Consider the following 41,084-nt stretch of genomic DNA (forward strand, 5'->3'; position numbering starts at 1 on the left):
GCCGGAACTCCGCCCACCCGCTTGGAGGCCCCGATGCACACGTACGTGGTCGTGGACGCGTTCGCCGAAGAGCCGCTGCTCGGCAACCCCGTGGCCGTGTTCTTCGGCAGCGACGACCTGGCCCCCCGCACGATGCAGCGCATCGCGCGGGAGATGAACCTGTCGGAGACCACCTTCGTCCTCCGCCCCCGGCAGGGCGGCGACGCCCGGATCCGTATCTTCACCCCCGTCAACGAACTGCCCTTCGCCGGGCACCCGTTGCTCGGCACGGCCATCGCCCTGGGGGCGCGCGGCCCGCAGGACCGGCTGCGGCTGGAGACGGCCATGGGCGTCGTCCCCTTCGAGCTGGTCAGGAAGGGGGGCCGGGTGGTGGCCGCCCGTATGCGGCAGCCGGTCCCCACCTGGCGCCCCTTCGAGCGCGCCGAAGAACTCCTGGCCGCGGTGGGGGTGGAGAAGTCCACGCTGCCTGTGGAGATCTACCGGAACGGTCCCCGTCACGTCTTCGTCGGACTGGAGGATGCCGCAGCGCTGGCCGCCCTGCGCCCCGACCACCGGGCCCTGGCCGCGTTCGAGGACATGGCCACCAACTGCTTCGCACCCGATCTCGACGCCGAGGACGGCTGCGCCGTACCGGACCAGGAGGGCGGGAGCTGCTGGCGCACCCGGATGTTCTCCCCGGCATACGGCGTGACCGAGGACGCCGCCACCGGGTCAGCCGCCGGTCCGTTGGCCGTCCATCTCGGCCGGCACGGCCTCGGTCCGTACGGCCGTGAGGTCCGGATCATGCAGGGCGTCGAAATGGGCCGCCCGTCGCTGATGCTCTCCCGGGTGGACGGCACAGCGGAGTCCGTCGACGCGGTGGAGGTGGGCGGCGCAGGGGTGCTGGTGGCGGAGGGCAGTTTGCATGTATGAGCTTCGCTCGGCAGCCGCCCGGAGCCGGGGCCCGCGGGGCTTGCTCCGGTGCGGGGGTGCCCCTGTCTGCGCGGCATGACACGACACGGAAGAAGGACGGCATGGACATCGGAAGGTCCGAAACCCTGACCGCGGCGATCGAGGTCACCTTTCCCGAGTACGCAGCACCGCCCGCCCGGCCACTGGGGCTGCTGCGCCGCTGGCTGGAGTCGGCGGAGGCGCACGGCGTACGCGAGCCGCGTGCGCTGGCCCTGGCCACCGCCGACGCCGAGGGCCGGCCCTCCCTGCGGACCGTGGTCCTGAACCGGGTCACCGAGAACGGCATCGTCATCGCCACCCACGACGGCAGCCGCAAGGGCCGCGAACTGCGCGTCAACCCCTGGGCCTCCGGCCTGCTGTACTGGCGCGAAACCGGTCGGCAGATCAGCCTGTGCGGACCCGTCCGCCGACTGTCCGAGGCCGAGTCCGACGCGCTGTGGGCCGCGCGCCCGGTCTTCACGCACGCAATGACCGTCTCCTCCCGCCAGAGCGAGCCCCTTGCCGACATGGCGGACGTCGAGCAGCTGCGGGCCCAGGCCGAGACGGTCGGCGGGCGAGGGCCCCAGCCGCGCCCCGCCGCGTACGTCGGGTTCGAACTCGTCGCCGAATCCGTCGAGTTCTGGGCGAACGGCACGGACCGCCTGCACGAGCGGCTGCGCTATGACCGTGACGGCGCGGGGGAGGGCTGGACCGCGGTCCGGCTGCAGCCGTGAGGGCTTCGCTCTTCCTCGCGGCGCGCCCCGAGGGGGCCGTGCCGACATCAGGCAGGGCACCCCCCCCGGGGGGGAAGGGCCATAGTCGTTCGCCGCAGGCGCTCGCCGGTCAGTCGAGTGCGGCGGCGAACATGCCGGGTTCGTAGGAACCGCCCTTCTGGTGCACGATCACGGCGAGCCGGTTGGCCGCGTTGATCATGGCGACCAAGGAGACCAGCGCGGCGATCTGGTCGTCGTCGTAGTGCTTGCGCACCTGGGCCCAGGTCTCGTCGGACACGCCGGAGTGGGCGTCCGCCAGCCGGGTGCCTTCTTCGGCGAGAGCCAGCGCGGCCTGCTCCGCCTCGGTGAACACGGTGGACTCGCGCCAGGCGGCGACCAGGTTGAGGCGGACCGCCGTCTCACCGGCTGCCGCTGCCTCCTTGGTGTGCATGTCGATGCAGTGACCGCAGCCGTTGATCTGGCTGGCGCGCAGCGACACCAGCTCCTGCGTGGACGTGGGCAGCGGCGACTTGTGGATCACCAGAGCGGCGTTGGCGAACCGCTTGGCGAACTTCGCGGCGATCTCGTTCTCGAACAGGTTGAAGCGGGCTTCCATGATCTCGTCCTCACTCGTCGGTGCTCGTCGGTGTTGCACTGGACGAACACGAGATGCCGCCGGCCCGCTCCCTGTGACGCGGCAACGGTGTGACAAGCGCCACCGCCCGTGGATGTCACACAGCCGTGGCAGCCGGCGTCTTGTGCGTGTCGCACCGTCCAGAGCGAACAGGCCAGAGCGAACAGGCAGGAGCAGCCGGTGAAGAGCGAGCACAGCGAGCGCCCACAGGAGACCGCCGGGCCCGGGCCGCTCCCGGGCGGCAACCGCACGGACCGGGCCACCGAGGTCTTCGTCGCTCACCGCAATCTGCTGTTCACCGTCGCCTACGAGATGCTCGGTTCCGCCGCCGACGCCGAGGACGTCCTGCAGGAGACCTGGCTCAGGTGGGCGGGTGTCGGCCTGGAGACGGTGCGGGACCAGCGCGCGTATCTGGTCCGGATCACCACGCGGCAGGCGCTGGCCCGGCTGCGCACGCTCGGCCGTCGCAAGGAGTCCTACGTCGGCCCCTGGCTGCCCGAGCCGCTGCTGACCGCACCGGATGTGGCCGAGGACATCGAGCTGGCCGACAGCGTCTCGATGGCGATGCTGCTGGTCCTGGAGACGCTCACCCCCACCGAGCGGGCGGTGTTCGTGCTGCGCGAGGTGTTCGACCTCGCGTACGACGAGATCGCCGAAGCCGTCGACAAGAGCCCGGCCGCGGTCCGTCAGACCGCGCACCGGGCACGGGCACACGTCGCGGCGCGCCGCCCGCGCGAAGTCGTCTCCCCGGCCGAGACCCGGGACGCGCTCGCCGCGTTCAGGCGAGCAGCCGAGACAGGAGACCTGCAGGGCCTGCTCGACATCCTCGCGCCGGACGTGGTCTTCCTGGGGGACGGCGGCGGTATCAAACAGGCCGCCCCACGGCCCGTGGTGGGCGCCGACAAGGTGGGCCGCCTGCTGGCCGACGGACTGGGCAGGATCAGCGCGGAATCGCTGCGCCCGGCTCAGGTCAACGGCTACCCGGCACTGGTTCTCCGGCAGGACGGCGTGGTCGACACCGTCGTGGCGGTACGCATCGACGACGGCCTCATCACCGGGTTCTACGCCGTCCGCAATCCCGAGAAACTGTCGCGCATGCGGCAGGAGACCGCCCTGCGCCGCTGAGCCGCGCATACACGCAGCAGGTTGCCGGCTTCACCGATGTCGCCCCCAGGACAGGAGGACGTACGGACAGGCCCGCGGTACGGGCCTGTCCCCTCGGACGCGGAGACGCCGCACAGCTACTGGTCGTAGTAGCTGAGGTCCCCCATGGTCCAGGCGCTCACGTCCTTGATGGCGATCCGGTACATCCCGCCCGTCTCAGGGATGCCCACGGGCCCCTGGAGAATCCTGGCCATATGGAAGTGCAGATAGGCGGGCGTTGTGGCACCGTGCGAGTCCGCGCTCTCCGAGGCGGCCATGAAGGTGTCGGCGAACGGTCCGAGCCGGTCGGAGTCCCGCAGAACCTCGGCCACTCGCTGCCTCCACACCGTCTCGGGTGCCAACCGGCCCGTGATGACAGCGCCATGGACCACGACTGTGAGAGACATCTGATTGGTTTGCTCCGACTCCACCATGGCGGCGATGTCGACGAGCAGCTCGTCAGCATTCGACATGAGGGCTGATGCTATAAGGCCGCACGCCAGGTCTGCGACGGCCGGGCCGCGTCACCTGGGCATGTCGGGCGACGGGCGGCGGCCCCCCGTCCGGCCCCGGGCCGCGGTTGGGCTCCGCACCGCCGATACGGATTCCCGTCCCGCCGACAGCCGCTAGCCTGGTCTCCGGCTTCTGCAACGGAGGGGGCAGCGACGATGACGCAGGCGCCACCGCGCTCACCGAGCAAGGTCAACCTCCTGCCGCAGGATTACGGGAGCCTGTCGCGCGGCATTCCGCCCGCCCGGCCCGGCACCCTGTTCGTCATGGGCGTCAACGGCGGCATGAGCATGGCCCCCGACGCCGCCTTCCCCCTCCTCTTCGGCCGCAACGAACCCGACGTGCACGTCTGCGTCGCGCCGGACGACGCCCACGTCAGCCGCAGACACGGCTACATCGTCCGGGAGCACTCGCGGTGGGTGGTCAACAACACCGGGCGCCTGCCCATCCGGCTCCCGGGCGAACGCCTGGTCCTGGGAGGCGACCGGGCCGAGCTGCCGTCCGGGTTCACCCCGCTGTTCATCGTCGCCCCGAAACGGGAGCACCTGCTGGAGGTGCGCATCGCCACGCCGGCGCCCGGTGCGGGGGACGACGGCCTGCGCGAGGCGGCCACGCACGACGCCGAGGTGTGGGAGCTGACGGAGACCGAGAAGCTGGTACTGACCTGTCTGGCCCAGCGCTATCTGCGCAACGACCCCGTACCGCAGCCGCTCACCTGGGCCGAGGTCGCGGCCGAACTGGCGGAGCTGCGCCCGGCGGAGAGCTGGACCAGGAAGCGGGCCGCACACGTCGTCGCCTGCGTACGGACGAGGTTCAGCCGCAGCGTGGCGGGGCTCATGGAGGACGAGATCCCCCAGCCCGTCGGCAACGCGCTCAACCACAACCTGATCACCGAACTCCTGGTGACCACCACCCTCGTCAAGTCCGACCTGTCCCTCCTGGAGGAGGCGGGCGAAGATCGCTGACGGGCTGTCAGGTCGCGACCGATATCCCGTTGTGGGGCCCCGAACGCGGCCATAAGGTCGCCGGCATGTCGATACGTCTGCGAATGCGTCAAGCACTGCCGGAAGCGATGCGTGCCCGCGACAAGGCGGCGGTGAGCGCGCTGCGCGCAACGCTTGCCGCACTGGACAACGCCGAGGCGGTGCCCCTGGAGGGGGCCCAGCTGCGCGGAGCGGCTCTGGAGCAGTCGCCGGTCGGCGCGGGTGCCACCGAGGCGGCGCGGCGTGAGCTGAGCGAGCCCGGCGTGGCGGACATCGTGCGCGCCGAGGCCACCGAACGGCTGGAGGCCGCAGCGCAGTTGACCGCGCCCGCGCATGCCGACCGAGCCGCGCGGCTCCGCGCCGAGGCCGCTGTGCTGCTGCGGTTCCTCGAGGACCCCGGCACCGAGTAGCCCCCTCCGAACGTCGCGGACCCGGACGCCACGCCGCGCGGAGCGTCCGGGTTGATAGGCAAGCCGTCACTTGCCTATGCTGTGGTGGTGCCGGACGACATCTTCAAGGCCCTGGCCGACCCGACCCGTAGAAGGATCCTCGACGAGCTGACGGAGCGGAACGGTCAGACTCTGTTCGAGATCTGCGCACGGCTCACGACCAAGCACGGTCTGGGATCGTCCCGCCAGGCGATCAGCCAGCACCTCGCCGTGCTGGAGTCCGCTGGGCTGATCCGGACCCGGCGCCAGGGCCGCTACAAGTTCCATGACCTCACCACCGAACCGCTTGAGCGCATCGTGAGCCGATGGCTCAGGCCCGAGGACGCATCGGAGACCGGAGAATGAAGATCCACCTGTCGAGCGTCTGCGTCGACGACCAGGACAAGGCCCTGCGCTTCTACACGGAAGTGCTGGGGTTCGTGAAGAAGACCGAGATCCCGCTCGGCGAGCACCGGTGGCTGACCGTCGTCTCGCCCGAGGACCCCGAGGGCGCCGAACTGGTACTGGAGCCGGACAGCCACCCGGCGGTCAGGCCCTACAAGGAGGCGCTGGTCAAGGACGGTATCCCGGTCACCTCCTTCGCTGTCGACGACGTGCACGCGGAGTACGCCCGCTTGCGCGCGCTGGGGGTGCGGTTCACGCAGGAGCCGGTGGAGATGGGCCCGGTCACCACCGCGGTGCTGGACGACACCTGCGGCAACCTGATCCAGATCGCCCACACCAACTGAGCGCCGGCGCCTCCCGGCGAACGCCACGCCGTGATCCCCGGGACGTCGACTACGTCGGCTCCGGCGGGAGTCACCGGCTCAGACGGTGAACTCCCTGACGACCGTGTTCCTGAAGACCGCCTTGCCGCCCAGCGTGAAGAGCGCCAGTCCGGTGTCGGCGAGATCCGGGAACGCGGCGTGGGAGTGGGCGTACCGGCCGTCGTCGACGAACATCTCCACCGAGGTGCGGTCGACGAGAATCCGCAGGCGGACCCTCCGGGCAGCGGCGTCGAAGGGGGCGTGCGTCTCCTGCCAGTTGCCGGAGGCGTCCGGGTTCTCGGTCTGGGCGCGGTTGACGAAGCTGTAGTCGCCGTAGACGCCCGCGTCCACGTGCCGGCTGCCGTCGCCGGAGCGGCGCAGCTGCACCCCCGCGCCCGTGAGCTGGTCCCAGGTGATCTCGGTGGTCAGCTCGTAGGCGATGCCCTCGTAGTCCAGGACCCGGGTACCGTCCACCTCCAGGTCGCCCAGGTCCACGGTGCGGGAGACGTAGGCGTCCAGGCCGGGGACCGGCGTGGAGGCGAGGTAGTAGCTGCCGGCGGAGGCGCGCTTCAGCGTGACCTCACGGACGATCGAGTCGGTGCCGTTGAAGCCGTCGCACTCGATGGTGGGGGTGGTGTTGGCGTAGTCCCAGTGGTTGAGCCAGCCGATGGCGTAACGCGCTGCGGGGTCGGCTGCGCCGTCCCGGTCCCGCTTCTCGAAGGTGACGGCCGCGTACCAGTCCCAGCCGTGATCGAGCCATTCCGGCTCCTCGGCGTCGGCGGTGAACGACGTCCCGTCGAAGGAGCCCGGCCAGTACGCGTACGTGGTGGGCAGCCCGGAGCCCTTGCCGTTGACGCTCACGCCGAGCACCCACTTCCAGGTCCCGTCCTGTGCCTTGATGCGGAACAGGTCCGGGCACTCGAAGACGCCGATTCCGGCCCTGATGAAGCCGCTGACGTAGCTCCACGATTTCAGGTCCTGCGAGTGGTAGAACCCGACCTTGTCGTTCTCGGCGAGCGCCATGACCCAACGCCCGCGCTCCGGGTCGCGGATCACCTTGGGGTCGCGGAAGTCCCGTACGCCGGGGTTGGGCAGGACCGGGTCGGTGCCGTGGTTGGTGAACGTACGGCCTCCGTCCGTCGAGTAGTACAGGTACTGGGCCTGGGTGTCGGCGTCGTCGTCGGGTGACATCGTGGCCAGGACGATCACGGCTCCGGCACCGAAGCCTGCCGTGTCGTCCGTGTCGACCACCGCCGAGCCGGACCAGACGTCCCCGTTGGGAGTGGTGTCCTTCGGCACGGCGATCCCGCGGTCGGTGAAGGAGACCAGATCGGTGCTCGTGGCCAGGCGCCAGACGGTGCCCGCAGTGGTGCCGCCCGTCAGATAGTCCGGGTTGTACAGGTAGTAGTAGTGGTACTCGCCGTCTATCCACAGCGGTCGCTGCGGGTCGTTCTTCCACTGGTCGGGGACGGTGAAGTGGTACTCGGCGCGGTAACTGCCGGTGCACTCGGCCGCAGTCCGGGAAGCCCGGGCAGCGCTGGCCGACCGCGCAGTCGGCGACTGTGCCGCTGCCGGTCCCGCGAGGGCCGGCTGCAAGGCGCCGGCAAGGCCCACTGCCGAGGCGGCGAACAGCGCCCTCCTGGAGACCCCTGGGCCGGACCGCCCGGCGCTCCCCGCGCCGGACTGCCCGGCGTCCGCTCGGCCGAATCTCCCGTCGCTTCCGGGACCACTGGACCCGCCCGACGTGGCACACATGATGCTCTCCCTCCCCTGACGCGGCGTCAGGACTGCGGCTGCCGCAGGCAACTGCGGCTGGATGCCGGCTGCGATGCGGCTCATGTGGCTCGGAACTGTGGGCCCTAACTCGTTAAAGGTCAAGCTTTCCCGCATCTTGACAGCGCCGTAACGCGGTTCACATCATCGGGGAACCAACTTCGGCTAACTCGAGTTAGGCTCGCCGATGACCGACCCTCTCCTCTCCCGCCGCGCCCTGGTGCGCTACGGCGCGTACGGTGCCGGAGCCGCGGCCCTCGGCGGTGTCGCGGCCGGCTGGGACCGCCTCACCGCGGCCGACATCCCCGGGCGCGACGACGGCTCGCTCGTCATCGCCACCCTCGGCTCGGCACACGACGCCAAGGCCCAGCGCGCCCTGCGCGAAGGCTTCCGGGAGGTACACCCCGACATCAAGCTCCGTATCAACGCCGTGCAGGCGTACGACTGGTCGGACTTCTTCTCCAAGATCCTCACGCAGATCGCGGCGGGCACGGCGCCCGATGTCGTCTACGTCGCGACCGAGGGCGTGCAGCTGTTCGCCCAGCGGCTCGGCGTCCCCTTCGACAAGTGGGTGAAGCGCGACGCGGCCGAACTGCGCGAGTACTTCGACGACGTCCACCCTTCGCTGGTCGAGTCGATGATGTACGAGGGGAGCCTCTACCAGCTGCCGGTCGAGTTCAACGCGGCCGACATGTACCTCAACACCCGCCGCATCCGGGACGCCGGAGCCGATTTCCCCGACGCCGACTGGACGCGCGACGAGTTCACGGCCCTGCTCCGCGCCATGAAGCGCACCAGCGGTGACGGGTTCACCCCGTACTTCTGGTCCAACCGGCTGTGGGGAGGAGTCGTCCCCTGGCTGTTCGCGAACGGCACGAACGTACTGGCCGAGTCCAAGGCACCCGGCGGCGACTGGCTGTGGCGGACGTTCTACCCGGAGGCGGAGCGGCACGGCCGGGGCGGCGGCTACCGGTGGACCACACCGGTGGCCGACTCCGACCGCGTGGCCGAGGTCTACGACTACCTCGCCTCCCTGGTCAAGGACGGCCTGTGCACCCGCCCGGAGGGCGGCGACGGCCGCAACCTCGTCGGTGCCTTCTCCTCCGGACGGGTCGGTGCCACGCCCGCCGGCGGCTTCTGGGCCGGCGGGCTGCACCTGGCCGGAATGAAGCCCACCGACTACGACGTGCAGTACTTCCCGCGCTGGCGCACCCGGCGTCACCAGTTCGGCGCCGCCGGTTACGCGGTGCTGCGTACGTCGAAGAAGCAGGAAGAGGCGTGGGAGTTCGTCAAGTACGCCATCCGCAAGGACACCCTGACCAAGCTTTTCGTGGCCAACCAGACCACTCCGGCCCGCCGTTCCATGGTCGACGAGGCCCGCTACCGGAAGACCGGCCCGGCGCACTGGAAGACCTTCTACGACACCCTCGACACGATCGCCAGCACCGGACCGATTCCGGCCCCGCCACAGGTCAACGAGGTCGAGCAGCTGCTCATCAAGCACACCGGCAGCGCCCTGGCGAGCCCCGGTGCGGTACGCCCCGCGCTGCGCCGGCTGCAGGGGGACCTGGAGAAGGCCATGGAGCGTGAGATATGACGAACACCGAGATCAGACCCGCACCGCCGGCGCCTCCTGCCGCGCCGAGGAGACCAGCGCCCCGCACCTCTGCCCGCACCCGGGGGACCCGCCTTCTCGCCGCGCTCTTCCTCGCCCCCACCGTCGTCGGCATCGTCGTCTTCACGGTCGTACCGATCCTCGGCTCGGTCGTCCTCAGCCTGTTCCAGTGGGACGTGATCGAGTCCCCGCGCTGGGCCGGAGCGGACAACTACCGTGAGATCCTCAGCGATTCGACGGTGCTGGTGTCCTTCCGCAACACGCTCGTCTTCATGGTGCTCGCGGTCGCGCTGCAGCTGCTGATCGCGCTCACGCTGGCGATCACGGTCAACGGCCGGATGCCGGCGTGGCTGCGCTCGGTGTTCCGCTCGGCGTTCTTCTTCCCGCTGGTGCTGTCCGCCGCGTCCATCTCGGTGGTGATGAAGTACCTGTTCAACGAGGGCTTCGGTCCGGTCAACTGGCTCCTGGGCACGGTCGGTATCGCGCCGGTCGCGTGGCTGACCTCGGAGAACGGGGCGATGGCCGCCGTGATCCTGACCTATGTGTGGCAGCAGTTCGGCTTCTCGTTCCTGCTCTTCGTCGGCGGCCTCAACAACATCCCGAGAGAGGTGCACGAGGCGGCTTCGCTGGACGGCGCGACCGGACTGCGCAAGCACCTGTCCATCACCCTCCCGCTGCTCTCGCCGACGCTCCTGGTCGCCTCGGTCGTCGGCATCATCAACGCCCTCCAGGTCTTCGAGCAGCCGTACGTCCTCACCGCGGGCGGCCCGGGCGACTCCACCCGCACGGTCGTGATGGTCATCTACGAAACCGCCTTCGAACAGCTCCGCTTCGGTACGGCATCCGCCACCGGCGTGCTGCTCTTCGTCCTGATCATGGCGGTCACCACCCTCCAGTTCCGGCTCAGCCGGCGCTTCGTCCACTACCAGTGAGCCGGGTGAGTCAGATGAGCAGCACGGCCATCAAGAGCAGCACGGCCCCCAGCCCCGTCGTCTCGCGGATGCGCCACGGCCTGGCGCCGTGGGCCCGGATCAGCGGCATCGCACTGTGCGCACTGCTGACGCTCGGCCCGGTCATCTGGACCGTCTCCACGTCCCTGCGCACCCCGGCGGACTCCGCCGACCTGCCGCCGAGAATCATCCCCACCGCGCCCACCCTCGACGCGTACCGCGGGGTCTTCGACAAGATAGACATCTGGCTGTACGCGCTGAACTCCACGCTGGTCACCGGGCTGATCGCGGCCGGCCAGATGATCACGGCGGGCCTGGCGGGCTACGCGTTCGCGCGCCTGGAATTCCGCTTCAAGAAGCCGCTGTTCGCGCTGGTCCTGGCCACGATGATGGTGCCGTTGCAGGTCACGATCGTCCCTGTCTTCCTGGAACTGAAGGCCATGGGCCTGACCGACACCCTGCTGGGCCTGATCATCCCGGCGTTCCCGACGGCCTTCGGCACGTTTCTGATGCGCCAGTACTTCCTGGGCATGCCCAAGGACCTCGGCGAGGCCGCGATGATCGACGGTGCGGGCCCATGGCGGATCTTCCGCTCCGTCTACGCGCCACTGGCGGCTCCCGGCCTCGCGATCGTCGGGGTCCTCGCCTTCAACTACCACTGGAACGAGTTCTTCAGGCCGCTGATCCTGGAGACCTCAAGTGAGAACCTCACGCTGCCGCTCGGCCTGGTCTCGCTCCAGGGCAACCTCGGCACCGGCTCGATCTCCGTGGTCCTGGCCGGAGTCATCCTGTCCATGATCCCCGCCGTCGCCGTGTTCGTCGTCGGCCAGCGCCCTCTGCGCGAGGGCATCACCTCCGCAGGAGTCAATCGTTGAACGCCGCAAGCCGGCTGACCGCTCCCAGTGGCCCGGTCGATCCGCACGCCCCCCGCTTCCGGGTCCGCCCGCCGGCCAACTGGATGAACGACCCCAACGGGCCGTTCCACTGGCGGGGCCGCTACCACCTCTTCTACCAGTACAACCCCGCAGCCCCTGCCCACACCAACATTCACTGGGGGCACGCCTCCAGCCCCGACCTCGCCCACTGGGACCGCCACCGCGTCGCGCTGACCCCGACTCCCGGAGGTCCCGACGAGGCCGGATGCTGGTCCGGATGCGTGGTGGACGACGACGGGGTACCGACGGCCGTCTACTCCGGGATCGACCGGAACCACGCCGGACTGAGCAGCATCTGCCTGGCCGTCGCCGAGGACGACGGCCTCATGGACTGGAAGCCGGTCCCCGCCCCCGTACTGACCGGGCCCCCTCCCGGCTTCGACGTGACGATGTTCCGCGACCCGTTCGTCTTCCGCTTCGGCGGCCGTCGCTGGGCACTCGTCGGGGCCGGACACGCGGACGGTACGCCGTCGGTACTGGTCTACGACTGCGAGGACCTGTACGCCTGGCGGTTCGCCGGCGTCCTGGTGGACGGACGGGACCCGGTGGCGTCCCGGACGGCCAGGCTCCCGGGCTCGGCGTCGACCGGGTGGGAGTGCCCGCAACTGTGGGAGACCCCGGGCGGCGACTGGGTACTGGCAGTGGCGCTGTGGGACGGCGACCCGCGGGCCACCGTGTATCTGACGGGCCGTCTGCTGGCCGACGCACACGGCAACCCGCGCTTCTCTCCTCGCGCCGGCGGCCCGCTGGACCACGGCCGCGACTTCTACGCCCCCTCCGTCCTCCAGCACACCGAGGCCGACCGGGCGCTGCTGTGGGGCTGGTCCTGGGAAGCCCGTCCGCAGCAGGACGTCGACCGGGCGGGCTGGGCCGGAGTCCTGACCGCGCCCCGCGTCATGGACGTGCACGAGGACGGCACCCTCCGCGTCGCCCCGGCCCCGGAACTCGAGCTCCTGCGCGCGTCAGAACCCTTCGGGGCCGGGCCACTGCCCGACGCGTACGACCTCGAGATCACGGCGCGCTCGCCCGCCACCGTAGGGCTGCTCCGCTCCGCAGCCGGAGCCGAGCTGACGGTAGGGCTGGACCCGGCGGACGGCACGGTGATACTCGACCGCTCGGACTGGCCGCGTTCACGGCCGGACGGCAGCGGCCCGCTGGTGCTCCGTACACCCCCCGGTGCCCAGCTGGCCGTACGCGTCCTCGTCGACGGATCGCTCCTCGAACTCTTCGCGGGGGACCGGGCGATGGCGACCGAGCGGGTGTACCGGCGCCCCGACGACGTGGCCGAACTCGTCGTCTCCGGGGAAGACGTACAGGTCAGGTGCTGGGAGCAGGGCCCACCGAACCCCGCGTGACCACAGGGCACTCCAGCTTCCTGGTGACGACCGGCGGCACGGTGCCGCTCCCGATGGCGTCCAGCACCAGCCGCGCCGCCGTCTCGCCCATCGCACGGTGCGGAAGGGCGACGGTGGTGAGGGGCGGGCTGAGAAAGGCCGCCATGTGCTCCTGGTCGTCGTAGCCCACGATCGACAGATCAGCGGGAACGCCCAGCCCGAGCCGGGCGGCGGCGTGCAGCACACCGGCGGCCACCCGGTCGTTGTAACAGACGATCCCGGTGGGCCGCCGGTCCGCGGGCACGCCCTGCAGCAGCCGCATCGCCCCGTCGTATCCGGAGGAGATCTCCCCTCCGGTGCGTACGACCCACTCCTGGCGCGCATCGGACCCCACCGCGCGCAACGCGTCCCGGAACCCGCGCAGCCGCTCGACAGAGGCGATGTCGTCCAGCCCGCCGATCAGCGCCACCCGCCGGTGCCCCGCCTCCAGCAGGAGCCGCGCGGCCGAACGGCCCCCCGCCCGCTCCGCGGGGATCACAGCCGGGAGGGAGCCGTCCTCGGGCAGGCAGTTGGCGAGTACGGCGAACGTACGGTGCAGGCCGGCCGGAACGCGGGCGCGGCGCAGCGACAGTGCCGCGTAGATGATCCCGTCCACCCGGCGGTCCAGCAGCTCGGCGATGGCCGCGTCCTCCGTGACCGGGTCCGTCCCGGAGTCCACGGTGAGAACCAGATGCTCGCTGCTCCAGGCGGTGTCCATGGCCCCGCGCAGCAGCCTGCCGGCGAACGGGGAAGTGGCGATCTCGTCCGTGACCAGCCCGATCACGGCCGTACGCCGCCGCCGCAGGCCCCGGGCGACAGCGTTGGGCCGATAGCCCAGCTGCGCGGCGGCCTTGCGGATTCTCTCCTGCGTCTCGGCGGAGAGGTTGCCCTGGGCGCGCCCGTTGAACACGAACGACACGGCCGTGTGCGAGACACCGGCGAGCTTGGCGACATCGCGTGAGGTCGGCCGCGCGACCTCACCGCCCTGCGACTTCTCGCCCCTGCCCACGCCACGTCACCACCGGATTCGACCTGATCGCATCAGCCTACCCGCCGCGGCCTGCGGCAACGGCTCGTGCGCTGGAGGCAGGGGCGCCTGCGCACGAGGAAGAGCCGGTCCAGGCCCTGCTGTCGTCAGTTGCCGACGGTGGACAGGGCGGCGGCACGGAGGCGTGAGCGGCCGGGTTGCCGGGTGCACCGCAGCGGGTCGGAGCACAGGTCGACGGTGGCCGGGTGCGGCGCCGTGCGAGTATGAGGGGCCGTGATCGAGACGCGGACCCTCCCGGGGGGTCAACTGTGAGACGGCGGAACGTCGGGCTGGCGCTCTGTCTGCCGGCTCTCGCCCTGCTGACCGCCTGCGGGGGCTCTGCCGGAGACACCCATCGCTGCACTCTGATGGACGCGCCCGCCGGAATCCGGGTCAAGACCGCGCCGGAACTGGCCGGCAAGGTGGCCGATGCGGCCCTCACGGCCTGTTGGGACGGCGTATGCCGGAAGCGCGCGCTGCGGCTGCGGGAGACCGGGCCGGAAGAGACGGCGTCCCCGGGGGATCCCGTGCTGACCACGGAGTCCCCCGGGAAGTCCGCCACCGCCGCGGCAAGCCCGGACACCACGCCCTCGGCAGCCCGAGGACGCTTTGTCCTGCCCGGCTTCGCGCGCCTGCCCGGCCTGCCGGGCAAGCCGATACGCGTCAGCCTGGTCTTCAAGGACTCGCGGGGCGCCACCGTGCTGGACCGGCAGACGAGGGTCACCCCGAAGCCCATCTATCCCAACGGCCGTGACTGCTCACCGGGGGGCCGCCAGGCGCGGCTGACCGTCACGGGGAAAGGCGCGCTGCTCGCACGCTGACCGGGCGCTCCCCGGGGCCGGGTTCGGCCTGGAAAACGCCCCGCTTCCACGGCGATGACGGCCGGACGGCCGGGCGGCCCCGACCGGCTCTTGTGTCACTTTCGCCAGAACAGATGGTGCGTCACGCCGCTCGGGCTGGGCACGACATCGACGTGGAAGCGGTCGAGCAGTTCATCGGGCGACTCCCACAGCCGCACACCGGCCCCCAGCTTCACCGGCGAGACCGCTATGTGCATGGTGTCGACGAGGTCGGCGTCGAGGAACTGCCTGATCGTGGTGGGGCCGCCGCCGAGTCGGACGTCTTTGCCCTGCGCCGCCTCCCGCGCCTGTCCGAGGACCGTGGCCGGGTCGCCCGCGACGAAGTGGAACGTGGTGTCGGAGAGCGTGAACGAAGGACGCTCGTGGTGGGTCATGACGAAGACCGGGGTGCGGAACGGGGGCTCGGCACCCCACCAGCCCTGCCACTCGTGGTCCTGCCACGGACCGCGCTGCGGGCCGAACTTGTTGCGGCCCATGATCTCGGCGCCGATGTTGCGGTCGTAGTCCCGCGTCAGGTAATCGTCCAGGCCGCGGCTCCCGCCGGGGTCGGTGCGCATGGGCCAGCTCGCCGTGGCTCCGGCCCAGGAGAACATCTCCCCGGGATCCGCGTCCCCGAACGGCCGCTCCAGGCTCTGGTTCTCACCGGCGCCGTATCCGTCACTGGACACGTTGAAATTCTGGACTCTCAGTAGCTGAGGCATCTCGCTCTCCTCCTGTGTGGTCGACGGGGGTTTGACCACCGAGCCCCGGAAAACTCATCGTCCACCAGGGGAGGGCTGCGCGGAACCTGCCGTTCCGGCGGTCCCCGCTACAGGGCGCTCCGACCGGAATATTGTGCCGGTCGGCCGGCCCCGCATAGCCTGCTGCGGTGGGCCGAGATGCGACCGCCGTCGCTCGGATGATCGCGCAAGCGGCACCCGATGGCGCCCCGGGGACCCTGCACTGGTGGCTGCTGGTCGGGGGCAGCGCGGGCACGGTACTGACTCTCGTGCTGAGCAGCGCCTGCTATCGGGCGTTCTGCCGACGGGGCGCTCCTGGGCTCGAATCGGCCGGCTTCTTCGCCGGTGTGCTCGGGTATGTGGCGGTGTTCGTCGCGTTCTGGGGCGCGGTCGAGATCGTCGACGGGGCGCCGAGCGGGCCTCCGGCCGGCACCGGCGCGTTCCTGCTCCTGCTCGCCGTGACCCTCGGCATCGGCGCCCTGCTGATGGCGGCACTCATTGCGAGCCGTACTGCCCGGCCTCCCCCGCAGGACCGTGAACTGGAGCCGGTTCCTGAGACCCTCATCGGGCTCGTGGTGGTGGCTGATCTGGTCGTGGCCGTGCTGGCTGCGCTGGGCGCGGCCGGCGTCCTCCACCTGAACCTGGTCAAGACCGTGGCGTGGGCCTACGTCGGCGGCGGGCTGGGCGTTGTCGGTGCACTCGTTCTCGGCGCCCTCGTATGGGCCGTCGCCGGCGTCGCAGGACCTTGAGAAGTCTCGCCCTCCGGCAGCGGGGGGCGCCCGTCGTGACGCAGGGCTTCCAGCACGGCGCGCACCGCCGCGCGAGGCGGTGAGCCGCGGCGGACCGCCGCCGTGATCGTACGGGTCACGGGCGCCGCGAGCTCCCTGGTGGCGACGCGATAGCGGCCATCGACCGCCAGGCCCGGCAGCAGCGCGATCGACAGCCCGGCCTCGACGTGCTGCAGAGCCAGCATGTAGTTGCTGAACCGGCACACCACGCGCGGCTCGAACCTCGACTGGCGGCACAGCCGCAGCGCGAGGTTGGCCATGTACGACTGCGGCATGTCGAACGCCCACGACTCGTCCGCGTACGCCGCGAGGTCCACCGGGCCGCGCCCGGCCGCGGGATGGTCCTGGGGCACGACCAGCAGGACCGGGTCGGTGGCCAGCGGCACGAGATCGAGGTCGGGGCCCAGCGGCAGCTCGTCGAAGTCCGTGGTCGTGATGATGATGTCCGCGTCGCCGCCCCGCAGTGTCGGCATGCTCTCGTGCGGCTCCAGTTGCAGCAGCTCGACTTCGAGGTGCGGGTGGATGCGTGCCAGACGGGTCACCGCGGGCACCGCCATGCTGTGGATCGCGCTCTGGAAAGCGCCCAGCCGCACCAGCCCGGCGGGTTCTTCGCCGAACCCGCCCAGCTCCGCCTCGACGGTCTCCATGTGATCGAGGATGGCCCGCGCCCGTCGCGCGAGGATCAGTCCGGCGGGGGTCAGCCGCACCCGGCGGCCCGTCCGCTCGAGCAGCTGGGTGCGGGTCTCCGCTTCGAGTACGGCGAGCTGCTGGGACACGCTCGACGCGCTCAGATTGGCGGCGTGGGCGACAGCCCGGACAGTGCCCAATGTGTCCAGCTGGCTCAGCAGCCGCAGTCTCCATGGGTTCATCACGCCGCCAGCTTATTGTGCGGCCCTGTCGAACAGGAAAGCCGGAATTGTGAGATGGACGCGTTACTCGGGGCCCGCTTACCGTCGGGGCATGGCTGCTTCGACGAATGCCGTGCCGTCCACCGCGGCGCTGTCCACCTCCACGCCGTCCACCGAGACCTTCTGGGCCGATGCCGATCGGCACCTCGTCCGCTACGGCGGCGATTTCACCCCCGAGATCATCGACCACGCCGCCGGAAGCTTCGTGTTCACCGCGGAAGGGCGGAAGATTCTCGACTTCACGTCCGGCCAGATGAGCGCGATCCTCGGCCACTCGCACCCACGGATCGTCGCGACCGTCCAACGGCAGGTCGCCACCCTCGACCACCTCTTCAGCGGCATGCTCAGCCGCCCGGTCGTCGACCTCGCCAGACGGCTGGCCGACACCTTGCCGGCACCGCTGGAGAAGGCGCTGCTGCTGACGACCGGCGCCGAGTCGAACGAGGCCGCACTGCGGATGGCGAAGCTCGTCACGGGCAAGCACGAGACCGTCTCGTTCGCACGGTCCTGGCACGGCATGACGCAGGCCGCCGCGTCCGCCACCTACAGCGCGGGCCGCAAGGGCTACGGCCCCGGAGCGCCCGGGAACTTCGCCATTCCCGTGCCGAACGCGTACCGGCCCGACTTCACCACGGCCGACGGCTCGCTGGACTGGCAGCGCCAGCTGGACTTCGCCTTCGATCTGATCGACGCCCAGTCGACGGGCAGCCTCGCCGCGTGCCTGGTCGAACCGATCCTCAGCTCGGGCGGCATCATCGAGCCCCCGGCCGGCTACTTCGCCGCGCTGCAGGCCAAATGCCGGGAGCGCGGCATGCTGCTGATCCTGGACGAGGCCCAGACCGGGCTGTGCCGCACCGGGACCTGGTACGCGTTCGAGCGCGACGGTGTCGTCCCCGACATCCTCACCCTGTCCAAGACGCTCGGTGCGGGACTGCCCCTCGCCGCCGTGATCACCAGCGCCGAGATCGAGCAGGAGGCGCACGAGCGCGGGTTCCTGTTCTTCACCACGCACGTCGCCGACCCGCTGGTGGCCGCGGTCGGCAACACGGTCCTCGATGTGCTGGCCGAGGACGAGCTGGACGAACGCGCCCGGACGCTGGGCGCGTTCCTCCGCGACGGCCTGGCCGGGATCGCGGGGCGGCACGCCGTCGTCGGCGACATCCGTGGCCGGGGTCTGCTGGCCGGGCTCGAACTCGTCACCGACCGCGAGACGAAGCGGAGCTCGAGCGAGCTGGGTGCGCGGGTCACCCGGCGCTGCCTGGAACTGGGCCTGCACATGAACATCGTCCAGCTCCCCGGCATGGGCTCGGTCCTGCGGATGGCACCGCCGCTGACCGCAACGGAGGACGAGCTCGCACTGGGCCTGACGATCCTCGACCAGGCGATCGGCGAGGCCGCGACCGCGACGGCCGGCTCGCGGCGATAGGGAGACGGCCCGCATCGGCGGGCCGCACTCGTCGGCCCCGGCCCCGCGCATGGCGGCCGGGGCCGATCGGCTCCTGGCCCGGCGGCACCGTCCCGCGGCACCGGCCCGGCCGTACAGCCCGGTGACGAGCCGGGCGAGAACGGCCATGCTGTCGCCATGACTTCACGCGCAACGGAAGCCGAGGTGCAGCGGCTCCTCTACGAGCTGTGCGTCGATCTCGGCTTCTGCCTTCCGCCCCAGGAGCAGCGTCGGCTGTACGCGGCACCGCCCGCCGACCCGGACACCTTCACCGATGCCGTCTTCGAGGCGGAGGGAATGAACCCAGCCGAGCACGGGCCGCTACGGCAGCAGGTGCGGGAAGTGGCCGCCAGGCACATGGGCCGCTGGCAGCCGCAGCCACCATCGCCATGAACGCGAACAGGCGGGGCCCGCGGGCGCGGCCGCGGGGACGAAGGGTGGGTCCTCAGCAGAGCGGGAAGGCCCAGCCGCCCGGGTACCAGGGCTCGCGTTCGCCGCGGAAGGCCGACGAGGCGAGGCCGAGCGCGCCGGGCCGGAGTTCCTGCACGAGTCCCGCGGCGCCGAGAGCGGCCAGCGAGGTGCCGCCGAGGAAGGCGGCGCCGAGTTCGGCTGCCGTCAGCCGCAGGTCGGCCGGGGCGGTCGTCGGTTCGCAGACCGCGGTCCCGTCCTGGGCCAGCAGCCGGTGGCGTCCGGTGTTCCACGGGCAGAAGTCGTCCCGCACGTCCAGCACGAGGTCGAGCGGGCGGGCGTAACCGCGGCCCGCCAGGGCCCGGCCGATGTCGACCGGCCGCACCCACAGCCGGTCGACCGGCGCGGACCGGACCGCCCGCGGGTCGGTCAGCAGATGCGGCAGCGGCTCGTCCACGGCGCCCTCGTAGTCGATCCAGGTCACCAGGTCGATCCCGGCGAGGAACCGCCACAGTGCCGCGTACGCCGGGCGGGAGAGCGCCGCCAGCTCCACCACTTCCACCACCCCGGTGCCGTCTCCGGACCCGTCCGGCGCCGAGCTGTGCCGGTAGAGCGCGTAGCCGCCGGCCCGGCCGTCGCTCTCCTGGTGGACGGCGCAGCGCAGCGAGGTCGCCGCACCGCGGCGGTGCGGATGGTCGGCGAGGCGCACCGCCCAGTGAGCCGCCTGCCGGTCCGGCCAGCCGACCGCTGAGGCGCGGGCCCGGTCGTAGACCTGCTCCAGCAGCGGGCGCGCCTGCGCCGGCTGCCGCAGCCGGACGGCGCCGGCGCCGAAGTCCGTCCCACTGCGGAAACGCATGGCACGCCGGTCGCAGCGCATCCGGTTTCCGAGCGTCGCGGGGCCGTAGCCGTAGCGCCCGTAGATCCCTGCCTCGGAGGGGCGCAGCACGGCGACCGGTTCGAGCCGCTTCTCGTACAGGCCGGTCAGCTGCGCTCGCATCATCGAGGTGAGGAGGCCGCGGCGCCGGTGCGTCGGAGCCACGCCCACCGAGGCGATGCCCGCCACCGGCAGGATCCCTCCGGGCACGGTCAGCGCCCGGCTGTAGACGGAAGCCCCGGCGACCGGCACGCCCTCGTCGAAGGCGGCCAGGGTCCGGCTGAGGTCGGTGGCCGCCCGCTGGTCGGCCAGCTCGTCCTCGGAACGGTCCATGCCGTAGGTGTCGGCGATCATCCGCGCCCAGGACGGGAACTCCTGGGCGGTCACAGGACGGAGCGGAAGCGGCGGCGTGGTCATCGGATCGGCGCGCAGACGCGTGAGTCCCGCTTCCGCAGCGCTCGGGAGGGCCGCAGGTCGGCCGCGGCGAAGCAGCGCCTGAGCCATCGGTCCTGTCCGTCGTAGCCGGGTGTGAACCCCGTACGGCCGTGCACGGCGGTGCGGTTGTCGATCAGAATCAGGTCTCCCGGCTGGAGGAGAACTCCGCACAGCACTTTCTCGACCGCGCCCCGCAATTCGTCCAGAGCCACAGTGCCTCGCTCGTCCACCGCCTCGGTCCCGAAGAAGTTCACACACAGATCGGGGTCGTCCGCCGGGCCGCTGAGCACGGGCCGGGGCGAGGTGTGGCGGGGAGCGGCGGCGTCGCCGAAGGAACTGCTGAACCGGGTGCGGTATACCGGCTCACGGAGCGTCGCCGCACAGAGAGGGGACAGCAGCGGCAGAGCCGCCCTGATCGAACCGGTCACGGTGATGGCGTTGCGGTCGGGGCCCGAGCGCAGACAGTACAGGCTCAAATAGTCGGGCCTGTAAGGGTGGAAGCTGTCCTCGGTGTGCAGGTCGAGCAGAACACTGCCGGAGTTCTCCTGGCGCTCTTCGGCGCCGGGCAACGGACAGATGTCCTGGACGAGCCGCCCCTCCTTCTCGTCCGCGTAGGAAATCGCGTCCCCCAGCACGCTCATCACGGCCAACTGCGTCAGTGTGCTCAGCGGGAGCGCCGACCAGTGGTCCGGGAACCTTCCGTCACCCGGGGTCGGGGGCAGCGGGGTTTCCACCGGAAGGTTACGCAGCAACAGCGTTCCGGCCTCGTTTCCCGTCACCCGGAATCGGATCAGCTGTTCCAGCAGGAAGGCGGGCAGGAAGCGGCTCGCAACAGCGGCGGCGGCCAACAGCTGCGGATCGTCGAGTCGGCTTCCGGCGTGCGAGTCGGCGATCCGGTATGCCGCCCGCTCGAATTCCGCCAGGTCCTCATCGCCTGCGTCGAGAACGGCCTCACCGCCCAGAACACCGAACCGCCAGGCGTCCGCTATGCCGTCGGGCGCAGCAGTGTCCGAGGACTGGTCCATCACTTCGATTCCCTTCGGGTCACTTATGGAGCTGAATCATAAGCGCCCGCGGATCAGGGGCAGTTGAGGCGCCAGTCGAGGGTGCGGGTGCGGTGCCGGCGGCGACGAGTTGACCAGTCCGCGCAATTTTCTGGGTCCAACTGCTTGTTTCGAGCAGGTTGCGGCGTGCATGATGCGGCAGTCGTTCATCGCGAGGCCGTCAGCTGTTGCACGGCAGCCGTTCTCGCACAGCAGTCGTCGGAGGGGATCGGCGTGGATCTTCAACTCTTGGCGGCGCTCGTCCTCGGGATCGCCACGATCGTCGTCATCGTGCTGCGGACCAGGCTCGACGCCTTCTTCGCCCTGCTCGTCGCGGCGCTGGTGACAGGATTCGTCGCCGGAGCCCCCGCATCGAAGGTGATCGAGTCGATCACCACGGGCTTCGGCAACACCCTGGGCTCCATCGGCATCGTCATCGGCCTCGGCGTCGGGCTCGGCAAGATCCTGGAGGTCTCGGGAGCCGCCGACGCGCTCGCCAGGGCCTTCGTACGGCTCCTCGGCGCCGGCCGTGAGCCGTGGGCGATGGGCGGGACCGGCGCACTGGTGTCCATCCCGGTCTTCTGCGACTCCGGGTACGTCATCATGAACCCGCTCGCCCGGTCCATCGCCCGCCGCAAGCGCGCCGGATATGTCACGCTCGCCCTCGCCCTCGGCTGTGGCATGACACTCACCCACCACCTGGTCCCGCCGACGCCGGGTCCGCTGGGCGTCGCGGGCATCCTGGGAGCCGACCTCGGCGGGCTGGTGCTGGCCGGACTCGTCTTCGCGGTTGTGCTGCTGCCCGTCGTCGTGGCGTACGCACGCTGGATCGGCCCCCGGCTGGAGGGCTCGCTGCTGCCGGAGGTGCGCAAGGCGGTCTACGGGCCCGCCGTCGCGGCCGGTCCGGGCGCGGCGCTCGCGGATCCGCCGGGGGAGGAGCCGGTGGCCAAGGGCGGCGAGACGGTGGCCGGGGACAGCGGAGCGGCGGCCGAGGGCAGCGATGCGGCGTCCCAGGGCGGCGGCGCGGAGGCCCAGCGCGGCGGCGCGGAGGCCCCGGGCGGCGCGGAGGACGAGGCCGCCGACCCCGCCGCCGGGCTCGGTACCCCGCCGTCCGGTGCCAAGCCGCACCGTGTGGGCGCGCTGCGGGCGCTGCTCCCGCTGCTGGTCCCTCTCCTGCTCATCATCGCCAACACCGTGGCCACCGCCATCGACCAGAACGCCCAGGGCGCCCTGGACGGCAAGGGATACGACCCCTCGCCGATACCCGCAGCCCTCGCCTTCGTGGGCAACCCCGTCGTGGCCCTGCTGGTCGGTCTCGTCCTGGCCGTGTACGGCCTGCTGCCCCGCTGGACCACCCGCAGCCAGGTCGGCGGCTGGCTGGCACAGGCGGCCGCGTCCGCCGGGCTCATCATCCTGATCACCGGCGCCGGCGGCGCGCTCGGCGAGGTGCTGCGCGCCACCGGGGTCGGCGACGAGATGGCGAAGACCATCGCCTCCTGGAGCCTGCCCGGAGTGCTCGTACCGTTCCTGATCGCCAGCCTGGTGCGCGTCGCGCAGGGCTCCGGCACCGTCGCGATGATCACCGCAGCCTCCGTGACCGCGCCCCTGGTCACCGGACTCGGCATCTCGCCGCTGCTGGCAGCGCTCGGCTGCTGCGCCGGTTCGATGGTCTTCAGCTACTTCAACGACTCCTACTTCTGGGTCGTCACCCGCTTCACCGGCCTCGACGGCACGGCCGCGCTGCGCGGCTGGTCAGGCATCACCACCGCCGTCTGGCTCGGCTCGCTGCCGCTGCTCCTGCTCGCCGGCGCGGTGCTGTGAACGTCCCCGAAGGCGCGCCCGGAGGCGCCCCGGCCCGCGCTCGCGACGGCGCCTCCGACGCCACCCGTGGCGCCGCCCGCGGCGAAGGGCCTGCGGTGCTGATCGTCGCCGACGACCTCACCGGCGCCAACGCCACCGCCGCCGGCTTCGCCCGTACGGGCATGCGCGCGGTGACCGTGGGCGCGCACCAGGACCCGGCGACGGCTGCCCGCTTCGGAGCCCGCTTCGACGCGGTCGTGGTCAGCACCGACAGCAGGCACTGCCCGCCCGAGGAGGCCGCCGAGCGCGTCCGTACGGTCATCGGGCACGCGGGCGGCGCGGCGCTGGTCTCCCACCGCGTCGACTCCACCCTGCGCGGCAATCTGGGGGCTTCGACGCATGCCGCGCTGCGGGCCGTGGCCGAGCTGACCGGCCGCCGCACCGTCGCGCTGTGCGCGCCCGCCCACCCCGAGGCGGGCCGGCACACCGTGCAGGGCACCCAACTCCTGGACGGCGCACGGCTGGAGGACACCGAGGTGGCCCGGGACCCCCGCTCCCCGCTGCCCACCTCACAGGTGGGGGACCTCCTGCACCGGCAGGCCCCGGGTCTGCGCATCGGGCACCTGCCGCTCTCGGCGGTCACCGGCCCGCAGCCGGAGCTCGGCGCGCTGATCGAAAAGCGGCTTGCGGACGGAGTTGACGTCCTGGTGGCCGACGCGCTGACCACCGCACACCTCGGCCGGGTCGCCGAGGCGGCCGTGCGCGCCGCCCCGGTGGTGGCCGGGGAGACGGTATGGGTGGGCGTCGACCCGGGGCCCTCCTCCGTCGCGCTGGCCACGGCGATGGGCCTGACCGGCAGCACCTCCGGCGCCCCGGTCCTCGCCGTCTCCGGGTCCACCACCCGTCTCACCCGCACTCAGCTGTCCCGGCTGCGGGCCGAGCACCCGGTTGTCGTCGTGCGCCCGAAGCTGCTGGGAGGGTCGAGCGTGCCCGATGTCACCGCCACCGCCGAGGCCCTGGGACAGGCCCTCGCCGCGGCCGGCCGGCGGGAGGTGGTGCTGCTCGCGACCGTGCTGGAGGAGACGGACATCGCGGCGGACTTCCGCCCCGAGGACGCCGAGCGGCTGCCCGCAGCGCTGGCCCGGTCCGTGCGCCAGGCACTCGAACGGCACGATGTGCCAGGCATCGAGGGGCTGTTCGCCACCGGCGGCGACGTCTCGGCCGCGCTCTTCGCCGAGTTGGGCGCGCACGGCCTGGACGTCGAGGAGGAGCTGGTGCCGCTCGCGGTGGCCGGTACGTTTGTCGGCGGGCGGTGGGCCGGGCTGCCGGTCGTGACGAAGGGAGGGCTGGTCGGCGATGCCGGTACGACGTCGGGCTGCGTCACGTATCTGCGCCGGGCGGCCGCCGCGACCCGCCGCCAGGTGCCGGCCGCCGACGTGACGGACCCGCGGCCACCGCCGTGAGCGGGGAACGCACACCGGAACGCCGCCTGCCGGAAGACCACACACCGCAACACCGCCCACTGCAACACACCGCACACCGCACACCAGTCACCTGGAGGAACACAGTGGCCCGTCCCGTCCTCGCCGTCACCCTCGGCGACCCCGTCGGCATCGGACCCGAGATCACCGCTCGCACCCTCGCAGCCGTCGCCGGCGAGCCGGACCACCACGGCGTGGCCGTGGGCGACGCGGAGGCGCTGCGCCGCGGCGTACGCGCCGCCGGAGTGGAGGCCGAGGTCCGCGAGGTCGCCGACTTCTCGGCCGAACCTGCCGGGCCCGGCGTCATCGACGTACTCGACACCGGAGTGCTCGGCGCCGACCTGCCCGACTGGGGCACCGTCGACGGCCGGGCGGGCCGCGCCGCCGTCACGGCGATCGAGACCGCGACCCGTGCGGCCATGGCGGGCGAGGTCGCCGGCATCGTCACAGGACCGATCAACAAGGAAGCGATCTGGGAGGCGGGCTCGAAGCACCTCGGGCACACCGAGATGCTGGGCGAACTGACCAGCGTCACACGCCAGGACACCATGTTCGTCGTCCGCAACACCGCGGTCGCCGGGCACCACCTGCGGATCTTCTTCACCACCCGGCACGTCGCACTGCGCAAGGCCCTCGACCAGCTGACCGCGGAGCGGGTGCGCAACTCCATCGACGAGGCGCTGACCGCGCTGCGGGTCTTCGGCACCGAACGGCCCCGGCTGGCCGTCGCCGCCGTCAACCCGCACGGCGGTGAGAACGGCGCGTTCGGCGACGAGGAGATCGAGCACATCGCGCCCGCCTGCGAGGCGGCCCGCGCCGACGGGCTGGACGTGTCAGGCCCAGTGCCCGCCGACTCCGTCTTCCACCAGGGCCTGACCGGCCGCTACGACGGAGTGCTCTCACACTTCCACGACCAGGGCCATATCCCGGCCAAGACCTACGACTTCGACGGCACCATCTCCGTCACCGTGGGGCTGCCGATCCTGCGTACGTCCGTCGACCACGGCACCGCCTTCGACATCGCCGGCAGCGGCCGGGCCGACCACGCCACCATGCTGTCCGCCTACCGGGCAGCCGTCGACTACAGCCCGTACGCCCCGACCATCCGTGCCACCTATGGCTGAGCCGTCCGCCGCGCGCCGCGGCACCCGCGCCCGGCACAAGGCGCTGCTGGCCCTGCTGCGCGAGGGCACCACGCATGTGGACGAACTCGCCGCCGCGCTGGACGTCTCGGCCTCGACCGTCCGCCGCGATCTGCGCCGGCTCACCGTGGACCAGCAGGTGGCCAGGACCTACGGCGGTGCGGTGGTGCCGGAGGCGTTCCACGAGCGCCCGGTCGCCGAGAGCGCCCGGCTGCGGCTGCGCGCGAAGGCCGCGATAGCGGAGGCGGCCCGGCCGCTGGTGCCCACGACCGGCGCGGTCTTCGTCGACGCGGGAACGACCTGCGCCGCGCTGGCCCGCCGGCTGGCCGAGGAGTGGTCGGAGCCGAACGATCACCAGGCCCTCGTGGTCACCCGCGGCCTGGAGACGGCGCAGGTGCTCGCGGACGCGCCCGGCGTGGAGGTGGTGATGCTGGGCGGCAGCGTCCGGCCGCTCAGCCACGGCCTCGTCGGACCACTGGCCGACCTCGCGCTGGAACGGCTGTCGTTCGAGGTGGCCTTCCTCGGCGCCGACGCGGTCGACCCGCACCGCGGGGTGGGGGAGCCGACCCTGGCGGAGACGGCCGTCAAGGAGCGGGTCGCGGCGCGGGCCCACCGCGTCGTGGTCCTGGCGGACGCGACCAAGCTCGAAGTGCACGACGCGCCTGCCTGGGCCCGGCTGCCGGGTGACTGGACGCTCGTCACGGACGCGGACGCGCCCGAGGAACTGGCCGGACGATGCGAGGCGGCCGGGGTGACCCTGGTGCGGGGGTGACGGGAAGGCGGGTGAGGTCGGGCCGGCGTACGAACGCGCCACGCTCGGCGGTAAGAGCGCGATGCCGTACCCGGACGAGGTGAGCGCGAACTCCTCCTCTACCGAGGCGGCGTTGAACGGCCGCCGCAGGTTCGGGCGCCCGGTGCGCTACCGGCGGCAGCCGCTCCACGACTTCCTCTCGTGCTCGAGCTCGGCCTCGGCCCGAACCGGCCCGCATGGCCATGCGCTCACCCGTGGAAGGTTGTGGTCGTCTCGAGCGGGGCCCGCTCGGTCACGAGCCGGTTCACCGGCGCGGTCTCATCGGCGTAGCCGAAGGAGACGCCCACGAGCAGTCTCCCCTCGCAGACGCCGAGTTCTTCCCGCACGGTGTCCGCGTAGAAACTCAGCAGCCCCTGCGGGCAACTGTCGACGCCGTACCCGGCCATGGCCAGCAGCAGTGTCTGCATGTAGGCGCCGGTATCCGCGGCCAGCCGCGCCCCGCCGTCGCCGGTGACGAAGAGGAACGCGGCATGTGGCGCGCCGTAGAAGCGCAGGCTCTCCGCGTCGTAGGCCGCACGTGCTGCGTGGTCGTCACGGCCGATGCCCAGTGTCCCGTACAACGCGGCGCCGAAAGCGGCCCGGCGCGTCTGGTGCGCTCGCGCGTACATCTCCTCGGAGTACGGAAAGTCCGCGGTGGTCTGCTGGCGGGCGTGGGCGGCCTGCAGGGCATCGGCCAGGCGGTCACGCTTCGCGCCGCTCACCACCTCCACCCGCCACGGCTGCGCGTTGGAGTTGGACGGCGCGGCGCCCGCCAGCGAGAAGATCGCGCGCATCGTGTCCCCGGGCACGGCGTCCGTACGGAACGCCCGGGTGGCGTGGCGGCCGCGTATCAGCTTCTCCGCACTGCTGCTCAGCTCGGTGGTGACCGGCCTGCTCGTGGAACACATGGAACACTCCTCCGCGGCGATTCAGGTAAACGGAATCGTTTACTTGCGGGACCGACCTTAACAGTCCACCTGTGGTGGAGTAAACGCTCACGTATACTTTGCTCCGTGAGTACGACGACTACGGCGTCCCAACGGCAGGGACGCGGCGGCCGGGAGCGCATCCTGGCCGCAGCCGCCCGGCTGTTCGCCGCCCAGGGGATCAACGCGACAGGCATGGAGCAGGTCGCGGAGCGGGCACCGGTGTCCAAACGCACGCTCTATGCGCACTTTCGGACCAAGAACGACCTGGTCATCGCCCACTTGCAGGGCCTGGCCTCATCGGGCGCCACCCTGGAGAGCGTGCTGAGCCGCGACGACATCCCCCCGCGGGAACGGATCCTCGCACTGTTCGACGAACCCGCCACTGACACGGCCCCGGTGCGCGGCTGCCCGTTCATCGACGCCGCTGCGGAGTTCCCCGACCCGCAGAGCGCGGTCCACTCCTATGCGCGCGAACAGAAGCTGCTGATGGCCCGGTCGGTCACCGCGCTGTTGACCGAGCTGGGCTGCCGCGAGCCGGCCGCTCTCGCCGAGCAACTGGTCACCCTCGCCGACGGAGCGGCCAGCCGTGCGATGGTGCTGGACGAAGCGGACTACGGGCGGCACGCGCGGGCGGCAGCGGAAGTCCTCCTCGAACGCGCGCTGCCCGGCCCGGCATAGCGCGCTGAAGCAGAGGGGGAGGGGCCGGGCTCAGTACGCCGACTTGCTCGCATGCAGCGGCGCGAGGAGGAGGGCGAGACACAACAGCCCCGGCGGGAGACACAGGGCCCACACCCACCATGAACCCTCCTCGGCGAGGACCCGGATGCCCGGAAAGTAGGCGCACAGGCCCAGCCCGGCCCAGGCGGCGGACCGCACCGTCAGCGCCCGTCCCTCCCAGGGGCCCTCGTGCCACAGCAGGCACGCCAGGGCCAGCCCGAGGCCCGTCCAGGCCAGCAGCAGGCTCAGCACCAGCGCCGAGCCGCCGTTCGGTCCCACCTCACAGGTCCTGCCGCGCACAGTGACGCGCATCAGCTTCCCGTGCCAGATCACCATGTCGGCACGGGACCCGCGCCGCGCGTCGTCGTGGCAGGGAGGGAAGGACCCCTCCAGGTGGTAGGTCTGCTCGGCGCCGGAGGCCCACCGCAGACGCAGGGTCGGCCCGGTCTCCAACTGTGCCTTCGCGACGACGCGGCCCTGCGTGCGCCGCAGACAGCCGTGGGGTGACCTCTGTCCATCCAGTTCCTCGCACCAGGGCGCACGCGGATAGTGCACCCGCTCCTGGTACGGCCCGTCCGCCATGCTCAGTCCGGCCCAGACCAGCAGCGCCCCGACCACAGTGCCGAACACCCGCCCCAGCAGTCCCGCCATGCCCAACACCCCGCCGACCGGGCCGGGTACGGCCCGGCACCCACGCTGACCGAGCAAGCCTGGCACAGCCGACGGGAGAGGCGTCAGACACTTCAGGCCCGGTGCCGGGCGCTCGGTCAGTCAGCCGTCGTCACATGCACGCCGTGGCGTTCGAGCTCCCGGGCCACGCGCGCGGGAGGGCGTTCGTCGGTGACGAGCGATGTCAGCCGGTCGAGCCCGCACAGCCGCACGGGGGCCGTGCTGGAGAACTTCGCCGCATCGACGAGAAGGACGACCTCGTCGGCAGGTTCCATGAGGGCGAGCTTGGTGGCTCGTTCCACGTCGGCCTCGACGTAGACGCCGCGCTCGTCGACCGCTGCGGCACCGAGGAAGAACAGCCGCATACGCAGGCGCTGGGCCTGCTCGACGGTGGTCGCTCCGACGAAGGCCTGGCTCGGAGGGTAGAGCTCCCCGCCGAGTCCCACCACGCGTGCGCCGGGCAGGTGGAGCAGCTGCTGGATGACCGGCACGGAGTGGGTGACGACGGTGCCGGTGAAGGCGGGCGGGAAGTGGGCGACGACACCGAAGGTGGTGGTTCCCGCGTCGACCGCCACGACATCGTCCTCGTGTACGAGCTCCGCCGCTCGCGCCGCTATGCGCTTCTTCGCCTCGGCGCTGGAGTGTGCGCGGGAGATGAACTCCGAGGTACGCAAGGTGGCGTGCGGGAGGCTGATGCCGCCACGGACGACCCGGACGTCTCCGTCGGCCGAAAGCCGCCGCAGGTCACGGCGGATCGTCATATCCGAGACGCCGAGATCGGCCACCAGGTCGGCGACCGAGACGAACCCGCTGGCCTGGACGCGCTCGAGGATGTGGGCTCGCCGGCCGGCGGCACGGGTGTACCGCATCGCCGCGTTCTCCTGACCGGACGCGGCGTCGGATGCCGGGCCCGCTCCGGTCCCGGGCGCCGGCTCGTGCGCCGCGGCGTCGGCAGCGGTCTCCGGCCGGACGGTGCGCTGTCCCTCATCCATCGCGACTTTGCTCCCCTTCTCATCGCTGTCCGCCTCGTGGCTCGCACGGTGCGGTGAAGTCAGTCTACGCAGAAGTGTTGACTTTCAAACAACCTGGTGTTGATTATCGACCAACCTGATCCCAGGGAGGTGCAGAGAGCATGCCCCCAGAACGGGTGGTCTTCGTCGGTGCAGTAACGCTCGACACGATCGCGCTGGTCGACCACATGCCAGGACCGGACGAACGACACATCGCCGAGGACCTCGTCCGGGCAGGCGGTGGACCCGCGGCGACAGCAGCTGTCGCGGCAGCCCGGCTCGGCCTCGCCGACGTCCACTTCGTCGGCGCCGTGGGCGACGACGAGGACGGAGACCGGGCGGTCGCGAGCCTGGCCGAAGAAGGGGTCGGCGTCAGCGGTGTGGTGCGGGTCCCCTCCCGGCCGACCGGCGCCAGCGTGGTCCTCGTCGACCGCTCCCGGGGCACCCGCGCGATCTGCACCCGGCGGGTTCCCGAACCTGTGCTGCCCGCGAGGTCGCCGGCCGTGGAACTCGTCCGGACGGCCTCGTGGGTGCACGTGGACCACCTCGGCTGGCCCGCGGTCAGCGGTTTCCCGGCCGGCCCTGGCAGCGAAGGGACCGACCACCGTCCCCGGCTCTCCGTGGATGCGGGCAACCCGATACCGGGCTATCACCCGCGCGGTGTCGCCCTGGACGTGCCGACCGATGCCTCGCTCACGGCCCGGTACGGAACCGCGGACCTCGAAACCGCTCTGGCCCGTGCCGTCGGCGACGGTGCGGACTGCGTCGTCGCCACCCGCGGAGCCCGGGGTTCGGTCGCCCTGACCGCCGACGGGCGGCGTGCGAGCGCGCCGGGTCTGCCTGTCGACCTCGTATCGACCCTCGGAGCCGGAGACGTCTTCCACGGTGCGCTGCTCACCGCCGTCGTCCGCGGAGAGCCGCTCGTCCGGTGCCTGGAGTACGCCAACGCGGTCGCGGCGCTGTCCTGCCGCGGTCTCGACGGGCGTTCGCACATCCCGACCCACCGGGAAACCACCGCCTTCCTCTCCGCCGCCGTTTCCGCCGCCCGCCCCTGAGCGGCGCCCGTCCTTCACCAGGAGTGCAAACCGTGCCCCATCCCGTACGCCCGTCCTCCGGTACCGGCAGCCGTGACCTCTCCGCGCTCAGGCGCCCCTCCGGCGCGTTCGCCATGCTCGCCGTCGACCAACGCGAGGCCCTGCGGGCGATGATGGCAGACCAGCGCGGACGGGCTGTCCAGGACGCCGAGGTCACCGCCTTCAAGCTCGACGCGATACGCACGCTCACGCCGTACGCGTCCGCCGTCCTCCTCGACAAGCAGTTCGTTCTCGACCAGGCACTGGAGCAGGGCGCCGTGTACCCCGGCTGCGGACTCATCGCCGCCGGCGACCGCTTCGTACCCGGAGCCGACGAGCTTGTCACCGACGCGGTCATCGACGCCGACGTGGACCTGGAGCACTACGCCGCGGCAGGCGCCGTCGCGGCGAAGCTGCTCGTCGTGTGGCGGCCCGACGAAGATCCGCAGCGGCGGGTCGACATGGTGCGCACGTTCGTCTCCCGCGCCCGCGGCGCGCGGCTCATCAGCATCATCGAGCCGGTCTCCCGCGCTCCCCGTGACGCGCGCCCATGGGACTGGGACGCCGGCGTACTCGCCGCGGCGCGTGAACTCGGGGACCTCGGCGCCGACCTCTACAAGGCGGAGGTGCCCCGGCACGGCGAGGGAGACGAGGCCGGGATCCGGCGCGGCTGCGCGGAGATCACCGAGGCTGTCGCCTCACCGTGGGTCGTGCTGTCCTCCGGGGTCGCGGACGAGGTGTTTCCGCGTGCCGTGGAACTGGCCATGCGGGAGGGGGCCTCGGGCTTCCTGGCCGGCCGGGCCGTCTGGCGCGCCTGCCTGGCCGCCGACGACGTGCGGGCCTCGCTCGGCCGGGACGCCGTGGCGCGGCTGCGGCGGCTGTGCGAGGTCGTCGACCGGATCGCGGGGGAGTGGTGATGGGAACGCCTCGCGCGGTCGTGGTCTGTACCGCCCGGCCCACCTTCGACCTGGACGCGGCCAGCGAGCGGGCGCGAGCGGCGCGCACACTCCTCGAAGAGCTGGGGGCCGAGGTGTCGGGACCTGACGGTCTCGTGCTGACCCCCGACGACACGGAGGCGGCCGCGGAGTTCGTGGACCCTCGTGCCGATCTGGTCGTCCATGTCTGTGCGTCGTTCTCCGACGCGTCAGCGGCCCTGCGCCTCTACGCCGGCCTTGACCGGCCGGTTCTGCTGTGGTCCTTCCGCGAGCCGGGTCCGGTCGGCGACCGGCTCTGGCTCAACTCCCTCTGCGGGGCCAACCTGTTCGGGCATGCGCTGGTCCGCGAGGGCGGCTCCGTGCGGCTGCTCCACGGCGACCCCGAGGAGGCCGCGGTCCGGGAGACCCTGCGAGCGGCACTGGGCGGCGAACTGCCGACGGCCCCGCCGCTGCCGGATCCCGTTCGGCCGCCCGCCCCCGAGCCGCGGGTGCGCCAGGCGCTGGAGGCCTTGCGGGGCAAGCGGATCGGAGTGGTCGGGGACGCGCCCTCCGGCTTCACTCCGAGCGAGTACGACGCGGATCTGCTGCGGGACGTCTTCGGCATCGAGGTCGAACGCATCGAGGTCGAGGACGCCTTCACCCGCACCCTGGGCGTACCGCCGGAAGCCGTCGAGAAGGAGCTCGCCGCGGCCACCAGGGCACGGCCCTCGCTGCTCGGTCTGGACCCGGACCAGGCCGCGACCTTCGCGGCGGTGACGAGCGCGCTGCGGGACTGGAGCGCGGCCCAGGTGCTGGCCGGCGTCGCCGTGCGGTGCTGGCCGGAGTTCCCGACCCAGCTGGGCGCCTGCCCGTGCTCGGCGCTCTCCCGCCTGGCCGACGAAGGCGTACCCACGGCGTGCGAGCGCGACGTCCACGGCACGGTGACCATGCTGCTGCTGGAGGCGCTCGGCAGCGGAACGACGTACCTCGTCGACACCGTCGACCTGGACGCGGAGCGCAACCTCGTACGGCTGTGGCACTGCGGTTCCGCGGCGACGGCGCTGGCCGCCGACCCGGCGGCGGCGACCCAGTCGGTCCACTGCAACCGCAAGATCGGCGTCGCCGGCGACTTCCCACTGCGCACCGGGCCGGTCGTGATGGCCCGGATCACCGAGGACCCCGACCCGTCCAACGCGACGCGGCTGCGCCTGCTGATCGCTTCCGGCACCTCACTGCCGGAGCCCAACCGCTTCCAGGGAAACACCGCGGCCGTCCGGCTCGACGCCGACGCCGAGGGCTTCGTCCACGGCCTGGTCACCGGCGGCTTCCCGCACCACACCGTCCTCGCCTGGACCGATGTACGGCCCGGCCTGCGGGCCGCGGCCGGAGCCTGCGGCATCCCCGTCGTCGAGTGGTGACCGACGGGCCACGACCACTAGGAGGAACGATGAGCAACGACGCTGTCGGTACACCCCTGAACCGCCGCCGTGTGGTGCAGCTGCTGGGCTCCACGGGTGCCGGACTGTTCGCGGCGGCCTGTGCCGGGCCGGGAGCCGGCTCGGGCGGAGGCGGAGCCTCGTCCGCTGCGCCCTCGCCGGCCGCATCCGGTGCCAAGGTGGACGGGGGAATCTCCTTCGCCCACTGGCGTGCCGAGGACAAGGAGGTCTTCAAGAAGATCGCCGACTCGTTCGGCAAGGCCCACCCCTCAGCCGACGTGCGGCAGGACATCTCCCCGTCCAACGACTACCAGTCCTCCGCGCTGCAACGCATCCGCGGCGGCTCGGTGGGGGACGTCTTCACCGCCTTCCGCGGCGCCCAGTTCGTGGACATGGCCAAGGCCGGTCTGTTCACCGACCTGTCCGACCAGGGGTGGCGCTCGCGCTTCGACCCGAAGTACATCGCGGACGGCAGATCCGGGGGAAAGCAGCTCGGCTTCCCCTACCAGGTCGTCTTCAACATGCCGATCGTCAACAAGGAGGTCGTGGACAAGGCGTCCCACGGAAAGGCCCCGGAGGACTGGGACTCCTTCCTGTCCTTGTGCGACCGGCTCAAGTCCCAGGGACTGGTGCCCATCGCGTGGCCCGGCGGCGAACCGGGCAACGCCGGCCAGCTGTTCAACTCCATGGTGATGAACAACGCCCCGTCCGACGACATGTGCACCAAGATCGAAGCGGGTACGTACCGGTGCACGGACGACTGGTTCCTCAAGACCCTCAAGCAGTACGCCCAGCTGCGCCCCTACTTCCAGCGCAAGGCGACGGGCACCGCGGTCGAGCCGTGCCAGCAGATCTTCGCCAGTGGCAAGGCGGCCATGCTCGCGACCGGCTCCTACGACATCGCGGCGGTACGCAAGCTGGGCGCGCGCTTCGACATCGACCTGCTCTCGCCGATCACCACGGCCGCGGACAAGGCGCGCTACGCGGGGACGTACAACGCCACGTTCATCCTCGGGGTCAACTCCCGCTCCGAGCACCAGCAGGCCGCGGTGACCTTCGTGGAGTTCCTCTCGACTCCGCGGGTCGCCGGCCGGTACGCGAACGGCACCAAGCAGCACGTGTCCGTCAAGGGCGTGGAGTACACCGACCCGGACCTGCGGGCCATCGCTCCCTGGCTCGAGAAGAAGACACTGCCCGCGCCCCGCTTCCAGTTCAACGATCTCGACATCCGCGCCGCCGTCGAGGGGGCGTGCACGGCGGTCGTGGGCGGCACGTCGCCCGAACAGGCAGCGGAGAAGGCCCAGCACGTGGTCGATCAGAAGCGCAGCAAGTAGGGCCCCATGACCACACACATGCTGAGCAAGAGGATCAGCGCCGACACTCCGCGGGCCACACACAGCCCGGCTCGGCACCCCCGGCCCGGAGTGCGGCCGCGCCGGGGCGCCACCCGCACGCACCCCGCGCTGTGGCTCTTCCCGTTGCCGGCCGTCGCGCTCTACATCGTCTTCTTCGCACTGCCGACGGCACAGGCATTCCAGTACGCCGTCACCGACTGGGACGGGCTCAGCGCCGCTTTCAACAGCGTCGGCCTCGGCAACTTCGGCACGATGGCCACCAACGACGATCTCTTCCACAACGCCACCACGAACAGCCTGAAGTTCCTCCTCGTGGTCGTCGTGCTGCAGACCGGCCTGTCCCTGCTGCTCGCCCTGCTGCTGCAACGCAACTCCAGGGCCACCTCCGCCCTGCGGGCGCTGTACTTCCTCCCGGCCATCCTCTCCTCGGTGTCGGTCGCCTTCGTATGGAAGTTCATGTACGACCCGAACTTCGGGCTGATCAACCAGGCCCTGGACACGGTCGGACTCCACGGGCTGCAGAGCGCCTTCCTCGGCAACGAGAGCGCGGCGATCTACTGGGTGGCCCTCACCCAGGTGTGGGCCCACACCGGACAGCTGATGGTGATCTACATCGCGGGTCTGCAGCAGATACCGAGGGAGCTGTACGAGTCCGCCGACCTCGACGGAGCCGGCCGCTGGCAGCGCTTCCGCTTCGTCACCTGGCCGATGATCGCGCCCACCACGGCCATCGTCATCGCCTACACGACCATCCAGTCGTTCAAGGCGTTCGACCTGATCCTCGGCCTGGGCGGCAACCCGCCCAAAGGCTCGCTGGACATCCTCTCCACCCGGATCTACGCGACCTTCACCAACTCCCAGTTCGGCTACGCAGCAGCGGAATCGATCGTGTTCATGCTCATCATCGCCCTCGTCAGCGTGCTCCAGCGGCGTGCCGTGAAGCTGACCCAGCGCGTCTGAGGAAGGAGGAGACGTCGTGACCAGCCTCAGCAGACGCGTCATCCTCGGCATCTACGCCCTTCTCGTGGCAGTGCCCCTGATCGTCGTCGTCACCGGCACGTTCAAGACGACCAAGCAGCTGTTCAGTTCGCCGTTCGGCCTGCCCTCGGACCTCGCCCCCGGCAACTTCCGCACCGTGCTGACCGACGCCAGCATGGGACACTCCTTCGCCAACAGCGTCATCGTCACCGGAAGCGCGGTCCTCCTCACCCTGCTCATCGGCAGCCTCGCCTCCTACGGGCTGGCCCGTATCCCGGGCAGGCTCGGCTGGCTGATCTACGGCTTCCTGGTACTCGGAATGGCTGTCCCGGCCCAGGCCAACATGATTCCGCAGTACGTTCTGTTCCAGCGGCTCGGCCTGCTCGACAGCCTCACAGGGCTGATCCTCATCGAGATCGTCGCCACCATGCCGGTCGCGATCTTCATCATGACCGGGTTCATGCGCACACTGCCCCGCGAGCTGTACGAGGCGGGCTCCGTCGACGGGGCGAACCCGTGGCGCACCTACCTCTCCATCGTCCTCCCCGTCTCGTTGCCCTCGCTCGCGGCCACCGCCATCTTCCTCTTCGTCATCCAGTGGAACGACCTGCTCTACCCCCTTCTGTTCATCCACGACCCGTCGAAGAGGACCCTCCCGCTGGCCCTGCTCAACTTCCAGGGCGAGTACCTGACGAACTACCCGCTGCTGTTCACCGGAGTCGTCATCGCCTCCGCACCGATCGTCATCGCCTACGTCTTCCTCCAGCGCTACTTCGTAGCCGGCATGACCGCCGGCTCGGTGAAGGGATAGCACCATCATGGGCGAGCAGTTCATCGTCCGACGCGTAGCCGCAGTACGCCGGACCCCCGACGGCGCCGAACTCGACCTCGTCGCACTGCCCGCGGTCACCGTCGGGGTCATGCCCGGCTGGATCACCGGCGAGCCGCCCCTGGAGCAGGGGATCGAAACCACCTTGCCGAACCTCCCCGACCTCGCGTTCCCTCCGCTGGACGAGCAGCACCTGGTGCTGCGCATCCAGGCGGTCGCCGCGGGCACCGTCCGGATCGTGCTGGGCCCCGACGGGCACCGGACCCTCGACGACGACGGCACCGGGCTCGGCATCGTCGTCGACCCGCGCCCCGAGCCGGTCGCGGTGACCCTCGAAGAGAACCCGGACGAGGTGCTCGTCGGCACCGGGCAGGTCCGGGTCCGGATCCGCCGACGCCCGTTCGGGCTCGTGGTCGAGAACGCCGAAACGGGCGGGACCGTACTGCGCACAGCCGAGCGGCTGCGGCAGGCGGCGGGCCTGGCCATGGCACCTGCCCTACTCCGCGACGAACACGGCACCTCCCTCCATCTCGAACTCGCGGCGGAGGAGGACATCACCGGTTTCGGCGAACAGTTCTCCCGGCTGGTGAAAAACGGCCAGCGGCTCGTCCTGCGCAGCGAGGACGCGCTGGGCACCGGCACCGGACTGGCCTACAAACCGGTGCCCGTCTGGCACTCGACCGCCGGATACGCGGGGTTCCTCAACACCGGTGCCGTCACGACAGCCGACGTCGGTCACACACGCCCCTCCGTCCTCGGACTGACCCTCGCCGACGACGCTCTCGACCTGTACGTCGTCGTCGCGCCGACGCTCGCCGGCCGGCTCACGGGATACACCGCACTGACCGGCCGCCCTCCCGTCCCCCCGCTGTGGGCCTTCGGCTACTGGATGGGCCGCTGCCGCTACCACTCGCGGGAGGAGATGGTCGAGGTCGCGGACCGGATGCGGGCACACCAGGTGCCGTGCGATGTGCTGCACCTCGACCCCGACTGGCTCGTGGTCGACCGGCTCAACTGCGACTTCATATGGAACACCGAACGCTTCGGCGACCGCCGGGAGTTCGTCGCGGCACTGGCCGAGCGCGGCATCCGCCTGTCGGTATGGGAGCTGCCCTACCTCGACCCGGCCTCACCGCGGTTCGCCGAGGCCGAGTCGCGGGGCTACCTCGTCCGGCACACCGACGGCAGCCTGGCGACGATCCGTAAGACGCCCACGCCCGACGGGCGGCCCCGCGCCCTGCTCGACTTCAGCAACCCCGAGGCGCGGCAGTGGTGGCAGTCGCTGCACGAGGAATTCCTCGCCGACGGCGTCGCGGTCTTCAAGACCGACTTCGGCGAGGCCCTGCCCGACGGCGTGGCACAACAGGACGGCACACCGCCCCAGCACGCCCACAACCTCTACCCCCTGCGCTACAACGGTGCCGTCAGCGAAGCCATCGCCCACTGCACCGGCCGGGCCCCGCTCGTGTGGGGACGCAGCGGCTGGGCCGGCTCACAGCGCTATCCCGGACAGTGGGGCGGCGACGCCGAATCGACCGTCGCCGGCATGCAGGCCACGGTGCGAGGCGGTCTCTCCTACGCCGTCTCGGCACCGGGCCTGTGGAGCCATGACATCGGCGGCTTCTTCGGCCCCGAGCTCACCCCGGCGCTCTACGTCCGGTGGACGCAACTCGGCGCGCTCTCCCCGCTGATGCGCGCACACGGACTACGGCCCCGGGAGCCGTGGACCTTCGGCGAGCGCGCCCTGCGCATCGCCCGGGACTGGGTGCGGCTGCGCTACTCCCTGCTGCCGTACCTCTGGCAGGTCGCACACGAGGCCGCAGCCCAGGGCCTGCCCATGATGCGCCCGCCGGCGATGGCCGACGAGGACCCGTCCGCCGCAGGTGTCGACGGGCAGTTCCTGCTCGGACGCGACGTGATGGTGGTGCCGGTCTTCGACGACGGCGAAGCGCCGGTGCGCCGCCGCTTCCGGGTGCCCGCCGGACGCTGGCGCGACCTGGTCACCGGCGAGCTGCACGAGGGACCCGGGTGGGCGGAGCAGCTGGTGGCGCTGGAGCACATGCCGGTACTCGTCCGGGACGGCGCGGTGCTGCCACGAGTCGACGTCGACGCGAGCGTGCGGTGCTCCGACGACCTGCTGACCCGGCCATGGCGGCTGGAGGCGTTCGGCGACGCACCCGCGACGGTCGAGCTCCTGGACTTCGACGGAGTACGCAGGCGTATCGACCTGGAGTCGCCGACGGCGCAGGGCAGCGCGGGTGACGGATTCGTGAGCGGCGTCGTACGCCATGACTGACCGGCCTGCGGGTGAGCCGACTGCCCAGGCTTCGCGGCGCAGTTCCCCGCGCCCCGCCAGCGGCACGGGGAACTGCACGAGCAACCACGCACAACCCGCAGCCCGCGGACGGCCGACCGGGGCACCCCCTTCCCGTTTCCGCAACAAGACCGCGGCGCGAGCCGGCAGAAGGAGCCAGGAGCAGTGAACGTGACGGACACACACGTGCGACGGAAGACGGAACCGGCCACCGCGGCCATGCTCATCGACGGCGAGTGGCGCGCGGACGGCACACCGTACGAGGTCACCGATCCGGCCGACGGCAGCCTCGTCGGCGAGGTGCGCTTCGGAACGGCCGACGACGCGCGGGCGGCAGCAGACGCCGCCGCCCGCGCCTTCGCGCCATGGAGCGAGACCCCCGCACGGCAGCGCGCCGATATCCTCCTCGCCGCGGCGGCCCTGATCAGCGAACGCGCAGCCGACCTCGCGCTGCTGCTCGCCCGCGAGGCGGGCAAGCGGCTGCCCGAAGCACGCGCCGAGATCGCCTTCTCGGCCGAGTACGTCCGCTGGTTCGCCGAGCAGGCACGCCGCCCCACCGGTGCGGTCGTCCCGCACGAGGCGCCCGGCAAGCGCCACCTCACCCTGCGCCGGGCCGCAGGGGTCGTCGCAGCCCTGACCCCGTGGAACTTCCCCTGCTCGATCCAGGCCCGCAAGCTCGCCCCGGCGCTCGCCGCCGGGTGCACGGTGGTGGCCCGGGTGTCGGAGAAGGCGCCGCTGGCGGTGACCGAGCTGATCCGGTGCTTCACCGATGCCGGTCTCCCGCGGGGCGTCCTCAACCTGGTGCACGGGCCGGCTGCCGAGCTCAGCTCCGCCCTCCTGGAGCATCCCGCGGTGCGGATCGTGTCCTTCACCGGCTCCACCGAGGTCGGCCGGCTGATCATGCGGCAGGCGTCGCGCCGCGTGGTGCGGCCCCTCCTCGAACTCGGCGGCGACGGAGCCTTCGTCGTGCTCGACGACGCGGACATCGAGGCCGCCGTCGAGGGCGCTCTGATCGCGAAGTTCCGCAACACCGGCCAGTCCTGCATCGCCGCCAACCGGTTCATCGTCCAGGACGGCGTGTACGACGAGTTCGTCGGCAGGCTCGTCGAGCGGACCGACGCGCTCACCCTCGGCGACGGACTGGCCGATCCGGTGCCCGACATCGGGCCGGTCATCGACGCCGGGCGCGTGCAGGCCGTGAACAGCATGGTCGACGAAGCCCTCGCGGCAGGCGCGAAGCGGCTCACCCGCGAGCGCGCCCTCCCCACGGCCGGCCACTGGGTCCAGCCCGCCCTGCTGACGGACGTACCCGAAACGGCGGCGCTCGGCTGCCAGGAGGTGTTCGGGCCGGCTGCGGCCGTCTTCCGGGTCACCGACGCCGAAGAAGCACTGCGGCGCGCGAACGCGACCGATCTGGGGCTGGCCGGCTATGTCTGGTCACGCGATCTCGGCCGGGCCTGGCGATTCGCCGAGCGGCTCGAAACCGGGATCACCGGCGTCAACGACGCACTGCCGTCCGCGGCGTTCGCCCCGCTGGGAGGGGTCAAGCAGTCCGGACTCGGCCGCGAGGGCGCCGAGCTCGGCCTGGAGGAGTACACCGACGTGCATTACCTCGCTGTCGGCCTGTGAGCATGTCAGGGCCCGGGCTGCTCCTCCTCGCCACGGCGGTACTGGGCGGCGCGGCGGCACAGCGGGTGACCGGCCTCGGCTTCGCGCTGGTCGCCTCGCCGTTCCTGGTCCTGCTTCTCGGCCCGTTCCACGGTGTGCTTCTCGCCAACGCGCTGAGCCTGCTGACCAATCTCCTCGTCCTCTGCTTCACCTGGCGGGACGTGGCCGTCCGCAAGGTGGTCCTGCTGTCCCTGCCGGCCCTGGTCATGGTCGTCCCGGGCGCCTGGATCGCGCACCACCTCAACACGGCTGTCCTGATGGTGCTCGTCGGCACGGTCATCGTCGTCGCCCTGCTGACCGTCAGTTTCGTGCCGAGAGCGCGGGTACTGCGTGGCGGGCGCGGCGCCGTCGTCGCGGGCGGGATGTCGGGCTTCATGAATGCGTCGGCAGGCGTGGGAGGGCCTGCCATCACGCTCTACGCGGTATCGACCGACTGGGAGCACCGGGAGTTCGTGGGCTCGATGCAGCTCTACTTCGCCGTTCTCAACGCCGCGTCCCTCGCCGCGAAGGGCGGGGTGCCCGACCTCGCTTTGCCGGCCGCCCTGACCGCGTTGGCCGCGCTGGCGGCCGGCTCCGCCGCCGGTCACTGGCTGACCCGGCGCATCCCGGTTCGGTGGGCCCGTGCCGCGACGACCTCCCTCGCCGTGCTCGGCGCCACGGCAACCACCGCCAAGGGCCTGGCGGCGCTGTGACAGCGGGAGGGGAGGGGGAGGAGGGGG

General features: G+C 71.5%; 40 protein-coding genes. 29 read left to right on the top strand and 11 right to left on the bottom strand.

Annotated elements, in window-relative coordinates:
- The first annotated feature begins 33 nt into the window (after positions 1-33).
- A complete protein-coding gene (locus ITI46_RS11375; RefSeq protein WP_209239393.1) occupies positions 34-912 on the top strand; it encodes a PhzF family phenazine biosynthesis protein in 879 nt (292 codons plus the stop codon).
- Between the two features lie 101 nt (positions 913-1,013).
- Positions 1,014-1,664 (top strand): phenazine biosynthesis FMN-dependent oxidase PhzG, encoded by a 651-nt coding sequence (gene phzG, locus ITI46_RS11380; protein WP_209239359.1) that lies wholly within the window; start codon positions 1,014-1,016, stop codon positions 1,662-1,664.
- Positions 1,665-1,773: 109 nt separating this feature from the next.
- Here the strand turns inward: phzG and ITI46_RS11385 are convergent, their stop codons facing one another.
- Entirely contained in the window at positions 1,774-2,259 is a 486-nt protein-coding gene (locus tag ITI46_RS11385; RefSeq protein ID WP_209239360.1) for a carboxymuconolactone decarboxylase family protein, read from the bottom strand.
- 198 nt (positions 2,260-2,457) lie between these two features.
- Here ITI46_RS11385 and ITI46_RS11390 point away from each other — a divergent pair, with 198 nt between their 5' ends.
- Positions 2,458-3,402, top strand: coding sequence for an RNA polymerase sigma-70 factor (locus ITI46_RS11390; protein WP_209239361.1), 945 nt, complete (start codon positions 2,458-2,460; stop codon positions 3,400-3,402).
- Positions 3,403-3,518: 116 nt separating this feature from the next.
- Here the strand turns inward: ITI46_RS11390 and ITI46_RS11395 are convergent, their stop codons facing one another.
- The gene (locus ITI46_RS11395) at positions 3,519-3,893 is read right to left on the bottom strand and encodes a GvpU-like protein (RefSeq protein WP_209239362.1); all 375 of its coding nucleotides are present in this window, start codon (positions 3,891-3,893) and stop codon (positions 3,519-3,521) included.
- A gap of 195 nt (positions 3,894-4,088) precedes the next feature.
- Here ITI46_RS11395 and ITI46_RS11400 point away from each other — a divergent pair, with 195 nt between their 5' ends.
- The 4 genes from ITI46_RS11400 (at position 4,089) to ITI46_RS11415 (ending at position 6,090) form a co-directional block, all read left to right on the top strand.
- Positions 4,089-4,895, top strand: a complete 807-nt coding sequence (locus ITI46_RS11400; RefSeq protein ID WP_209239363.1) for an FHA domain-containing protein — start codon at positions 4,089-4,091, stop codon at positions 4,893-4,895.
- Between the two features lie 107 nt (positions 4,896-5,002).
- The gene (locus ITI46_RS11405; protein ID WP_209239394.1) at positions 5,003-5,323 is read left to right on the top strand and encodes a hypothetical protein; all 321 of its coding nucleotides are present in this window, start codon (positions 5,003-5,005) and stop codon (positions 5,321-5,323) included.
- An 87-nt stretch (positions 5,324-5,410) separates the two neighbouring features.
- A complete protein-coding gene (locus ITI46_RS11410; protein WP_209239364.1) occupies positions 5,411-5,707 on the top strand; it encodes an ArsR/SmtB family transcription factor in 297 nt (98 codons plus the stop codon).
- Positions 5,704-6,090: a VOC family protein gene (locus tag ITI46_RS11415; protein WP_209239365.1), complete on the top strand. Its 387-nt coding sequence runs from the start codon at positions 5,704-5,706 to the stop codon at positions 6,088-6,090. Before ITI46_RS11410 ends, ITI46_RS11415 begins: the two co-directional genes overlap by 4 nt.
- 78 nt (positions 6,091-6,168) lie before the next feature.
- Here the strand turns inward: ITI46_RS11415 and ITI46_RS11420 are convergent, their stop codons facing one another.
- A complete protein-coding gene (locus ITI46_RS11420; protein WP_209239366.1) occupies positions 6,169-7,863 on the bottom strand; it encodes a glycoside hydrolase family 32 protein in 1,695 nt (564 codons plus the stop codon).
- A 205-nt stretch (positions 7,864-8,068) separates the two neighbouring features.
- On the opposite strand from ITI46_RS11420, the gene ITI46_RS11425 reads away from it, so the two are divergent.
- The 4 genes from ITI46_RS11425 to ITI46_RS11440 are packed head-to-tail and all read left to right on the top strand — an operon-like array spanning position 8,069 to position 12,736.
- Positions 8,069-9,478 carry an extracellular solute-binding protein gene (locus tag ITI46_RS11425; protein WP_209239367.1) on the top strand — a complete coding sequence of 470 codons (1,410 nt, stop codon included), beginning with the start codon at positions 8,069-8,071 and terminating at the stop codon, positions 9,476-9,478.
- Positions 9,475-10,428 carry a carbohydrate ABC transporter permease gene (locus tag ITI46_RS11430; RefSeq protein WP_209239368.1) on the top strand — a complete coding sequence of 318 codons (954 nt, stop codon included), beginning with the start codon at positions 9,475-9,477 and terminating at the stop codon, positions 10,426-10,428. The genes ITI46_RS11425 and ITI46_RS11430 overlap by 4 nt, the downstream gene beginning before the upstream one ends.
- A gap of 14 nt (positions 10,429-10,442) precedes the next feature.
- Complete coding sequence (locus ITI46_RS11435) at positions 10,443-11,321, top strand: carbohydrate ABC transporter permease (protein WP_209239369.1); 879 nt, start codon at positions 10,443-10,445, stop codon at positions 11,319-11,321.
- Positions 11,318-12,736 carry a glycoside hydrolase family 32 protein gene (locus ITI46_RS11440; RefSeq protein WP_280634754.1) on the top strand — a complete coding sequence of 473 codons (1,419 nt, stop codon included), beginning with the start codon at positions 11,318-11,320 and terminating at the stop codon, positions 12,734-12,736. The genes ITI46_RS11435 and ITI46_RS11440 overlap by 4 nt, the downstream gene beginning before the upstream one ends.
- On the opposite strand, the gene ITI46_RS11445 is transcribed toward ITI46_RS11440, so the two are convergent.
- Positions 12,699-13,763, bottom strand: a complete 1,065-nt coding sequence (locus ITI46_RS11445; protein ID WP_209239370.1) for a LacI family DNA-binding transcriptional regulator — start codon at positions 13,761-13,763, stop codon at positions 12,699-12,701. The genes ITI46_RS11440 and ITI46_RS11445 overlap by 38 nt on opposite strands.
- 287 nt (positions 13,764-14,050) lie before the next feature.
- On the opposite strand from ITI46_RS11445, the gene ITI46_RS11450 reads away from it, so the two are divergent.
- Positions 14,051-14,602 carry a hypothetical protein gene (locus ITI46_RS11450; RefSeq protein ID WP_209239371.1) on the top strand — a complete coding sequence of 184 codons (552 nt, stop codon included), beginning with the start codon at positions 14,051-14,053 and terminating at the stop codon, positions 14,600-14,602.
- A 95-nt stretch (positions 14,603-14,697) separates the two neighbouring features.
- Here the strand turns inward: ITI46_RS11450 and ITI46_RS11455 are convergent, their stop codons facing one another.
- Positions 14,698-15,342 (bottom strand): dihydrofolate reductase family protein, encoded by a 645-nt coding sequence (locus tag ITI46_RS11455; RefSeq protein ID WP_209239372.1) that lies wholly within the window; start codon positions 15,340-15,342, stop codon positions 14,698-14,700.
- Positions 15,343-15,509: 167 nt separating this feature from the next.
- On the opposite strand from ITI46_RS11455, the gene ITI46_RS11460 reads away from it, so the two are divergent.
- Positions 15,510-16,109, top strand: coding sequence for a hypothetical protein (locus ITI46_RS11460; protein WP_209239373.1), 600 nt, complete (start codon positions 15,510-15,512; stop codon positions 16,107-16,109).
- On the opposite strand, the gene ITI46_RS11465 is transcribed toward ITI46_RS11460, so the two are convergent.
- Positions 16,025-17,017, bottom strand: a complete 993-nt coding sequence (locus ITI46_RS11465; RefSeq protein ID WP_209239374.1) for a LysR family transcriptional regulator — start codon at positions 17,015-17,017, stop codon at positions 16,025-16,027. The two genes, ITI46_RS11460 and ITI46_RS11465, sit on opposite strands and share 85 nt — an antisense overlap.
- 91 nt (positions 17,018-17,108) lie before the next feature.
- Here ITI46_RS11465 and ITI46_RS11470 point away from each other — a divergent pair, with 91 nt between their 5' ends.
- Entirely contained in the window at positions 17,109-18,482 is a 1,374-nt protein-coding gene (locus ITI46_RS11470) for an aspartate aminotransferase family protein (RefSeq protein WP_209239375.1), read from the top strand.
- A gap of 156 nt (positions 18,483-18,638) precedes the next feature.
- Complete coding sequence (locus ITI46_RS11475) at positions 18,639-18,893, top strand: hypothetical protein (RefSeq protein WP_209239376.1); 255 nt, start codon at positions 18,639-18,641, stop codon at positions 18,891-18,893.
- 52 nt (positions 18,894-18,945) lie between these two features.
- On the opposite strand, the gene ITI46_RS11480 is transcribed toward ITI46_RS11475, so the two are convergent.
- Positions 18,946-20,169, bottom strand: a complete 1,224-nt coding sequence (locus ITI46_RS11480; RefSeq protein ID WP_307808136.1) for a GNAT family N-acetyltransferase — start codon at positions 20,167-20,169, stop codon at positions 18,946-18,948.
- Positions 20,170-20,195: 26 nt separating this feature from the next.
- Complete coding sequence (locus tag ITI46_RS11485; RefSeq protein ID WP_209239378.1) at positions 20,196-21,242, bottom strand: TauD/TfdA family dioxygenase; 1,047 nt, start codon at positions 21,240-21,242, stop codon at positions 20,196-20,198.
- A 252-nt stretch (positions 21,243-21,494) separates the two neighbouring features.
- Here ITI46_RS11485 and ITI46_RS11490 point away from each other — a divergent pair, with 252 nt between their 5' ends.
- From ITI46_RS11490 to ITI46_RS11505, 4 genes are all read left to right on the top strand, one after another.
- A complete protein-coding gene (locus tag ITI46_RS11490) occupies positions 21,495-23,081 on the top strand; it encodes a GntP family permease (RefSeq protein ID WP_307808137.1) in 1,587 nt (528 codons plus the stop codon).
- Positions 23,078-24,523 (top strand): four-carbon acid sugar kinase family protein, encoded by a 1,446-nt coding sequence (locus ITI46_RS11495; protein ID WP_307808138.1) that lies wholly within the window; start codon positions 23,078-23,080, stop codon positions 24,521-24,523. Before ITI46_RS11490 ends, ITI46_RS11495 begins: the two co-directional genes overlap by 4 nt.
- A 104-nt stretch (positions 24,524-24,627) precedes the next feature.
- A complete protein-coding gene (gene pdxA / locus ITI46_RS11500; protein WP_209239379.1) occupies positions 24,628-25,665 on the top strand; it encodes a 4-hydroxythreonine-4-phosphate dehydrogenase PdxA in 1,038 nt (345 codons plus the stop codon).
- Positions 25,658-26,455, top strand: a complete 798-nt coding sequence (locus ITI46_RS11505; protein ID WP_209239380.1) for a DeoR/GlpR family DNA-binding transcription regulator — start codon at positions 25,658-25,660, stop codon at positions 26,453-26,455. The genes pdxA and ITI46_RS11505 overlap by 8 nt, the downstream gene beginning before the upstream one ends.
- Positions 26,456-26,682: 227 nt before the next feature.
- On the opposite strand, the gene ITI46_RS11510 is transcribed toward ITI46_RS11505, so the two are convergent.
- Positions 26,683-27,381, bottom strand: a complete 699-nt coding sequence (locus ITI46_RS11510; protein WP_209239381.1) for a nitroreductase — start codon at positions 27,379-27,381, stop codon at positions 26,683-26,685.
- Positions 27,382-27,486: 105 nt separating this feature from the next.
- On the opposite strand from ITI46_RS11510, the gene ITI46_RS11515 reads away from it, so the two are divergent.
- Positions 27,487-28,080 carry a TetR/AcrR family transcriptional regulator gene (locus ITI46_RS11515; RefSeq protein WP_209239382.1) on the top strand — a complete coding sequence of 198 codons (594 nt, stop codon included), beginning with the start codon at positions 27,487-27,489 and terminating at the stop codon, positions 28,078-28,080.
- A gap of 30 nt (positions 28,081-28,110) precedes the next feature.
- Here ITI46_RS11515 and ITI46_RS11520 read toward each other — a convergent pair whose 3' ends face one another.
- Together ITI46_RS11520 and ITI46_RS11525 are read right to left on the bottom strand one after the other, a co-directional pair.
- Positions 28,111-28,770 (bottom strand): hypothetical protein, encoded by a 660-nt coding sequence (locus ITI46_RS11520; protein ID WP_209239383.1) that lies wholly within the window; start codon positions 28,768-28,770, stop codon positions 28,111-28,113.
- Between the two features lie 116 nt (positions 28,771-28,886).
- A complete protein-coding gene (locus ITI46_RS11525) occupies positions 28,887-29,780 on the bottom strand; it encodes a DeoR/GlpR family DNA-binding transcription regulator (protein WP_209239384.1) in 894 nt (297 codons plus the stop codon).
- Positions 29,781-29,920: 140 nt separating this feature from the next.
- Between ITI46_RS11525 and ITI46_RS11530 the strand changes: the two genes are divergently transcribed.
- From ITI46_RS11530 to ITI46_RS11570, 9 genes are all read left to right on the top strand, one after another.
- Positions 29,921-30,853 (top strand): carbohydrate kinase family protein, encoded by a 933-nt coding sequence (locus ITI46_RS11530; protein ID WP_209239385.1) that lies wholly within the window; start codon positions 29,921-29,923, stop codon positions 30,851-30,853.
- A 32-nt stretch (positions 30,854-30,885) separates the two neighbouring features.
- On the top strand, positions 30,886-31,788 hold the full coding sequence (locus tag ITI46_RS11535) for a hypothetical protein (protein ID WP_209239386.1): 903 nt from the start codon (positions 30,886-30,888) through the stop codon (positions 31,786-31,788).
- On the top strand, positions 31,788-33,203 hold the full coding sequence (locus tag ITI46_RS11540; protein ID WP_209239387.1) for a hypothetical protein: 1,416 nt from the start codon (positions 31,788-31,790) through the stop codon (positions 33,201-33,203). Before ITI46_RS11535 ends, ITI46_RS11540 begins: the two co-directional genes overlap by 1 nt.
- A gap of 29 nt (positions 33,204-33,232) precedes the next feature.
- Positions 33,233-34,555 carry an ABC transporter substrate-binding protein gene (locus ITI46_RS11545; RefSeq protein ID WP_209239388.1) on the top strand — a complete coding sequence of 441 codons (1,323 nt, stop codon included), beginning with the start codon at positions 33,233-33,235 and terminating at the stop codon, positions 34,553-34,555.
- Positions 34,556-34,561: 6 nt separating this feature from the next.
- Complete coding sequence (locus ITI46_RS11550; RefSeq protein WP_247745815.1) at positions 34,562-35,536, top strand: carbohydrate ABC transporter permease; 975 nt, start codon at positions 34,562-34,564, stop codon at positions 35,534-35,536.
- 16 nt (positions 35,537-35,552) lie between these two features.
- Positions 35,553-36,365 (top strand): carbohydrate ABC transporter permease, encoded by an 813-nt coding sequence (locus tag ITI46_RS11555; RefSeq protein ID WP_209239389.1) that lies wholly within the window; start codon positions 35,553-35,555, stop codon positions 36,363-36,365.
- A gap of 7 nt (positions 36,366-36,372) precedes the next feature.
- Positions 36,373-38,679 carry a glycoside hydrolase family 31 protein gene (locus ITI46_RS11560; RefSeq protein ID WP_209239390.1) on the top strand — a complete coding sequence of 769 codons (2,307 nt, stop codon included), beginning with the start codon at positions 36,373-36,375 and terminating at the stop codon, positions 38,677-38,679.
- Positions 38,680-38,868: 189 nt separating this feature from the next.
- On the top strand, positions 38,869-40,326 hold the full coding sequence (locus ITI46_RS11565; protein ID WP_209239391.1) for an NAD-dependent succinate-semialdehyde dehydrogenase: 1,458 nt from the start codon (positions 38,869-38,871) through the stop codon (positions 40,324-40,326).
- Positions 40,327-40,328: 2 nt separating this feature from the next.
- On the top strand, positions 40,329-41,057 hold the full coding sequence (locus ITI46_RS11570; protein ID WP_209239392.1) for a TSUP family transporter: 729 nt from the start codon (positions 40,329-40,331) through the stop codon (positions 41,055-41,057).
- Positions 41,058-41,084: the final 27 nt, after the last annotated feature.

This window comes from Streptomyces oryzae (assembly GCF_017676365.1).
GTDB lineage: Bacteria > Actinomycetota > Actinomycetes > Streptomycetales > Streptomycetaceae > Streptomyces > Streptomyces oryzae.

Coding starts and splice junctions, on each gene's coding strand:
- ITI46_RS11385 (WP_209239360.1), bottom strand. CDS start 2,259: ATGGAAGCCCGCTTCAACCTGTTCGAGAACGAGATCGCCGCGAAGTTC.
- phzG (WP_209239359.1), top strand. CDS start 1,014: ATGGACATCGGAAGGTCCGAAACCCTGACCGCGGCGATCGAGGTCACC.
- ITI46_RS11540 (WP_209239387.1), top strand. CDS start 31,788: ATGGGAACGCCTCGCGCGGTCGTGGTCTGTACCGCCCGGCCCACCTTC.
- ITI46_RS11375 (WP_209239393.1), top strand. CDS start 34: ATGCACACGTACGTGGTCGTGGACGCGTTCGCCGAAGAGCCGCTGCTC.
- ITI46_RS11530 (WP_209239385.1), top strand. CDS start 29,921: ATGCCCCCAGAACGGGTGGTCTTCGTCGGTGCAGTAACGCTCGACACG.
- ITI46_RS11570 (WP_209239392.1), top strand. CDS start 40,329: ATGTCAGGGCCCGGGCTGCTCCTCCTCGCCACGGCGGTACTGGGCGGC.
- ITI46_RS11430 (WP_209239368.1), top strand. CDS start 9,475: ATGACGAACACCGAGATCAGACCCGCACCGCCGGCGCCTCCTGCCGCG.
- ITI46_RS11550 (WP_247745815.1), top strand. CDS start 34,562: ATGACCACACACATGCTGAGCAAGAGGATCAGCGCCGACACTCCGCGG.
- ITI46_RS11435 (WP_209239369.1), top strand. CDS start 10,443: ATGAGCAGCACGGCCATCAAGAGCAGCACGGCCCCCAGCCCCGTCGTC.
- ITI46_RS11395 (WP_209239362.1), bottom strand. CDS start 3,893: ATGTCGAATGCTGACGAGCTGCTCGTCGACATCGCCGCCATGGTGGAG.
- ITI46_RS11415 (WP_209239365.1), top strand. CDS start 5,704: ATGAAGATCCACCTGTCGAGCGTCTGCGTCGACGACCAGGACAAGGCC.
- ITI46_RS11465 (WP_209239374.1), bottom strand. CDS start 17,017: ATGAACCCATGGAGACTGCGGCTGCTGAGCCAGCTGGACACATTGGGC.
- ITI46_RS11560 (WP_209239390.1), top strand. CDS start 36,373: ATGGGCGAGCAGTTCATCGTCCGACGCGTAGCCGCAGTACGCCGGACC.
- ITI46_RS11545 (WP_209239388.1), top strand. CDS start 33,233: ATGAGCAACGACGCTGTCGGTACACCCCTGAACCGCCGCCGTGTGGTG.
- ITI46_RS11425 (WP_209239367.1), top strand. CDS start 8,069: ATGACCGACCCTCTCCTCTCCCGCCGCGCCCTGGTGCGCTACGGCGCG.
- ITI46_RS11470 (WP_209239375.1), top strand. CDS start 17,109: ATGGCTGCTTCGACGAATGCCGTGCCGTCCACCGCGGCGCTGTCCACC.
- ITI46_RS11485 (WP_209239378.1), bottom strand. CDS start 21,242: ATGGACCAGTCCTCGGACACTGCTGCGCCCGACGGCATAGCGGACGCC.
- ITI46_RS11475 (WP_209239376.1), top strand. CDS start 18,639: ATGACTTCACGCGCAACGGAAGCCGAGGTGCAGCGGCTCCTCTACGAG.
- ITI46_RS11405 (WP_209239394.1), top strand. CDS start 5,003: ATGCGTGCCCGCGACAAGGCGGCGGTGAGCGCGCTGCGCGCAACGCTT.
- ITI46_RS11520 (WP_209239383.1), bottom strand. CDS start 28,770: ATGGCGGGACTGCTGGGGCGGGTGTTCGGCACTGTGGTCGGGGCGCTG.
- ITI46_RS11525 (WP_209239384.1), bottom strand. CDS start 29,780: ATGGATGAGGGACAGCGCACCGTCCGGCCGGAGACCGCTGCCGACGCC.
- ITI46_RS11400 (WP_209239363.1), top strand. CDS start 4,089: ATGACGCAGGCGCCACCGCGCTCACCGAGCAAGGTCAACCTCCTGCCG.
- ITI46_RS11505 (WP_209239380.1), top strand. CDS start 25,658: ATGGCTGAGCCGTCCGCCGCGCGCCGCGGCACCCGCGCCCGGCACAAG.
- ITI46_RS11455 (WP_209239372.1), bottom strand. CDS start 15,342: ATGCCTCAGCTACTGAGAGTCCAGAATTTCAACGTGTCCAGTGACGGA.
- ITI46_RS11510 (WP_209239381.1), bottom strand. CDS start 27,381: ATGTGTTCCACGAGCAGGCCGGTCACCACCGAGCTGAGCAGCAGTGCG.
- ITI46_RS11420 (WP_209239366.1), bottom strand. CDS start 7,863: ATGTGTGCCACGTCGGGCGGGTCCAGTGGTCCCGGAAGCGACGGGAGA.